Origin of the sequence: Anoxybacillus sp. LAT27 (genome assembly GCF_022030075.1) — a bacterium.
GTDB classification, from domain to species: domain Bacteria; phylum Bacillota; class Bacilli; order Bacillales; family Anoxybacillaceae; genus Anoxybacillus; species Anoxybacillus kestanbolensis.
The window spans coordinates 1-57,671 of the sequence record NZ_JAIWYK010000434.1 but is presented as its reverse complement, the minus strand read 5'-3'; the positions used below and the strand labels follow the sequence as shown (position 1 = coordinate 57,671).

At 43.4% G+C, this 57,671-nt stretch carries 54 protein-coding genes, 1 tRNA gene and 1 CRISPR repeat array (1 of these 56 running past the window's edge); of the genes, 18 read left to right on the top strand and 37 right to left on the bottom strand.

The window, feature by feature from the left end:
- A protein-coding gene (locus LD028_RS13360) for a sugar ABC transporter ATP-binding protein (RefSeq protein ID WP_237811167.1) crosses the window boundary here: on the top strand, positions 1-1,391 show its 3' portion. Its footprint begins 103 nt before the window's first position; only the last 1,391 of its 1,494 coding nucleotides appear in the window; its start codon lies off the left edge, out of view; it ends in the stop codon at positions 1,389-1,391.
- The gene (locus LD028_RS13355) at positions 1,388-2,347 is read left to right on the top strand and encodes an ABC transporter permease (protein WP_237811168.1); all 960 of its coding nucleotides are present in this window, start codon (positions 1,388-1,390) and stop codon (positions 2,345-2,347) included. The genes LD028_RS13360 and LD028_RS13355 overlap by 4 nt, the downstream gene beginning before the upstream one ends.
- Positions 2,348-2,353: 6 nt before the next feature.
- Here the strand turns inward: LD028_RS13355 and LD028_RS13350 are convergent, their stop codons facing one another.
- The 7 genes from LD028_RS13350 to LD028_RS13320 all read right to left on the bottom strand — a co-directional run bounded on the left by LD028_RS13350 (position 2,354) and on the right by LD028_RS13320 (position 9,953).
- The gene (locus LD028_RS13350; protein WP_237811169.1) at positions 2,354-2,671 is read right to left on the bottom strand and encodes a CZB domain-containing protein; all 318 of its coding nucleotides are present in this window, start codon (positions 2,669-2,671) and stop codon (positions 2,354-2,356) included.
- Positions 2,672-2,677: 6 nt separating this feature from the next.
- Positions 2,678-4,867: a PAS domain-containing sensor histidine kinase gene (locus LD028_RS13345; RefSeq protein ID WP_237811170.1), complete on the bottom strand. Its 2,190-nt coding sequence runs from the start codon at positions 4,865-4,867 to the stop codon at positions 2,678-2,680.
- Between the two features lie 129 nt (positions 4,868-4,996).
- A complete protein-coding gene (locus LD028_RS13340; protein WP_237811171.1) occupies positions 4,997-5,659 on the bottom strand; it encodes a LutC/YkgG family protein in 663 nt (220 codons plus the stop codon).
- Entirely contained in the window at positions 5,659-7,077 is a 1,419-nt protein-coding gene (locus LD028_RS13335; RefSeq protein ID WP_237811172.1) for a LutB/LldF family L-lactate oxidation iron-sulfur protein, read from the bottom strand. The genes LD028_RS13340 and LD028_RS13335 overlap by 1 nt, the downstream gene beginning before the upstream one ends.
- Before the next feature lie 11 nt (positions 7,078-7,088).
- Complete coding sequence (locus LD028_RS13330; RefSeq protein ID WP_237811173.1) at positions 7,089-7,805, bottom strand: (Fe-S)-binding protein; 717 nt, start codon at positions 7,803-7,805, stop codon at positions 7,089-7,091.
- Positions 7,806-7,909: 104 nt separating this feature from the next.
- Positions 7,910-8,629, bottom strand: coding sequence for a FadR/GntR family transcriptional regulator (locus LD028_RS13325; protein WP_309240389.1), 720 nt, complete (start codon positions 8,627-8,629; stop codon positions 7,910-7,912).
- A 106-nt stretch (positions 8,630-8,735) separates the two neighbouring features.
- Positions 8,736-9,953 carry an RNA-guided endonuclease InsQ/TnpB family protein gene (locus LD028_RS13320; protein WP_237811174.1) on the bottom strand — a complete coding sequence of 406 codons (1,218 nt, stop codon included), beginning with the start codon at positions 9,951-9,953 and terminating at the stop codon, positions 8,736-8,738.
- A gap of 307 nt (positions 9,954-10,260) precedes the next feature.
- Between LD028_RS13320 and LD028_RS13315 the strand changes: the two genes are divergently transcribed.
- Both LD028_RS13315 and LD028_RS13310 read left to right on the top strand, forming a co-directional pair.
- On the top strand, positions 10,261-12,030 hold the full coding sequence (locus LD028_RS13315; RefSeq protein ID WP_237811175.1) for an L-lactate permease: 1,770 nt from the start codon (positions 10,261-10,263) through the stop codon (positions 12,028-12,030).
- A 98-nt stretch (positions 12,031-12,128) separates the two neighbouring features.
- Entirely contained in the window at positions 12,129-13,871 is a 1,743-nt protein-coding gene (locus LD028_RS13310; RefSeq protein ID WP_237811176.1) for a B12-binding domain-containing radical SAM protein, read from the top strand.
- An 82-nt stretch (positions 13,872-13,953) separates the two neighbouring features.
- On the opposite strand, the gene LD028_RS13305 is transcribed toward LD028_RS13310, so the two are convergent.
- From LD028_RS13305 to LD028_RS13290, 4 genes are all read right to left on the bottom strand, one after another.
- The gene (locus tag LD028_RS13305; RefSeq protein WP_237811177.1) at positions 13,954-14,787 is read right to left on the bottom strand and encodes a hypothetical protein; all 834 of its coding nucleotides are present in this window, start codon (positions 14,785-14,787) and stop codon (positions 13,954-13,956) included.
- A 361-nt stretch (positions 14,788-15,148) separates the two neighbouring features.
- The gene (locus LD028_RS13300) at positions 15,149-15,289 is read right to left on the bottom strand and encodes a hypothetical protein (protein WP_237811178.1); all 141 of its coding nucleotides are present in this window, start codon (positions 15,287-15,289) and stop codon (positions 15,149-15,151) included.
- Positions 15,286-15,441: a hypothetical protein gene (locus LD028_RS13295; protein WP_012575564.1), complete on the bottom strand. Its 156-nt coding sequence runs from the start codon at positions 15,439-15,441 to the stop codon at positions 15,286-15,288. Before LD028_RS13295 ends, LD028_RS13300 begins: the two co-directional genes overlap by 4 nt.
- Positions 15,438-15,578, bottom strand: coding sequence for a hypothetical protein (locus LD028_RS13290; RefSeq protein WP_237811179.1), 141 nt, complete (start codon positions 15,576-15,578; stop codon positions 15,438-15,440). Before LD028_RS13290 ends, LD028_RS13295 begins: the two co-directional genes overlap by 4 nt.
- Before the next feature lie 83 nt (positions 15,579-15,661).
- On the opposite strand from LD028_RS13290, the gene LD028_RS13285 reads away from it, so the two are divergent.
- Together LD028_RS13285 and LD028_RS13280 are read left to right on the top strand one after the other, a co-directional pair.
- Positions 15,662-16,003: a DUF3905 domain-containing protein gene (locus LD028_RS13285; RefSeq protein WP_237811180.1), complete on the top strand. Its 342-nt coding sequence runs from the start codon at positions 15,662-15,664 to the stop codon at positions 16,001-16,003.
- Positions 16,004-16,061: 58 nt separating this feature from the next.
- Positions 16,062-16,199, top strand: coding sequence for a hypothetical protein (locus tag LD028_RS13280; protein ID WP_158310583.1), 138 nt, complete (start codon positions 16,062-16,064; stop codon positions 16,197-16,199).
- On the opposite strand, the gene LD028_RS13275 is transcribed toward LD028_RS13280, so the two are convergent.
- Complete coding sequence (locus tag LD028_RS13275) at positions 16,179-16,994, bottom strand: carbohydrate ABC transporter permease (RefSeq protein WP_237811181.1); 816 nt, start codon at positions 16,992-16,994, stop codon at positions 16,179-16,181. The genes LD028_RS13280 and LD028_RS13275 overlap by 21 nt on opposite strands.
- Before the next feature lie 45 nt (positions 16,995-17,039).
- A complete protein-coding gene (gene pgmB, locus LD028_RS13270) occupies positions 17,040-17,687 on the bottom strand; it encodes a beta-phosphoglucomutase (RefSeq protein WP_237811209.1) in 648 nt (215 codons plus the stop codon).
- Positions 17,688-17,760: 73 nt separating this feature from the next.
- Between pgmB and LD028_RS13265 the strand changes: the two genes are divergently transcribed.
- The 4 genes from LD028_RS13265 to LD028_RS13250 all read left to right on the top strand — a co-directional run bounded on the left by LD028_RS13265 (position 17,761) and on the right by LD028_RS13250 (position 23,553).
- Positions 17,761-19,527, top strand: coding sequence for a methyl-accepting chemotaxis protein (locus LD028_RS13265; RefSeq protein ID WP_237811182.1), 1,767 nt, complete (start codon positions 17,761-17,763; stop codon positions 19,525-19,527).
- A gap of 74 nt (positions 19,528-19,601) precedes the next feature.
- Positions 19,602-20,705, top strand: a complete 1,104-nt coding sequence (locus LD028_RS13260; RefSeq protein ID WP_237811183.1) for a CdaR family transcriptional regulator — start codon at positions 19,602-19,604, stop codon at positions 20,703-20,705.
- 95 nt (positions 20,706-20,800) lie between these two features.
- The gene (glcD, locus tag LD028_RS13255; protein ID WP_237811210.1) at positions 20,801-22,213 is read left to right on the top strand and encodes a glycolate oxidase subunit GlcD; all 1,413 of its coding nucleotides are present in this window, start codon (positions 20,801-20,803) and stop codon (positions 22,211-22,213) included.
- A complete protein-coding gene (locus LD028_RS13250) occupies positions 22,210-23,553 on the top strand; it encodes a (Fe-S)-binding protein (RefSeq protein WP_237811184.1) in 1,344 nt (447 codons plus the stop codon). Before glcD ends, LD028_RS13250 begins: the two co-directional genes overlap by 4 nt.
- Here the strand turns inward: LD028_RS13250 and LD028_RS13245 are convergent.
- The 5 genes from LD028_RS13245 to LD028_RS13225 all read right to left on the bottom strand — a co-directional run bounded on the left by LD028_RS13245 (position 23,550) and on the right by LD028_RS13225 (position 28,827).
- Complete coding sequence (locus LD028_RS13245; RefSeq protein WP_237811185.1) at positions 23,550-24,389, bottom strand: DnaD domain protein; 840 nt, start codon at positions 24,387-24,389, stop codon at positions 23,550-23,552. The genes LD028_RS13250 and LD028_RS13245 overlap by 4 nt on opposite strands.
- Positions 24,390-24,473: 84 nt before the next feature.
- A complete protein-coding gene (locus tag LD028_RS13240; protein ID WP_237811186.1) occupies positions 24,474-24,977 on the bottom strand; it encodes a ferritin in 504 nt (167 codons plus the stop codon).
- 55 nt (positions 24,978-25,032) lie between these two features.
- Entirely contained in the window at positions 25,033-25,818 is a 786-nt protein-coding gene (locus LD028_RS13235) for a TerC family protein (protein ID WP_237811187.1), read from the bottom strand.
- 247 nt (positions 25,819-26,065) lie between these two features.
- Positions 26,066-27,481, bottom strand: a complete 1,416-nt coding sequence (bcaP, locus tag LD028_RS13230; RefSeq protein WP_237811188.1) for a branched-chain amino acid transporter BcaP — start codon at positions 27,479-27,481, stop codon at positions 26,066-26,068.
- Positions 27,482-27,573: 92 nt separating this feature from the next.
- Positions 27,574-28,827, bottom strand: a complete 1,254-nt coding sequence (locus LD028_RS13225; RefSeq protein ID WP_237811189.1) for a sensor histidine kinase — start codon at positions 28,825-28,827, stop codon at positions 27,574-27,576.
- A gap of 138 nt (positions 28,828-28,965) precedes the next feature.
- Between LD028_RS13225 and LD028_RS13220 the strand changes: the two genes are divergently transcribed.
- On the top strand, positions 28,966-30,132 hold the full coding sequence (locus tag LD028_RS13220; protein ID WP_237811190.1) for an MFS transporter: 1,167 nt from the start codon (positions 28,966-28,968) through the stop codon (positions 30,130-30,132).
- An 8-nt stretch (positions 30,133-30,140) separates the two neighbouring features.
- Here LD028_RS13220 and LD028_RS13215 read toward each other — a convergent pair whose 3' ends face one another.
- Both LD028_RS13215 and LD028_RS13210 read right to left on the bottom strand, forming a co-directional pair.
- On the bottom strand, positions 30,141-31,136 hold the full coding sequence (locus LD028_RS13215; RefSeq protein ID WP_237811191.1) for a glycosyltransferase family 2 protein: 996 nt from the start codon (positions 31,134-31,136) through the stop codon (positions 30,141-30,143).
- A complete protein-coding gene (locus LD028_RS13210; RefSeq protein WP_237811192.1) occupies positions 31,133-32,794 on the bottom strand; it encodes a DUF6044 family protein in 1,662 nt (553 codons plus the stop codon). Before LD028_RS13210 ends, LD028_RS13215 begins: the two co-directional genes overlap by 4 nt.
- 258 nt (positions 32,795-33,052) lie before the next feature.
- On the opposite strand from LD028_RS13210, the gene LD028_RS13205 reads away from it, so the two are divergent.
- Together LD028_RS13205 and LD028_RS13200 are read left to right on the top strand one after the other, a co-directional pair.
- Complete coding sequence (locus tag LD028_RS13205; RefSeq protein ID WP_237811193.1) at positions 33,053-33,688, top strand: FMN-dependent NADH-azoreductase; 636 nt, start codon at positions 33,053-33,055, stop codon at positions 33,686-33,688.
- 310 nt (positions 33,689-33,998) lie between these two features.
- Positions 33,999-34,904 (top strand): Rpn family recombination-promoting nuclease/putative transposase, encoded by a 906-nt coding sequence (locus tag LD028_RS13200; protein ID WP_237811194.1) that lies wholly within the window; start codon positions 33,999-34,001, stop codon positions 34,902-34,904.
- 199 nt (positions 34,905-35,103) lie between these two features.
- Positions 35,104-35,407: a CRISPR direct-repeat array (repeat unit 30 nt; unit sequence GTTTCAATTCCTCATAGGTACGATACGAAC).
- Between the two features lie 192 nt (positions 35,408-35,599).
- On the opposite strand, the gene LD028_RS13195 is transcribed toward LD028_RS13200, so the two are convergent.
- The 8 genes from LD028_RS13195 to LD028_RS13160 all read right to left on the bottom strand — a co-directional run bounded on the left by LD028_RS13195 (position 35,600) and on the right by LD028_RS13160 (position 46,050).
- Positions 35,600-36,475, bottom strand: coding sequence for an Rpn family recombination-promoting nuclease/putative transposase (locus LD028_RS13195; protein ID WP_237811195.1), 876 nt, complete (start codon positions 36,473-36,475; stop codon positions 35,600-35,602).
- Positions 36,476-36,743: 268 nt separating this feature from the next.
- Positions 36,744-37,844 carry an alanine/ornithine racemase family PLP-dependent enzyme gene (locus LD028_RS13190; RefSeq protein ID WP_237811196.1) on the bottom strand — a complete coding sequence of 367 codons (1,101 nt, stop codon included), beginning with the start codon at positions 37,842-37,844 and terminating at the stop codon, positions 36,744-36,746.
- Positions 37,841-38,923: an N-acetyltransferase DgcN family protein gene (locus LD028_RS13185; RefSeq protein ID WP_237811197.1), complete on the bottom strand. Its 1,083-nt coding sequence runs from the start codon at positions 38,921-38,923 to the stop codon at positions 37,841-37,843. The genes LD028_RS13190 and LD028_RS13185 overlap by 4 nt, the downstream gene beginning before the upstream one ends.
- 455 nt (positions 38,924-39,378) lie before the next feature.
- Positions 39,379-40,242: an Rpn family recombination-promoting nuclease/putative transposase gene (locus LD028_RS13180; protein ID WP_237811198.1), complete on the bottom strand. Its 864-nt coding sequence runs from the start codon at positions 40,240-40,242 to the stop codon at positions 39,379-39,381.
- Between the two features lie 98 nt (positions 40,243-40,340).
- Positions 40,341-42,050, bottom strand: a complete 1,710-nt coding sequence (locus tag LD028_RS13175; protein WP_309240388.1) for a two-component system sensor histidine kinase NtrB — start codon at positions 42,048-42,050, stop codon at positions 40,341-40,343.
- 131 nt (positions 42,051-42,181) lie between these two features.
- A complete protein-coding gene (locus LD028_RS13170; RefSeq protein WP_237811199.1) occupies positions 42,182-43,597 on the bottom strand; it encodes an NAD-dependent malic enzyme in 1,416 nt (471 codons plus the stop codon).
- Positions 43,598-43,629: 32 nt separating this feature from the next.
- On the bottom strand, positions 43,630-45,039 hold the full coding sequence (aspA, locus tag LD028_RS13165; RefSeq protein WP_237811200.1) for an aspartate ammonia-lyase: 1,410 nt from the start codon (positions 45,037-45,039) through the stop codon (positions 43,630-43,632).
- Entirely contained in the window at positions 45,040-46,050 is a 1,011-nt protein-coding gene (locus tag LD028_RS13160; RefSeq protein WP_237811201.1) for an asparaginase, read from the bottom strand.
- A gap of 191 nt (positions 46,051-46,241) precedes the next feature.
- On the opposite strand from LD028_RS13160, the gene LD028_RS13155 reads away from it, so the two are divergent.
- Positions 46,242-46,577 (top strand): helix-turn-helix domain-containing protein, encoded by a 336-nt coding sequence (locus LD028_RS13155; RefSeq protein ID WP_144330068.1) that lies wholly within the window; start codon positions 46,242-46,244, stop codon positions 46,575-46,577.
- A 10-nt stretch (positions 46,578-46,587) separates the two neighbouring features.
- Positions 46,588-47,655: an FUSC family protein gene (locus tag LD028_RS13150; protein ID WP_237811202.1), complete on the top strand. Its 1,068-nt coding sequence runs from the start codon at positions 46,588-46,590 to the stop codon at positions 47,653-47,655.
- Here LD028_RS13150 and LD028_RS13145 read toward each other — a convergent pair.
- Positions 47,626-48,384 carry a serine/threonine protein kinase gene (locus tag LD028_RS13145; protein ID WP_237811203.1) on the bottom strand — a complete coding sequence of 253 codons (759 nt, stop codon included), beginning with the start codon at positions 48,382-48,384 and terminating at the stop codon, positions 47,626-47,628. The genes LD028_RS13150 and LD028_RS13145 overlap by 30 nt on opposite strands.
- Positions 48,384-48,557, bottom strand: a complete 174-nt coding sequence (locus LD028_RS13140; RefSeq protein ID WP_006321522.1) for a hypothetical protein — start codon at positions 48,555-48,557, stop codon at positions 48,384-48,386. The genes LD028_RS13145 and LD028_RS13140 overlap by 1 nt, the downstream gene beginning before the upstream one ends.
- 128 nt (positions 48,558-48,685) lie before the next feature.
- Here LD028_RS13140 and LD028_RS13135 point away from each other — a divergent pair, with 128 nt between their 5' ends.
- From LD028_RS13135 to LD028_RS13125, 3 genes are all read left to right on the top strand, one after another.
- The gene (locus LD028_RS13135; protein WP_237811204.1) at positions 48,686-49,378 is read left to right on the top strand and encodes an AzlC family ABC transporter permease; all 693 of its coding nucleotides are present in this window, start codon (positions 48,686-48,688) and stop codon (positions 49,376-49,378) included.
- The gene (locus tag LD028_RS13130) at positions 49,368-49,670 is read left to right on the top strand and encodes an AzlD domain-containing protein (protein WP_237811205.1); all 303 of its coding nucleotides are present in this window, start codon (positions 49,368-49,370) and stop codon (positions 49,668-49,670) included. Before LD028_RS13135 ends, LD028_RS13130 begins: the two co-directional genes overlap by 11 nt.
- A 135-nt stretch (positions 49,671-49,805) precedes the next feature.
- Complete coding sequence (locus LD028_RS13125) at positions 49,806-50,303, top strand: hypothetical protein (protein ID WP_237812074.1); 498 nt, start codon at positions 49,806-49,808, stop codon at positions 50,301-50,303.
- Between the two features lie 147 nt (positions 50,304-50,450).
- Here the strand turns inward: LD028_RS13125 and LD028_RS13120 are convergent, their stop codons facing one another.
- The 7 genes from LD028_RS13120 to LD028_RS13090 all read right to left on the bottom strand — a co-directional run bounded on the left by LD028_RS13120 (position 50,451) and on the right by LD028_RS13090 (position 57,572).
- Complete coding sequence (locus LD028_RS13120) at positions 50,451-52,415, bottom strand: TRAP transporter permease (protein WP_237810674.1); 1,965 nt, start codon at positions 52,413-52,415, stop codon at positions 50,451-50,453.
- Complete coding sequence (locus tag LD028_RS13115; RefSeq protein ID WP_237810673.1) at positions 52,408-52,917, bottom strand: DUF1850 domain-containing protein; 510 nt, start codon at positions 52,915-52,917, stop codon at positions 52,408-52,410. The genes LD028_RS13120 and LD028_RS13115 overlap by 8 nt, the downstream gene beginning before the upstream one ends.
- A 72-nt stretch (positions 52,918-52,989) precedes the next feature.
- Positions 52,990-53,970 (bottom strand): TAXI family TRAP transporter solute-binding subunit, encoded by a 981-nt coding sequence (locus LD028_RS13110; RefSeq protein ID WP_255706567.1) that lies wholly within the window; start codon positions 53,968-53,970, stop codon positions 52,990-52,992.
- A gap of 281 nt (positions 53,971-54,251) precedes the next feature.
- Entirely contained in the window at positions 54,252-55,442 is a 1,191-nt protein-coding gene (locus LD028_RS13105) for a DUF5667 domain-containing protein (RefSeq protein ID WP_237810672.1), read from the bottom strand.
- A 198-nt stretch (positions 55,443-55,640) separates the two neighbouring features.
- On the bottom strand, positions 55,641-56,513 hold the full coding sequence (locus LD028_RS13100) for a DMT family transporter (RefSeq protein ID WP_237810671.1): 873 nt from the start codon (positions 56,511-56,513) through the stop codon (positions 55,641-55,643).
- A gap of 250 nt (positions 56,514-56,763) precedes the next feature.
- Positions 56,764-56,836 (bottom strand) — tRNA-Val (locus LD028_RS13095).
- A 103-nt stretch (positions 56,837-56,939) separates the two neighbouring features.
- Entirely contained in the window at positions 56,940-57,572 is a 633-nt protein-coding gene (locus LD028_RS13090; RefSeq protein ID WP_237810669.1) for a hypothetical protein, read from the bottom strand.
- Positions 57,573-57,671: the final 99 nt, after the last annotated feature.

Below are 57,671 nucleotides of genomic sequence, written 5' to 3'. Positions count from 1 at the left end.
TAGGTATGAATGGCGCAGGAAAAAGCACGTTAATGAACATTTTAGCTGGCGTGTTGCAACCGACTAGCGGAACGATTGAAATCGATGGACAGCCACATACATTTTTTTCGCCGAAAGATGCGAAACGAGCCGGCATCGGACATGTCGTTCAAGAAGTGGATGCGGCGTTATTCCCTGCTTTATCTGTATATGAAAATATTCTCGCTGAACAAATGGTCGAACAAAAACGTATGTTCTTTTCCAAAACGAAACAGCGCGCAACTGTTTTACAATTGCTTGAACGCGTCGGCTTAGCCCATTTGTCGCTTGATACACCGGTGCAGACGTGCACGCTTCATGAAAAACAGCTTATTTTACTTGCGCGCGTCCTTTCTTCTTCCGCTCGCTACATTATTTTAGATGAACCAACCGCTTCATTAAGCGAAGAAGAAACGAAACGATTGTTTGCGATGATGGAACAATTGAAAGCACAAGGGGTGTCGTTTATTTACATCTCGCATAAATTGCACGAAGTAAAACGCATATGCGACCGCATGACGATTTTACGAGACGGTACCATCGTTTACGAAGGCGATGTATCGCTAACGACAGAAGACATCGTGCGCCATATGGTCGGACGCCAAAAAGAAACGAACGAGCAACGAGCGCGCACCGTCCGCGACGAAACGATATTTGAAGTGAAACAATTGTATATCCCGAAAACGAACACGACCGTCGATCTTGCTGTTCGGCGTGGTGAAATTGTCGGTATCGCCGGCCTCGTTGGTGCAGGAAAAACAGAACTTGCCGAAAGTATGATCGCTCACGTAAAAACGACAGGCGAACGCATATTGCATGGAAAAAAGCAAACGTGGAACTCGCCAAAAGATGCAATTGAAGCAGGCGTTTGTTTCATTCCTGAAGAACGGCGAAAACAAGGGCTTTTTATGAACGAAACGATCGAAAAAAACTTGACCATACGCCTATTGTCAAACATCGCCCCATGGCAATGGATTGACAAACGACGTGAACGCACGATCGCTACAAACCTTATTTCATCGTTACATATTCGCCCATCTTCGCCGACTGCGCTTGTGAAACATTTAAGCGGCGGCAATCAACAAAAAGTCGTCATCGGGAAATGGTTACAAACAAATGGCGACGTCTTTCTTTTTGACGAGCCGACAAAAGGCATTGACGTGCATGCGAAAGAAGAAGTGTTTGCCATCATTCGCGCGCTTGCTGAAAAAGGAAAAGCGATCATTTATTTAACGAGCGAATGTCAAGAATTGCTTCATATCGCCGATACGATTTACATCATGGTCGACGGGCGGTTCATAAAAAAAATGGACGCGCACGAGGCGACGTATGAACAGCTCGTCTACGACATGACAGGGGGTGGAACAAGTTGAAGTTTTTATACAAGTACGGAACGATACTCGCTATCGTAATCGTCATCGCTTTTTTTAGCTTCTCGCTCGATTCGTTTTTCACATACGCCAACTTTAGCGACATTTTGCGCTCTATTTCCATTGTGACGCTTGTTGCGATCGGCATTACGTTTTCGTTAATTGTCGACGGGTTTGATTTATCGGTCGGCTCCACCGTCAGCTTAGCAACGATCGCCAGCGCCTCCGCGCTCGTTTTACATCGTCAAGAACTTTTCGTAGCCCTTACCGTTCCGCTTCTTCTCGGAGCGCTCGTTGGGCTGCTCAATGCGTTTCTCATTATTCGCCTTCGTTTGCCTGACTTGTTGGCGACGTTAGCGGTCATGTACATCATTAACGGCGTGCAGCTCACGTATACGAAAGGTTTTTCCATTTATAACGATATGCCACTTCCCGAAGGTGGCGTGGCACCTGGAAAATTTATTCCATCGTTTTTATTTATCGGACAAGGAGAGCTGTTTGGCGTCCCGTTTTCTGTGTTGCTTATGCTTTTGCTCGTCGTTTGTGCGCATCTTTTTTTAACATATACAAAAACAGGCCGCTTATTTTATATGACAGGCGAAAATCGTGAAGCCGCTCATCTCACCGGCATTCCTGTCAACCGCTATCGTACATATGCGTATATGATTAGCGGATTGTTTGCCGCTTTAGGTGGTATTGTGCTCGCTTCCCGCATTGGTACAGGGCAAGTATCTGCGGGCGCATCGCTACTCATGGACAGCGTCGCCGCTGCCTTTATCGGTTTTTCCGTGTTTGGTGCCGGCAAACCGAATGTGATCGGTACGTTACTTGGCTCGATTTTTATTGGCGTGTTGTTAAACGGGCTGACGATGATGAACGTCCCGTACTATGCACAAGATATTATAAAAGGAGCGCTACTCATTTTCGCACTTGCGTTGTCCCATATCGTAAAAAAATAACCCACCTTATGCGAGGTGGGTTTCAAACGTCCGTTCTTTTTCGACTTTTTCCATCAGCTTATCAATGAGACGAATCACTTCTATCGATGCTTGTTCTAGTTCGATTAACTGCGCTTCGGCACCTTTTAGATCGCCTTTAGCGTACGCTTCCGCCGCTTTTTTTGCCGCAACGTGTACCCGTTCGTGGGGAGCATTTAATTTTTCGTATGCCGGCGTGCCTTGCAATTGTTTTTTCGTTTGTTCATCAAAGTACCATTTGCCTAGTCGACATTGATAGTGCGAAGCGACATCTTCTGGACGAACGGTTTCATAGCCAACGATCATATCGGTTCATCGCATGTCATTAACAATTGGTAAAGTAATATAAAACGTTGTACCAACCCCGACTTCGCTTTCGACGTCAATGCGCCCTTGATGTTCTTCAATAATTTTATAGCTGACCATTAAGCCAAGTCCCGTTCCGCGCTCTTTCGTCGTATAAAACGGTTCGCCTAATTTTTTGATTTTATCTTTCGGAATGCCGCTTCCTTCATCGCGGACAGCAATGCGTACCCCCTCTGCAACGTGCGATACGGAAACGGTAATCGTTCCGCCTTTTGACATCACTTCAATCGCATTTTTTAATATGTTAATAAACACTTGTTTTAGTTGTTTCGAATCGCAATAAATTGGCGGAACCGGCTCATATGTGGCTTCAATTTGAATGTTATGCATCGTCGCTTGTACACTTAACAAATCGACCGTCTCTTGCATAATTTTTGCGACATCGCCTCGCTCGTAATGAACGGCTTGCGGTTTTGCTAATACTAGAAATTCAGTAATAATGGACTCAATCCGTTTTAATTCTGACATAATGACGTGAAAATACATATTATATTGTTCACAATCATTGCCGATGCTTCCTTGTAAAAGCTGAATAAATCCTTTTAGCGCTGTCATCGGATTGCGAATTTCGTGCGCAATGCCTGCCGCCAGTTGACCGACGACGCTTAACGTATCTGATTTGCGAAGTTGTTCTTCCATTTCTTTTTTCTCGGTAATGTCGCGCACCATCATCAAACCGACACGTTCAATAATGTTCGGTTTAAACGATAATTCAACGATTTTTTTCTTTCCTTCGCCATCTGTAATTGTAAATTGTTCTTCTTCCTCTCCGTTGTTCAACCACATTTGAAATTTATGCAAATCGTTGCTTCCGATAAATGTATGCAACCTTTTTTCCATCAACTGTTCTTTGGAAAGCGCGAAAATACGGCATGCTACCGGATTGGCATCAAAAATACGCTGTTCGTTATCCATTAACACAATGCCGTCCATCGCATGATTAAATACGTTGCGAAATTTTTGTTCTTGTTCACGCAACTGTTTCTCCATTTTTCTCCGTTCACTTACGTTGCGGAAAATCGTTAAATGGTAACCGTTAATAACCCCTTTTTTCGAAGTAAATTCAAGTTGTTTTTTCTCCCCGTTTGGCATATGAAACGTTAATTCATCACGAATTTCTCCATCGCGGAAAAATTGCCGTAATACGTGACGTACTTTTTCATCTTTTGCATCAATAAACTGCATTAAGTTCGCATGAACAAGGTCATGAAGCGGCAATTCAAACGTTCGGCTTGCCGCTGGATTGGCGCGCAAAATGTTTCCGAAATCATCGCAAATTAAAATCGCCTCATGAGCGTGTTCAAAAATAGCACGAAATCGCTCTTCGCTTCGTTGCAAATTCATCTCCATGCTTCGTTTTTCCGTCACGTTGCGCATAATCGCCATAAAAAAGCCGCTATGTACGTTCGCTGTTAACGTCAGTTCAAACAGCTTTTGCATGCCGTCCCCTAAAATAAACGGAAGTTCGCTCGATACCGTTCCCGTTCGTTTTAATGTGAGCAACAGTTGTTCAAATAAATCGTAATATTCAATTGGAATAAATGTTTGAATCGATAATTTGAATAGTTCTTCTTTCGATACATTGACGCTCGCACAAAAGGAAGGATTCGCATCAATAAAGCGTCCTTGTTCATCAAAAATGACGATGCCGTCGCCTGCGCGATTAAACAAATCTTTAAATAACGTTTCGTTAATCGTCCGTTCACGCTCAAGCACTTTTTTTGAGGTAATATCGCGGATCATATATAAGTTAAACGGTTGATGGTCATGGCGGCGCATAAATAGTTGCACATGTTTGATTTCGCCATCGGCTAAACGAATGATGAGTTCATCGTCGTATGCCCCTAATTTATGCAACATTTGTTTTTGAAAATGGAAAATATGTTCTGGCACAAGGTAGGCGTATTCGTAAAAATTTTTGTACAACAGCTGTTCTTTTGACGCACGAAACAAACGGCACGCCGCTTCATTGACGTCTATGAACGTCCCGTCATCTTTTACTAAAACGATCGCATCTGTCACTTGTTGTAAAATAAAATCATACAAACTTATTCGCCGATCGATCGCCTCTTTTTCTTGTATCGAAAGCTGAACGAACTTTGATTCTTCCATCATGTTTTGCAAACTCAAACGCATTCCCTCCTCAATCGCTCCCTCTCCATAGTTATGATGTATATTCGCCATCTGTTTTTTTATTCCTTCTTGAATATTCCGAAAATTTTACTAATCTGATTGGAATTAAAAAAAAAGCAGCGCATCGGCTGCTTAACGATCGGTAATGACGATATATGTTGCTTTCACCGGCCCATGCACGCCGACGACTAAGTTCATTTCAATATCTGCGGAGTTGCTCGGACCTGTAATAAAATTGATGCATGACGGAACATGCTTCTCCCGAATGATGCGCGCCGCTTGCGTCATTCGCGGAACGATTGTACTTTTCGGAATAAGCGCCACATACGTCGTCGGTAAAAAGCTAATCGTTCTCCCTTGATCGCGGTTGTTTAATAACACGACCGTTCCCGATTCCGCTAGCGTCATGTCGCTCCATGTCATGCCGATATTAGCTCGTTCTGCCGCTTCAATATTGTCACGTCCACGTGTAGCGTCCCATACGTACACATCTTCTCTCTGTAAAAAGGAGGAGAGCCCAAACTGTTCGTAGCGCTCATCGTTTGCGACAACGATCGGTCCACCGCCATGCGCAGCAATGACTTGTTGCAGCGTATCACGAAGCTCGGCGCTGTTTGTTTCAACAAGAGTCGTATGAATGCGGGTACATTGTTGTTTTAATACGTCAAGCAATTCATTTTGGCTGTATCCTTGAAACACCGTTTGTTGCGGTGCATGTCTCCACTGTGGGCGCTCAACAGACGTGCGCACATCGCGTCCAAGTCGTGAAGCAATTCGTTGTAAAAAAGCTTCCATTATTCGTTCCCCCTTTGTTTCAACCAGTCGCGGAACCGTTCTTTTTCTGGCGCTGGAAATTCACGAATGTCCGTCCACGCTTTTAACGGTCCGGGACCTTTCGAAATGCGGTCGTTTGTCGTAAACGGATTGACGGCAGTCGGGGCCATTTTTGAACCAAGCTTATATAACAAAGATGATGCCGCACCTAATCCGAACGCTTTCATCGCTAATTTTTCCGAAATCGGCGCTTTTCCTTCCCGTTCGACAATCGTTTGGCGATGTTTTAACAACAGTTCATGAAGCGGAATTTTTACCGGACATGCTTCCGTACAGGCAGCGCATAATGTGGACGCATACGGCAATTCTTTATAATCATCGTAGCCGCCAAGAAGCGGGGACAATACCGCTCCAATCGGCCCAGAATAAATCGAACCGTACGAATGTCCTCCAATATGACGGTATACAGGGCAAACGTTCACGCACGCCGCGCAACGAATACATTGCAATACCGGTTGAAATTCCGTCCCTAAAATGTCAGAACGTCCGTTGTCGACAATGACGAGATGAAATTCTTCTGGTCCGTCCACTTCCCCTTCCTCGCGCGGACCGGTTAATACGGTAATGTAGCTCGTCAATTTTTGCCCGACCGCACTTCTCGTCAGTAAACTAACGAGCACTTCCATTTCTTCAAACGTCGGTACGATGCGCTCCATTCCCATGACTGTAATTTGTGTTTTCGGCAATGCGGTGACTAAATCGGCGTTTCCTTCGTTCGTCACAAGCGTAATCGAACCGGATTCCGCAACCGCAAAATTGCATCCGGTAATGCCGACGTCTGCGGTTAAATATTGTTGGCGCAACATCGCACGCGCATGAAGCGCCAGTTCTTCTGGCTTTTCTGTTTTTGTATACGCCAGCTTTTTTTGAAATACGTCGCGAATTTGTTCTTTATTTTTATGAAGGGCAGGTGCGACGATGTGCGATGGCGGATCGTGGTCATCGACTTGCAAAATGTATTCACCAAGGTCCGTTTCAATGACTTCACAGCCAAGCTTCTCTAATGCGGCATTCATATGAATTTCTTCCGTCACCATCGATTTCGATTTCACAATTTTTTTCGCTTGTTTGCTTGCAACGACGCGGCAAATGTAGTCGTTCGCTTCTTCTGCCGTTTGCGCAAAAAAGACGTGCCCGCCGCGTTTTTTTACATTTTCGCTCAGTTGCATTAAATAATAGTCTAAGTTTTCAAGTGTATGTTGGCGAATTTCTTCTCCGAGCGCGCGCCATTCTTCCCAGTTGCCGAGTTCTTCGGCTGCTGCTAATCGGCGCGTGCGCAGCCGCTCTTGCGCCCCTGCCACTGCCCCGCGCATAAACGTATTATGAATCCCCTTTTCCACCCGTTCGTGAAATTCTCCCATGTTAATTTTCATCGCCATATGAATCCCCCCTATCTACTATTGAGCACTTCGGCAATGTGCATGACGCGAATCGGTTTGCCTTTTCGTTCGATGCGCCCACCGATATTCATTAAACAGCCACAGTCTGCACCGATTAAATAGTCGGCTTCGACTTGTTCAATACATTGAATTTTTTCATCGACCATCTGTTCGGAAATCGGCCCCATTTTTACAGAAAACGTACCGCCAAATCCACAGCAATTGTGCGCGTTCGGCAAAGGGACAACTTCAAGCCCTTTTACGTGTTGTAAAAGCGTAAGCGGCGCATCTTTGACGCCAAGTAAGCGCGTCATATGACATGACGTATGGTACGTCGCTTTTCCTTCTAACTGCGCCCCGACATCTCCGACTTGTAATACATCAACGATAAATTGCGTCAGTTCATATGTTTTATCGGCAACGCGTTTCGCCCGCTCTTCCCATTCGCCATCGCCTTTAAAAATGTGCGGATATTCTTTAAACATCGTGGCACACGAACCGGATGGCGTCACGATATATTCAGCATGTTCGAACGTGCGAATCATATGTTTCATCGCTTCTTTCGCTTCTTTTACATAGCCGCTATTGTACGCTGGCTGTCCGCAGCACGTTTGCGCCTCTGGAAAATGTATCGTGCAGCCGAGCCGTTCTAATAGTTCAACGGTCGCCTTTCCGACGTTCACGTGAAATAAATCAACTAAACATGTAACAAATAATGTGACGTTCATTCCCGATCCCCCTAAAGAAAACGTTTTCTTTTTTTCACTTTACATCTTATTGCCAAATTAGTCAACTGGTCATCTGATGATTAAGGGCGGAGGGAGCACCTCCACTATAAAGATATGTAGTCAGCAAGCACTTTTTCAACATGTCCTAAATGTTCTTTCATTCGCTCTTGGGCGAGTTCAACGTTTTGGTCGCGAATCGCTTCAAAAATGGCGATATGGTCTTCAAGTAGTTGTTCTGTCGTCGCTTGTTTGGCAAACAGCCAAATGCGGCGCGTTTCTCGCATCGTCTCCATCATCATGCCAGATACGTTGTTCATTAAGCTAACTAACAACGGATTTTTCGTTGCCGCCGCAATTGCCATATGAAATAAAAAGTCGGCTTTTTCGCCAAGCTCTTCATCGCCAATCGCTTCGCGCATTTGCGTAAGGGCGCTTTGCATCGCACGCAAATCTTCTTCCGTTCGCTTTCTTGCCGCCACTCCTGCTGCACCGACTTCAAGTAGTTTTCTTACTTCTAATAAATGGGCCACGTCTTCTTTGCTCATCAGTATAGCGGCAGAAATCGGGAACGATAACATCGCTGGGTCAAATTCACGCACGTATGTGCCTTCCCCTTGTTTCATTTCAATAAGCCCCATCGCTCGAAGCGCAGTTAACGCTTCACGAATAGCTGCGCGCCCAACTTGGAAATTTTCAGCTAGTTGTTGAACGGAATCGAGTTTATCGCCCGGTTTTAACTGTCCGGTTTGAATCATATGTAAAATCGCTTCCGCTACTTCTTCATATATTTTTTTCGGTTTAATTTGTTTGTACACTCTGTCCACCCCATCATCTCTTGTTTGCTCCCCCACATGAATAGAATATCATATCAGGTTATCAATTTTATTAAAATCATAAATTTTAATAAAATTGTTTATCCGTCCACGTCGTTTAAGCGACATGTACTCGGATCGGGTGTAACCCCACACCCGCTATCCCATTGGCGAACGCCTTTGGGAATACTTTTCTCATAATGTTGTATGCTCCATTGACATCTGCGTGGATAAGCGTTCCGTTTTCAGATTGAAACAGCCCACGCTTGATTCGTTTTCCTTTGTATTGCTTTTGTTTCTTCATTTCTTCCATGTCTAAAAAACTGCATTTGGATGTATAGCTTTCTTCTGTCACGATGATGCGAATCCCATGCTGTTCGGCTTTGTACTGCAACTGATGAAGAAACGTTTGATACGGAATGTGAACGAATGCTTGATTCGTACGCTTTCCGAGATGGACTTCACGCTTCCAATCTTTATTCATCCCCACCACAATCGTATCGCAGTCTAAAGACAACGCATGTTTCATGACAAAGGCACTCGCTTGGTGCATAAAGTTTTCCACGATGCGATTTCGTTTTTCTGTCATTTTGCTCATTCGTTTTGTCCAATCGAGTCCATTCATCTGTTTCGCTACTTTGCGGTAGTGGCTCATTTGTTTGTTGTAGTATTGATTAACGGATTTTAGACCTTTACCATTGATCACGATCGGTTGTTTGCCCACGTTGTTCACAATGGTTGCGAAGTTATCTAATCCTAAATCAATACTGATGTATCTGTCGCGATCTTGTTTTTGCGCTGGGATAGGAATGTTGTAAACGACTTCGACGATGATATGGCGGTGTTTTGGAATAAATCGGACTTGTTGAAGCTTCCCTTTCATGTTTGTCTTTAGTTGAAAACCTTGGAAACAGGCAGGAAAAGTGATTTGTTCATCGACGACTTTGCATGATTGATTTGTTAGCACAAGTACATATCGTCCGTCTTTTTTGAGATATTTGGGCAGTTTCGGTCTGCCTGTATATTTGTCTTTATTTTTTGCCCAATCTTTCATCGACTTAAAAAATGATTGCCAATTTTGATGCAACATTCTTAACGTTTGTTGGGCACATTGAGCCATTGGCATCGCTCGATAGTCTGCATCCATCCCTTTTGTTTTCAGCAGCTTGTCTAGCTTGTTGTAAGAAAGATACGTGCCATGTTGAAAAAACGTTTGCCTCACTTGATAGTTGGCGAAGTTGTACAAATTTTTTGACCGAAAACAATACTCATCGAGCATCGGATAATACGGATGAGTGGCGCAAATCATATGCCTTTCCACTCGATTCGCCATCATGATCGTTGTTCACCTCGCTTTCTCTTTTACTATATATGTTCATAAGAGAGCCAGGCAATAAGATGTAAAGATAATCACAAAAGAAGTGTGATCTCAAATGTATTTTATCAAAATTTTTAATATATTTTTATGATTGAATAAAAAAACAGAACCATATTTTTCTACAAAATAACTGTGAAAAATTTTTAAATATTCATATTGAAAATTGGTTGCGCTTACATTATGATATACTCATCAGATGATTGTATGACCTTATGACGAGGGGATAAGGAATTACGTCATCATATATAAACAAAGGGGGAGGAACATGTTATCATTTATCGCACTATTGCCAATTTTAACAGTTTTCTTGTTTCTTGTCATACTGAAATGGCCCGCGAGCCGCGCGATGCCTGTTGCGCTCGTTGTGACCGCGGCGATCGCTTTGTTCGTTTGGGGGACGAAAATGAACGTTGTGGCTGCCGCTAGCGTCAACGGGATAAAAACCGCCATCGAAATTATGTTTATCGTATTTGGAGCAGTATTGCTTTTAAATACAGTAAAAGAAAGCGGCGCGATTGAAACGATTCGCCAAGGATTCATTCACATTTCGCCAGACCGTCGCATTCAAGCAATCATTATCGCCTGGTTGTTCGGTTCGTTTATTGAAGGGGCCGCAGGATTCGGAACACCAGCAGCAATCGCCGCTCCGCTTCTCGTTGCAATCGGCTTTCCAGCGATGGCGGCTGTATTAGTTTCGCTTATTATTCAAAGTACACCTGTTTCATTTGGGGCGATCGGCACACCGATTCTCGTTGGGGTAAACACAGGTCTTGCCAATCAAGAAGCGGTCATGAAAGCAATTGGCGATATGGAGTTTACCGATTATTTACTGCAAATTGCCGCCAACGTCGGCCTCATTCACGCGATAGTCGGAACGTTTATTCCGCTTATTATGGTCGGGATGCTTACGCGCTTTTTCGGCAAAAATCGTTCGTTCCGCGAAGGATTGCGCGTCTGGAAGTTTGCGATGCTTGCCGGTTTTGCATTTACCGTTCCGTATGCAATCATCGCGAACGTACTTGGACCGGAGTTTCCTTCATTGCTCGGTTCGCTCATTGGTCTTATTATTGTCGTTCCAGCTGCAAAAGCCGGACTATTTATGCCGAAAGATACGTTTGATTTCGAACATCGCAACCGTTGGGAACAAGAATGGATCGGGCGTTTAAACAATGAACAAACGAACATCGCTCAAGGGAAAAAGCGCATTTCCCTTTTGAACGCTTGGTTCCCATACGTCTTAGTGGCGATTTTACTTGTCATTACGCGCACCGTAACAGAAGTGAAAGCGTTTTTAACAGGAGAAAGCGTCACCATTCTCATCGATAACTTATTCAACTCCGGCATTGCGATTAAATCAACGCCACTTTATTTGCCAGGTACGATTTTCTTAATCGTTTCACTTATCACGTACGTGTTACATCGTATGGACGCTTCAAGCTACAAAAAAGCGTTTACCGATTCGTTTAAAACGGCATTAAGCGCAGGTTCGGCACTCATTTTCGCGGTACCGATGATCAACATTTTCATTAATACGAAAACAGATGAGCTTGCGAGCATGCCGCTCGTTTTAGCCGAAGGCGTATCGCATATCGCTGGTTCCTCATGGCCGATCGTGGCGCCGCTCATCGGTGCGCTCGGCGCGTTTATTGCAGGAAGTAACACATTTAGCAACATGATGTTCTCGCTTTTCCAATTCGGTACAGCAGAAAGCATCGGTTTATCGGCGTCAGGCGCTGCCGTTGTCGTAGCGCTACAAGCGGTTGGTGGCGCAGCTGGAAATATGATTTGTGTCCATAACGTCGTTGCCGCTTCCGCCACAGTCGGTCTTGTCGGTCAAGAAGGAAGCTTAATTCGTAAAGCGCTCATTCCGATGACGTATTACATTTTAGCGGCTGGTATGCTCGGCATGGGCTTGATCGTCGGCGGTTTTAACGTTTGGTTTGTCCTTTATGCCGTCGTCGTCGCCACATTCATTTTGTTTATGATGTCAAACCGCGGCAAAACGAAACGGGCCGAAAACCAAATTTCAGCATAATACAAAAGGGTGTCCTGTAAAAAGGATACCCTTTTTCCTTTCCTTTCTTATATGATATAATGACTTGTTGCAGCCTACATGTAAAGGAGTCGTTTGCCGTGCATATCATCTGTACAACGTTGAATGCGAAATATATTCATACGAACTTAGCAATTCGCTATTTAAAAGCGTACGCCCAACCGGAGTTTCATGTGGAGCTTGTCGAATATACAATTAAAGACCCGGTGTTAAACATCGTCACCGATTTATATCGCCGCAAACCCGATGTCGTCGGGTTTAGCTGTTACATTTGGAACATCGAACAGACGATTGAAGTTATTCAGCTTTTGAAAAAAGTGCATCCGACCGTCACAATCGTCGTCGGTGGACCAGAAGTGTCATATGACGTCGCTTATTGGCTTGAGCGCGTGCCGGAGTTTGATTATATCGTCATCGGCGAAGGAGAAGAAACGTTTAAACAGCTTCTGACAGCGCTTCAAAATGGCGACGATGTCGCAAACATCGCTGGACTCGCATTTCATCAAGACGGCAAAGCGGTCATTAACCCGCAACGAAATAAAATCAACTTAGCGAGCATGCCGTCGCCGTTTCGCTTTCCAGAAGATATCCCGCATTTATCAAAACGCGTCACATACGTCGAGACGAGCCGCGGCTGTCCGTTTAGTTGCCAATTTTGTTTATCGTCGATTGAAGTCGGCGTTCGCTACTTTGATCGTGAAAAAATAAAGGAAGATTTACGTTATTTAATGAAACACGGAGCGAAAGTCATTAAATTTGTCGATCGCACGTTTAACATTAGCCGTAGCTATGCGATGGATATGTTCCAATTTTTAATTGACGAGCACGTGCCGGGCGTCGTGTTCCAATTTGAAATTACGGCCGACATTATGCGCCCAGAAGTCATTGAATTTTTAAATAAAGAAGCGCCGCCAGGGCTATTCCGTTTTGAAATTGGGGTGCAATCGACAAACGATGAAGTGAATAAACTCGTCATGCGGAAACAAAATTTTGAAAAGCTCACCCGCACCGTCACGATGGTGAAACAAGGCGGAAAAATCGCGCAACATCTCGATTTAATCGCCGGGCTTCCGGAAGAAGATTACACATCGTTTCGCAAAACGTTTAACGACGTATTTGCCCTTCGTCCTGAAGAATTGCAGCTCGGCTTTTTAAAAATGTTGCGCGGCACAGGGCTTCGTCACAAGGCAAACGAATACGGCTACGTCTTTATGGACCGCGCGCCGTATGAAATTTTGCAGAACAATGTGCTGTCGTTTCATGACATCATTCGCTTAAAACAAGTCGAAGATGTGCTTGAAAAATATTGGAACGATCATCGCATGGACGAGACGATCGAATATATCGTCACCCATCTATTTGACACGCCGTTTGACTTTTTCCAGTCGTTTGGGACGTATTGGGATGAACAAGGTTGGGCGCGCATCGGACATCAGCTTGAAGATTTATTCCGCCGCCTCTATTCGTTTTTACAAACGACAAACATGCCCAACTTGCCAATTGTCGAAGCGTTGATGAAATACGACTATTTGCGCAATCAAAAACAAAAACCGCGCAAACCGTGGTGGGACGACAAAACGGACAAACATGTACGCGCGCGCGTATATGAAAAACTGTCCGAACAACCGCACCTTCTTTCACTAAGCGAAAAAGAACTATTTAAACATACGGTCGTTGAACTGATCCCGTTCGACTTGCCGCATTATTTACAAACGAAACACATTCGCCATTGCCATATGGCGATGATCGTATACTTCAACCAAACGACGATGAAAGCAGAGACGTATTTTTTGGAAATGGAACAACAAGTCAGTCACGTATGAGTAAAATGTTTGTGGGAGAAAAAAGACAGGTTCCTCATGATGGAACCTGTCAACATTCTGATACCACCCACTTTGGTGGTACTCAGTTTATTGTTTCATTAAAATGTCTAGCCATGAATAGCTGCAAGTAACTCGTTAAACTTATTTCTGGTAATTCTTTGGATTGATCCCATTCAAAATATCTTATATTTTGTATTAAAGAACAAAACTCTCGATTCCGTAATAAGTGCATCGTTAATTTATTTTTGGCAGTATATTTTAAGGTAGTTGATGGCTTGTTTTCTATAATTGTTCTCACAATCCCCAACATCATGTCAGTCATTTCTACGCCGATTTCTTCACCCTTGGGAACTAGTTTACAATTATTAATCACGTAATTTTCCCCTCTATAAAGCGCTTGAATATTTAACAAATCCTTTACTAAACCATCTAAATTCAATGCAACATCATGTTCGTATTTGTCTTTAAGTTGGAAAAGATTAAGATTTTCGTACTCATTAGCTTTTTCGATTAACACTTCTGCTTCTATGTCAATGTTCTTACCGTATCCTCTTAGTAAACCATACAGAATTCTTTCAGGAAACTTCGTGTAAATCATATCTTCAACCACATCTTTTCCTAATTCAGTGGTACCAACAAGAGCAGAATAATCATAATTAATGACAATCATTTTGATGAACTCAGAATACTTTGCTAAAGTCTCGCCAACACGAATAAAATTATCCCTTTCATTCGAATCGCCATAATAGCTCTTAAAATGTAACTTAATCAATCCATCTCTCAATTTTTGAGTTAATAATTGAAAATCGTCTTGATAGTATATTTCATACGGAATAGATAGACCACCCATTAAATTAGGTTTGACACTCCTTTTGCCGCTCTCATCAAAAAATATCATGATCTTTTCCTTACCCATTAATTAACACCGTTCCTTAACAACTGGAAGTTGACTTTTGCCTAAGTCGTATTATAATATGAAAGTACATCAATATCCCTCGGGGCTCCGCGTGATATTGAATATAGGCGGTGAGTAACTCGGGATTCCGCGTGAAAAGCCGTCGACGTACTAACTACCATCCAATGTGAGAGTAAATCTCAAGTACGACTTTTGGTAAAGAGCCATTACTATTATTGTATTTATTTTTAAAAAAGTAAAAAACGTAACAAATTGGGCTGCTTTCGTATATACGTAAGCAGCCCTTTCTCTATAGCCACATAGTCCGAACCTGTGTAGCCTACACTTTGTACTATGCAATTATTTCATAAATATACTTTACTCATTTTTCTTTTCCTTTTTTCGCCTCTTCCATTAACTCCATCACTTTATACGCATTGACGTCGCCTTGTTCTTGACCGAATTCTTCCTTCAATATGTCGCTTGGAATCGGAATTGTTTTGCCTGCTTGTTTGTTTTTCATGTTCCTTGCCGTCCTTTTTTCGAATTTCGGTTTGCGCCGCGACTCATATCTTCTCCGCCAGCGTATTGCGCTTCAAATTCGTCTTTTGGCATGCTTTCTGTCGGCGTTTGGTTGTTCGTTTTTGCGGCATCGTGTGTCACTTTGCGCTTCATGATCGTTCACCTCTCGCATGTTCTTTTTTGTACGCAATAAGTATAATGTCTTCGCCCGTTTGTTCACGAAGCTTCCGCTCAAATTGTTGTACTTCGGCAACGTCGCGTTCATGCAATTGTGCAATTGGAAAATGCATATGAATCCCCCCTCACAAGTAATGTCACGCAAATGAACATATTTTATACGCCATTTAGCCACATTAATGATGAGGTGATCATCATGGAAAAAGAAAAAGAAATCGAATCGCCCATTTTCGATGAGACGCAACCGCATCAAATTCACGCCCCGTCATTTAAAGGAACGGGCATCGAGATGAAACCACCATTTGTCAATCGGTATGGGGTCGTCATTGGCGATAGTAAATACAATTCGCCAAACTCCCCACTTCATGAATGGAGCGATGAAACCGATCCGAGTGTAATGGCGGGTGATGAATGGGTGCACCCAACAAACGACATCGGTTGGAATACCCCCGAAAACCGCGCCTTACTCGAAGAAAAACGGAGCGAACTAGCACCGTTTACCCATCCAGATAAAGACGTCGGATACGGGGCGGATTGACACATTCGCCCCGTTTTCGTCATACATTGAAGGAGCAATACATGACGAGGTGGCGTATATGGACCGCGAATGGATTCAACTCATGAAAGTGATTGGTGTCGGGATTATTGTGACGGGATATATTCTTTTATTTATAAGCGAATACCGTGAGCTAGAAGAAATGAAACAAGGGGGATCATTTTCCCCCTGTAAATGAAATGCCTTTAATGAAATAACGGTTGAAAAATGCATAAATGACTAACACAGGCATGGTAAATACCATCGACGCTGCCATAATGTAGTTCCAATAGCTAATGTATTGTCCTTTAAAGCTATTTAATCCAAGCGGCAACGTGAACAGTTGCGGATCAGACAAAATGATAAGCGGACGCATAAAGTCGTTCCATGAGCCCATAAAGACGAAAATAGCTTGCGCGGCGAGCGCTGGGCGAGCGAGCGGCAACACGATGCGGAAAAACGTGCCGATGCGGCTTAATCCGTCTAACGCGGCCGCTTCTTCTAACTCTTTCGGGAAGTTGATGAAAAATTGGCGCATCATAAAAATGAACGTCGCATTAATCATCGCTGGGACAATCATCCCTTGATACGAGTTCAACCAACCGAGCTGTTTTAAAATTAAATAGTTCGGAATCATCGTCACTTGCGCTGGAATCATTAATACCGCCAAAATGATCATAAAAATCGTCTGTTTTCCTCGGAAATGAAGACGAGCAAGCGCATAACCAGCCATCGAGTTAAATATTAAATTCAACATTGTCACCGTCACCGCAATAATGACGCTATTCATAAACCAACGCGGGAAAAGCTCTTGTTCAATAAAAATTTGTTTATAATTATCAAGCGTAAAGTCTTTCGGAATAAAGCTGATCGAACCGCTCACAATTTCTTCAAGCGTTTTAAACGATGACGAGAGCGCCCATAAAAACGGAATCATCGTCACAATTGCATATAACACGAGAATCGTATATAACAACGCTTTGCCAAATCGCATGTCCTTCCCCCCTTAATATAGTATATGGAAGGGAGACGAGCTCCCTTATTCCCGATGAAAAGCACGTACAATCGCATCGTATGTTAAATCGGCTGTCGTTTCGACGATATAGTCCGCTTCTTTTAACGCTTCTTTGTCGCCAACACCAATCGCAACCATGTTTGCTGCTTTAATGGCAGCCACCCCTGCTTGCGCATCTTCTACGCCAACGCACGTCGACGGAGCGACACGTAACTGCTCGGCGGCAGTAAGGAAAATTTCTGGGTGCGGCTTGCTGTTTTGTACTTTTGCCGCATCGACAATCGTATCGAAATATTCCCGAATACCGAGCCGTTCGATAACCGTAAACGCGTTTTTACTTGCGGACGCTAAGCCGATTTTTATATGATTGCGCTTCAACTCGCGCAATAAATCGAGCATGCCGGGAAGTAAATCGCTTGGCGTCATGCACGCAATGAGCTGTTTGTAATGCTCATTTTTTTTATGCGCCAGCGCCTCTTTTTCCGCTGTTGTATAGCGATCCGCTTGGCCGCCGAGCGCTAAAATGCGCTCAAGCGACTCCATGCGGCTCACCCCTTTTAATTGCTCGTTAAACGCGCGATCAAACGTAATGCCTAATTGTTCTGCAAGCTGTTTCCATGCGATAACTTGAAACCGATTGCAATAAAAAATTTGTGACAAAATTCGTGGCATTTTGTCCAAAAATACTCTCCCTTCCTCTCTAGCGGTCGTGCTATAATGAGAAAAAAGCAAAGGAGGCTTCATGATGAAAGGACGATGGACAAATCGTTTTCAGAAAAAAAAGAAAACAACTAAAACGACCAAAGCGATGACGATCGGGAAAAAATATGGGATCGTTTTCAGCTTTGCTACACTTTTATTTGTCAGCGTTTTCATTTTTGTTTTTTTACTCGTCAATAACTTAACGAACGTCGTCAAACAAGTGGAACAAAAAAGCGACCAAGCCATTTTAATTACCGACCTCGGTTCGTTATTTAAACAAAAATATATCGTCATTACTGACTATATGACAAATCCGCGTCCAGAGACGCTTTGGCACTACAACGATTTAACAGATCAATTCAATAAGAAAATAAAACAGCTAAAACCGCACATGCAAACAGAGGAGGCAAAAACGATTTACAACTCAACCATCTCGATTGAAAATCAACTAAACGAACTGCTGTATAAAACGATTCAACCTGCAGTATTGTCATATCGCGATCGCGGCGAACAAATTGATATTTTCCAAGTCATTAGCTTCCAAAATAAAGCCGCAACAATTCGCGATATGAGCATTGAAAAGCTTGACCTACTAAGAAAAATCGTCATGGATGACAGAAACACGCTGACGGCGCAAATGAACGACACGATTGCGAAAAACATTTTCATGATGATCATCACCGTCGTTGTAGCGATCGTTTTATCGGTCATCTCTTTAATCGTCGTCAGCCGAAAAATAAGCAAACGATTACACGACGTCGTCCATGTTTGTCATGAACTTGCGCGCGGCAATTTGCGCGTCGAACGATTGACCGATACGAAAAATGACGAAGTCGGACAAATTGCTCAAGCGATGAATGAATTAGCGGATGGATTGGAACAATCGATCGCTCAAATTCAAGCGGCGGCAACATACGTCAACGACATGTCACAAACGTTGCGACAAAACGCAGAAGCAACGACGGAAGCGAACGAACAAATTACACAAGCCATTCTCGAAGTTGCCTCTGGTGCAGATGAGCAAGTGAATGTATCGAAACAAACAAATGAAGCGGTGCACGACGTGTCTGATGCGCTAACGACTGTTATGACGAAAGTATCTGAAACGACGAAACGAACAAACGAAGCAACGAAACGCGTTAACGAAGGAACGGCACTAGTAGAGCAAACGGTTGCACAAATGAAGCTCATTCGCGAACAAATTGAGCGACTCGCTACTGTCATTGAATCGCTAAACGATAAATCAAAAGAAATTCATCAAATCGTCGGCTTTATTACGAGCATTTCCGATCAAACAAACTTGCTTGCGTTAAACGCGGCAATTGAAGCCGCCCGAGCAGGCGAACACGGAAAAGGATTTGGCGTCGTCGCTGAAGAAGTGCGTAAACTGGCTGAACAAACGGCGCATGCGGCCGGCAACATTCGCACCCTTGCTGAGCAGTCGCAAACGCAAACGGCGCACGCTGTACATGTGATGAATGAAAGCAGTGAATCGTTCCAAACAGGTCATTCGCTCGTCGAACAAGTCGGACATATTTTCCATTCCATTTCGACCGATATGGCGCGCGTTCAAGCAGAAAGCGATACAGTGCACGATACGATTCGCGCCGTTGACGAAAAAGTAAAAACAATGACCGCATTTGCCGATCAAATTATTGACATTTCATCGCAATCGGCAAGCAACATTGAACAAGTGGCCGCAACGACGGAAGAACAAAACGCAACGATGCAAGAGTTGCTCGCTTCTTCGCAAGAACTCGCAAGCACTGCCGAACAGCTTCGTCAAGCGGTGGCACGTTTTCACATGTAACTCGGACAACCGTCCTTCTTTTCAAGTGAAAGGACGGTTTCTTTTTTCACCTTGCTACGAAAGGAAGTGAATGGATGTTCTCCCCTCACCTTGCGAAAAAAATTGTATCCGACGTCCGACGCCTCATTGATGAAGACATTATTATCGTCGCGACAAACGGCATTATTATCGCAAGCACCGATACGACGCGCCTCGGTCAATTTCATGAAGGAGCGTTTCTCGTTTGCCAAGAAAAGAAAACACGGATTATTACAAAAGAAGATGAAAACGTATTACGAGGCGTAAAAGCGGGCATCAACTTGCCGATCTTTTTTCACGGCGATGTGATTGGCGTCATCGGCATTACAGGCGACCCGAAAAAGGTGTCACCTTATGGAGAACTATTAAAAAAAATGACCGAGCTTCTTATTCAGGAAAACTATTACATCGAACAACTTCAACTCGAAGCGCGGACGCTTGAAACGTTCGTGTTTGAATGGCTGCAAGCGCGCGAATGGTCGCCATCGTTTTACGAACGCGCCCAACTGTTTCATATTGACTTGTATGCGAAACGGCGCGCCATCATCGCTTCGTTAGATGAGAAAAAACAAACGCTTTCTGTCGACATATGGAAATACGTTCGAACCGTTTGGAACGATGAACGTGACGTCATCGTCCGTTGGGGAAACGATCGCTTACTGATTTTACAAACAGACGACGACAAAGAACGAACGATCACTAAAATAAAAACGATGCAACGTGCACTATTAGAAAAATATGGTATTACACTTCATATCGGATGCGGAAAAATGGGAGATAGTAAACAGGCGTACCATTCGTATAAACAAGCCGAACGCGCGCTTCATATCGCCAAACAAACAGGCGACATCGTTTTCGATGAAGATTTACGATTGGACATGTGTTTAGAAAACATTTCGCTTGCGACAAAACAAGAACTTATCAAACGAACGATTGCGCCGTTCATCCATGACAAAGAACTACTTCATACGTTGCGCACATTTTTCGCCAACCACTTATCGCTCAAACAAACAGCCGAATCGCTTCACATTCATATTAATACGCTTCATTATCGGCTAAAAAAAGTACAAGAATATACAAATTTAAACGTGCGCAATATCGAACATGTCGTCACTTTATATTTAGCTATTCGTTTTTTAGATGAAACAACAAAAAAATAAGATGTAAACGTTTTATTTTTATATATTCATCCATAGCGGGTTTTCCCGCTTTTTTTTATGCTTATAGTAAAAATGGGAGAAAGAAGGTGGATGATATGATCACCGAACAAGTGAAACGACAGCTCATTGACATCGTCGGTGCAGAAAACTACGATGATTCGAAAGCCGGACGGCTCGTTTATTCCTATGACGCCACACCAAACTTTCAATCGCTTCCTGATGCGGTCATCGCTCCGCGCAACACAAATGAAGTGAGTGAAATTGTAAAAATTTGCAACAACGAACGCATTCCGATCGTTCCGCGCGGTTCGGGCACAAATCTTTGTGCAGGCACATGCCCAACCGAAGGCGGCATCGTCATGTTGTTTAAACATATGAATCGCATATTAGAAATCGATGAAGAAAACTTAACGGTTACCGTTCAGCCGGGTGTTATTACGCTTGACCTTATTCATGCCGTCGAAGCAAAAGGACTGTTTTATCCCCCTGATCCAAGCTCGATGAAAATTTCAACGATCGGAGGAAACATTAATGAAAATTCCGGTGGTTTGCGCGGTTTAAAATACGGAGTGACGCGCGACTACGTCATGGGGCTTGAAGTTGTGCTCGCCAACGGCGACATCATTCGCACAGGCGGAAAGCTCGCCAAAGACGTCGCCGGCTACGACTTAACGCGCCTGTTTGTCGGTTCGGAAGGCACGCTTGGGATCATTACAGAAGCGACGTTAAAACTTATTCCGATGCCGGAGACGAAACAAACGATGCTCGCGCTTTATGAAGATTTAGAAGCAGCCGCCCGTTCCGTTTCAACGATTATCGCCAATAAAATCATCCCGACGACGCTTGAATTTTTAGATCAACCGACGTTACAAGTCGTCGAATCGTTCGTCAACATCGGCTTGCCGACAGACGTTCAAGCGGTATTGCTGATCGAACAAGATGGACCGAAAGAAGTCGTTGAGCGAGATATGAAAGCGATGGCGCGCATTTGTCAAGAGCAACATGCCATTTCCGTCCAAGTAGCCAAAACAGAAGAAGAAGCGAACAACTTGCGCACAGCGAGACGTTCGGCACTATCAGCACTCGCTCGTTTAAAACCGACGACGATTTTAGAAGACGCAACCGTTCCGCGTTCGCAAATTGCGAATATGGTAAAAGCGATTAACGACATTGCGAAAAAGTATAACGTGACCATTTGCACGTTCGGGCATGCAGGAGACGGCAATCTTCATCCGACATGTCCGACTGATGTGCGCGACAAAGACGAACTGCATCGTGTCGAGCAAGCGTTTGAAGACATATTCGCCAAAGCGATTGAGCTTGGCGGCACGATTACAGGCGAACATGGCGTCGGTGTCATGAAAGCCCCATATGTAGAATGGAAGCTCGGCAAAGAAGGAATCGCTGCGATGAAGGCGATTAAACAAGCGCTGGATCCGAACAACATTATGAATCCGGGAAAAGTGTTCGCCAAAAGCACGCGCAAACGGGTGGTGATAACACGATGAAAAACAAACAGCTCGCAAAACAATTTCAAGCGCGCATAAATGAAGACGAGCTATTAAACTGTATGCGGTGCGGTTTTTGTTTACCGACATGCCCGACGTATATTGAATCCGGCTTTCAAGAATCGCACTCGCCGCGCGGACGCATCGCATTAATGAAAGCAGTCGTTGATGGACTTATTGAACCGGACGAAGATGTCGAACGTTCCCTTCAACTATGCCTTGGCTGCCGCGCATGCGAACCAGTTTGTCCTTCTGGCGTGCGCTACGGTCATTTGCTTGAAGAAGCGCACGACATTATTGCGCAACATAAAACGTATTCACCGATCGTCCGTTTCATTCGCCATCTTGTATTTAAACAACTGTTTCCACATCCAAAACGGATGCGTATGTTGACGGCACTTATCGGCTTTTATCAACGTTCAGGATTGCAAGCGCTCGCTCGTAAACTTGGGCTATTGCGCGTATTACCGAACCATTTAGCGATGATGGAAAACGTGCTACCGAACGTGCCAACGTGGAAACAAATGAACGAACGTCCGTCGCACGTTGAAGCGCTCGCTCCACGCAAGCGGCGCGTCGCTTTTTTCCGCGGTTGTTTAATGGATACGATGTTTATGGACATAAACGATGCGACGATGAAACTGTTGCCGCTTGTTGGTTGCGACATCGTCATTCCTAAAACGCAAACGTGTTGCGGTGCGCTTCATGGACATAGCGGTGAAAAAGCGGACGCAAAAACGTTAGCGAAACGCAACATCGAAGCGTTTGAAACACTCGATGTCGATTACATCATTACAAACGCTGGCGGGTGCGGCGCCTTTTTAATCGAATACGACCATTTGTTAAAAGACGATCCTGTTTGGGCGGATCGTGCGAAAGCGTTTGTCGCAAAAATAAAAGACGTGTCCGTCATTTTAGTGGAACTCGGCTTTCATAAGCAAGGATGGCGCTTGCCAAACCAAACGGTGACGTATCAAGATTCATGCCATTTGCGCAACGTCATGAAAACCGCAAAAGAACCACGCCTATTGCTTCAGTCGATTGCAGGCGTCGAATTTCGTGAAATGAAAGATGCCGACCGGTGTTGTGGGTCTGCAGGCATTTATAACATCATCGAACCGGATATGTCGATGCAAGTGCTCGACTACAAAATGGAACAAGTAAAACAAACGAAAGCGACGACGATTGTAACCGCCAATCCCGGCTGTTTACTACAAATGAAGCTCGGCATTGAACGGGAAGGACTCACAAACGTACGCGCCGTCCATCTCGTTGAATTGCTTGTAGAAGCTGTAGAAGCGACAAAAGAAGCGACCGATCAGGTGAAACGAACAGGCTAAGGGGCAGCCCTTAGCCGTTTTTCTAATGCCCTTCTTTTTTGTTCGAGCTCGGCTTCACTGCAAGCTTTTCGTTCATATTGTGAATAATCGATATGTAACCACTCTGGAATCAATTCCGTTCGCACCGCTCGTTTTTCTTTTTTTATGCGACCATGCTTCTTCCAATTGCGCAAAATTCCCTCGGCATACTTCCACGTTTTCACTCCGTTTTTTAACGTGATCGTTAACGCTTCGAGCACCCATTCCGCTGACGTTTCGTTGATCCATAGCGCCATCTGTTCACCGACATAGCTACTGATCGTCCCAAAACCGTTTTGTTCATAAAATTGTATTATGTTTTGTAATGTATCATCTGTCGTTATATTTGTTTGTCTGTTCATATTGCGCTGTCCGTCTTGGCAAGTTGACGCGTGCGATGCGTCATGTTGCATCGTCCGCTCGTCATGTTGACCGTTCGTTTTTTCGATACACATGTTCTCGCCATCTTCCGTCACTTGCTCGTCATGTACAACGTTTGTGTCAAGCACTTCGGCAAGCACATCGTAGTCAATGCGATACCATTTCGTTTTATCCAGTTTCGAACGATACCTTGACACAACGATCCCTTTTTTCTCAAGCCGGACGATCGTGCGCCGAATCGTGCTTTCTGACCAAAACGGAAACTGTTTTTGCCATCCTTCGTACGTATTATATACCCACGTATATCCATCGTACGTATGCGTACTTTTCGTGAGCCAATAATGAAGCTGTTGTAAAAAAATACTTTCATTCAATCCGAGCTTTACCGCCACCGTCGGCAATACGAACAACGGATCATCATCGACTAGCCATTTCATTTCCATCCCTCCTATATCCAACTATCGCTTGATGCGCGATCGTTGGTTAGGCGGAAAGAAAAAGAGAATGCCGATGCATTCCCTTTATGGTTCTGGTGTAAATGTACGTTGTGCAAGTTCGTTGTCGAGCATAAATAGCGAGTTGCTGTCGCCTTCGATGCGCTTGAGCTTTTGAATGAGCGTGTCAAATAGCGATTCCTCTTCCACTTGTTCGTCGATAAACCATTTCAAAAAGTTCATCGTCGCGTGTTCACGCTCATCTAACGCTAAGTCAGATAGTTTGTAAATGCGGCGCGTCACTTCTTTTTCATGAGCGAGCGCTTTTTCGAAGCAGTCACGAACGGACGTAAATTCGTTGTTCGGTGAAGGAAAACCTGTCATAATCGCCCGTTCGCCAAGCGCATTAATAAAGTTGTAAAACTTCATCGCATGGAATCGCTCTTCTTCCGCTTGCACTAAAAAGAAATTTGCGAAACCATCCAATCCTTCCGCTGAGCAATATGCCGCCATCGCCATATACGCATGTGCGGAATAAAATTCAAAATTCATTTGTTCATTCAGTCCGTTTAACAATTTTTCACTTAACATAAATCTCACTCCTCCTCTTCTCATTATAACAAAAAAAGGAGGAACGTGCCTCCTTTTACTCGTTTTGCGCTTTTTTCAACGTTTGAATCGCTTCTTTCTGTTGTTGTGTTTCTTTTCCTGAGAAAAACCAGCCGCCAGCTGCGATCGCTAAAAGAACGATCCAGAAAATCGCTTTCCATAACGCCGAATGCGCGAAATGTTCGGAAACGACTGCTAAGCTTGGATGTGCAAGCGTATATACTGCCAATTTCACCCCAACCCAACCGACGATTAAAAATGCGGCCGATTCTAGGCTTGGGCGTTTATGCAACAATTTCACGAACGCATTTGCCGCAAAACGCATAATGATGACGCCAATTAATCCACCGGCGAAGATGACTAAAAACTTTCCGCCGTCCATGCCGCCGATCGCTGGTAAATTTGTATCCGGCAACGTCATCGCTAAAGCGACAGCCGCTAAAATCGAATCGATCGCAAACGCTAAATCAGCAAGCTCGACTTTTAATACCGTCATCCAAAAACCTGACTGCTTTTTCTCTGTTTTATGCGAACCATCGCGATTTTTATTGATAAAATGATGCACCGCAATAAACATTAAATACAACGCACCGAGCGCTTGAATTTGCCAAATGTTCACTAAATACGAAATAACAAATAACGCCGCAAAGCGAAGAATAAACGCCCCAGCAAGCCCGTAAAAGAGCGCCCGTTTTTGTTCTTTCTCTGGCAAATGCTTCACCATGACCGCCATCACGACAGCGTTATCGGCAGCGAGAATACCTTCTAAACCGATTAAAACGAGAAGCACCCAACCGTACTCTAACAATAATGATACATCCATCGATAATCCCTCCTGTAATATGTAGTTTTCCCTCGTCCGCCGGCAAAAATCATGAGAACGCAAAAAAGACCTTTGCCGAACGGCAAAGGTCTCGCTAGACACGTAATTGTGCCAACAAAGCCGATGGACAAGGTCCATGAATTGACGACTTTGTTTTCAGGCAACGCCTGAACGCTACTCCCCTTTGTGAAGGAAAACGATGTTATTGTATTTTCATTATAAAAGTGGCTGTTCATTTTGTCAATCGTTAACTCACTTGTTTTTGTGCGGCATTTGCCTCATTTAATTTGCTATGTTTGCGACCGTACAAGAAGTAAATGACAAGACCAATCGCTAACCAGCCGCCAAAGCTTAACCATGTTGTTGCTGGAAGCTGAAGGGCTAAATACGTACAAAACGCGACCGCAAGAAGCGGAATGACCGGTACAAACGGCACCATAAAGCTTCGTTTTAAGTTCGGCTCTGTTTTGCGTAAAATTAAAATGCCGATCGCAACAGTCGTAAATGCAAACAACGTTCCGATATTTGTTAAATGCGCTAATTTATTTAACGGGATGACCCCTGCGAAAACGGAAACCGCAATGCCTGTTACCCATGAATTGACAAGGGGCACTTGTTTCCGTTCGCTCACTTTCGCAAACAATGACGGAAGCAAGCCGTCGCGGCTAATCGCATAAAAGAGGCGCGTTTGTGCATAAAGCATGACAAGAAGCACCGTCGTAATGCCTGTAATCGCACCGAGCGAAATAAATCCCGCCACCCAATCTTGTTGAATATAGTTTAACGCAAAAGCAACTGGATTTTTTACTCCCAACTGATCATACGGCACAATGCCTGTCAAAATAAGCGACACCGCAATGTAAAGAAGCGTACAAATCGCAAGCGATGCGATAATCCCGATCGGCATATTGCGCTGCGGATTGCGCACTTCTTCTGCCGCTGTCGATACCGCATCAAACCCTAAGTAAGCGAAAAACACCGTCGCCGCTCCTGCCGCAACACCGGAAAATCCAAACGGCATAAACGGCGTCCAGTTTTCTGGCTTCACATACCATACGCCAACCGCAATAAACAATAAAATAACCGCAACTTTAATAACGACCATCACCGCATTAAAACGAGCGGATTTTCTCACCCCTTGCGTCAATAAAAACGTAATAAGCAAGACGATGACAATGGCGGGCACATCAATAAACGTCCCGTTTGCTGGATCGTAAGCGCTCGTTAATGCTTTCGGCAACTCAATGCCAAATCCGGCAAGCAATCCTTGGAAATAACCAGACCAGCCTGCCGCAACAGCCGAAGCTGCCACACCATACTCTAAAATTAAATCCCAACCGAGCATCCAAGCGATTAATTCCCCAAATGTCGCATAGCTGTACGTATACGCGCTCCCTGACACCGGAACGCTCGATGCAAACTCCGCATAACAAAGCGCCGCAAAAACGCACGCCAATCCAGATAAAATAAACGAAAGAACAAGCGCTGGTCCCGCATGTTCAGCAGCCGCTACCCCCGTTAAAACGAAAATGCCTGTTCCAATAATCGCACCGATGCCAAGCATCGTTAAATCAAATGCGCCTAATTCCTTTTTGAGCGTTGCCCCATTTTTTCCTGATTCGCTCATCAGCGCTTCAATCGACTTTTTCCTAAACAAACTCATCGATGTAAACTCCCCTTACTCGTTATGTTCATTTTATACTTTAACGCCCAAAATCGTTAAAGACAATACTTTTTCGCTATTTCGCAATATTTTTATTTTTCTAATAACGAGAAGCTGACTGTCATCGTCGTTCCACGCCCTTTTTCACTTTGAATGCGCCATGTTCCGTTCATCATTTCAATGATGCGAATCGACACCATCGCCCCGAGCCCTGTTCCTTTTTCTTTCGTGCTGAAATACGGCTCACCAAAACGAGCAAGTTGCTCTTTCGTCATCCCTTCCCCTTCATCGCGCACAACGATCGTAACCGTTTTTTCATCGGCGTGGGCATCGACATATACCTTACCGCCATTTTCAGTTGCTTCAATGCCATTTTTTATTATATTTAAAAAACATTGCCGAAAATATTGTGCGTTTCCTTCCATCGTGGCAGGCATGAGTGTTGCGACAATTTGTACGCCATACATGTTCGCAAACGGACGCAACATGTCGATCACTTTTTCTAACTCTCGCTCCACATGAAGCGTCTCAATTTTTTCAGGAAACGGCTTCGCAAACGTTAAATAATCGTCAATGATCATGCAGGCGCGGTTTAACTCCTCGAGGGCGATATTCATATATTGCTCTTTTGTTTCCGCTGATATGTCTTTTGCTTTCATCAGTTGCATAAAACCTTTGACGACTGTAAGGGGATTGCGAATTTCATGGGAAATGCTGGCGGCAAGCTGACTGACGACTTCCATTTTCTCCAACTTGATCGCTTTTGAACGAATAAGCAGCGCCTCTCGCAACGTTTCAATGATAAATACAACGAACAACACCGCAACAGGAGGAACGAGAATAAAATCGACAACGTACGATTCCGTCACTTGAAAATCGGAAATGGCGACCGCCAACACCGTTGCCGCAATCGCCAAAAGAAACGTCATCGCCGCCGAAGCAACGAGCCGCTGCTTTCTTGTAAGCTGCTGAAACAACGGAGAAAACAAGCTGCCGCATAGGCACATCATCACATATACCGCAACGGTAATAAACTGATATCCATACATCATAAAGCGCGCCACAAGCAAAATAAGCAATAGCGGTACGCTCACCGCCCAACCGCCGTAAAACGTGCCGATCAAAAACGGCACTTGTCGCAAATCGTGCACGCAATCTGGTGCGATATAAATTGGATATTTCATACATAAAATAAGGGGGACACTTAAACATGCGATGAGCAACACATGTTGATGCGCCTTTTTTTGTTGAAAAAAGCGGACGTGATCGTACAAAAAGTAAAAGAAAAAAATGCTTACTAAAATGTAAAATAAGTTGTTTAACACATGTTGATTGATATATGTCATCTTTCTCAACTCTCCCACATCGTTCATCCAATCTCAGTTTCGCGAAAACTTTTTCCGTTGTCAATGCAGCGACATCTTTGAAAAATGGTCACATTTCCATTATGATAAAGATGCAAACTACATAGTGGAGATGGTCATATGAACGATCGGCGTTATTTGCCGCTTTTATTTATTGTCATGTTTTTCGTCATGATGGGATTCGGAATTATTATTCCTGTCCTTCCGTTTTACGCTGAAAACATCGGTGCCACCCCAACACAGCTCGGCTGGTTAATGGCGGTATATTCGTTTATGCAATTTTTATTTGCGCCGATGTGGGGACGGCTGTCTGATCGTTACGGACGCAAGCCGTTTTTACTGCTCGGCATTTTTGGTCTAGCGCTTTCGTTTTTCTTATTCGCCTTAGCAACAAAACTTTGGATGTTGTTTGCAGCGCGCATCATCGGCGGCTTTTTATCGGCCGCAACGATGCCGACAGCGATGGCGTACGTTGCCGATGTGACGACCGAAGAAAATCGCGGAAAAGGCATGGGCATCATCGGGGCAGCGGTCGGGCTCGGCTTTATTTTCGGACCAGCCATCGGCGGCGTGTTTTCGAAACATAGCTTAACCGTTCCGTTTTGGATCGCAGGCAGTTTAGCTTTTGTGACGGCGGTATTCGTTTTCTTTTTCTTAAACGAGTCGCTGCCGAAAGAAAAACGCGCAAACGGCGAAACGAAACGTCCATCACTGATGACGGCGCTACGAAGCGACGTATCGCGTCTATACGTATTGCAGTTGATCGTCACGTTTTCGCTTGCGGGGCTGGAAGCGACGTTTGCGTATTTCGCGGCTCAACGTGCTGGACTTGCTTCTACTGAACTCGGTTATATTTTTATGATTATGGGACTTGCTGGGGCGGTCATTCAAGGAGGACTGCTTGGCAAACTTATTCAGTCGTTCGGCGAAGGGACGGTCATTCGCGCTGGACTATTTCTTTCGGCACTCGGATTTTCGCTCATTTTATTTATCCATAACTTTTGGACAGCTGCCCTTTATTTAACGATTTTCGGCATCGGTAACGGCGTCATTCGCCCATGTGTATCCGCCTTATTAACGAAACATACGACGGACGGACAAGGAAGCGCAACAGGGCTGTTATCATCATTCGATTCGCTCGGGCGCATCGGCGGACCGGCGATTGCAGGCTGGCTATTTACATTGAAGCCGAGCTTGCCGTATATGACAGGGATTGTGCTTACGTTCGTTTCATTCGTCCTGTTTCAATCATTTCAACGCACCATGATGCAAAAAGGCTCCGCATAATCGGAGCCTTAACTAATTTCCTCAGCTAGTTTTTCCCGCTCGTGCCTTGCGATCATCGGTCCATTTAACAAATCGACATCGACAATGTAGCGTGGACGTTGTTTGGCTTCTTGATATACTTTTCCGATATACTCCCCGACTAAACCGATCGCCATGAGCTGCAATCCTCCGACAAGCCAAATGGACATGATCAGCGACGTCCAGCCCGTCTGCGTATGACCTGTCATTTTTAAAAATAGCACATATAACGCAAATAATACGCTCACAACAAACGAACAAAAACCGAGAAGGGAGACGAAACGAATCGGCATCATACTAAACGATGTTAACCCATCGAACGCAAAGCGAATCATTTTCATGAGCGGATATTTCGTCACTCCTGCTTTCCGCTCTTTTCGGTCATAATATACGGTCGTCGACGGAAAGCCAAGAAGCGGGACAACGCCACGCAAAAACAGATTCACTTCACGAAATTGCGCTAACGCTTCGACAGCACGCCGGCTCATAAGGCGATAGTCGGCATGATTATAAATCAACTTCACCCCGATGCGATTCATGAAGCGATAAAACGTCTCAGCCGTCCACCGTTTCATATATGAGTCAACGTCGCGCTTTTTTCTTACCCCGTAGACGATGTCGTACCCTTCTTGAAATTTGCGCACAAACTCGCGAACGACGTATATGTCGTCTTGTAAATCAGCATCCATCGTCACAACGCAATGCGCCATTTGTTTAGCGGCAATCATCCCCGCTAACAGCGCGTGTTGATGTCCTGCGTTTCCCGCTAGTTTAATGCCTTTTATTTCTTCGTAGCGCAAACACGCTTTATAAATGATCGTCCACGTCTTGTCGCGGCTCCCATCATCGACAAACACAATTTTACTTTCCGAAGAAATGAGCTGTTCATCGATAAGTTGTTGCCGCAATGCCCGCAACTGTTCGATCGTCTCCGGCAACATCTCCTCCTCGTTATAACAAGGCACAACGATCGCTAAAACGGTCATGTCGTTTTCCCTCCTTCTACTTCGTATAAATAAATCGTCCATGCTGATTCTTTATGGTGAAACGTGCGCAATAGCATTAAACGATTTTCTTTCGCATTGTCAATCGGCACAGCTGACAAGACGTATCGCCCACCCATGTCGTATAACACGTTCGTATGGAGTTGCATATGGCGAATGCGTTTGTTTGATCGTTTCGTAAACATATATTTTTTCCCAAGTTCCGCAACAAAAATATAACAACGTCCGCCCCACTCATCGAAATATTCCTTTAGCTTTTTATTTTTATTTAGCTCGCTTGCAATGATTTGACGAAATTGATGTTTATACGAAAGCGGATAAAAATTGTTGTACGTATCTAACGTATAAAAGCCGTTATATTGTGCAATCGCTGGATGTATGCCGATGCTGACGACGCGATACGTATGAACGGGCTTTCCGATATATTGTTTGATGTCTTGAAATTGCTTTTCCGCATAAAAGGAACGAAACGTTGGCTTGTCGCGATAGACGATTTGTTCATGAAACAACAGCGCCACCACAAGTTGCGCAAAAAGCGCAAATGAAACGATGCGCCGATCCCATGCGCACCAAATGATGCGAAGCGACAAAGCAAACAAGACGTAAATGATCATCGGGCGTAAAAAATGATAGCGTGCAAAATTAAAGCGATCTAAAAACGGAAACGCTTCTGTCGCAGGAAACCATCCTTTGTAAAACCAAAACGCATACCAAAGCGACAAAATGAAATTGAGCACATGAAGCTGCCAAAATAGCCGTTCATTCCGCCACCATTTTCGTTTCCATACGATATATAAGGCGATGAACGTGATCGGTAAAATAATAAGCGTATGAATCGTCATCACATGCGTATGACCGAAGATGTAGTTTTTGAATGTTAAACGAAGCGACCGCCATAACGATAGACGGGCATGGAAATATTCATCCCGACTTGTCGGTTCGGTCGCAAATAAAAATGAATGAACGAGCCGATATTCAATTGCGAAATAAAGGGCGGTCATATATACGAGCGCCAGCAATAACGGCATATTCGGTCGGCGACGCCACGCATCAACGATCCAAAACAAAAACATTGCGCTTAAAAAAAAGAAAAAACCGAGCACGAAGCTGGAATAGAGAGGAAGAAGCGTGAGTACGACATAATTTTTCCACGAACGATCGCCCGCTCGAATGTTAAGTAGCGCCCATAACGCAAGCGGCATGCCGAGCGTGCTAAGCATCCCTGATGGCCAAAACGGCGTCAAGGCAAACGTAAGAGCCACACCAACGCGAATCCATTCTGCCGTCGCTTCTCGCTCTTTCAATACGTGCGTTTTCAACAACATATACATGCCGATAAACGCAAATACGCGCGTCAACAGCTGGCTAAGCCCGTAAGCATAAACGGAAGGAAAAAGCGCATGAAGCCAGACGATGCCGCTAAATTCTGTTCCGTACGCGTTGCGTGGCAATCCGTTAATGACTTGTGGAATCGTCGCATGGACGGAACCGAACAACTCACCGCTTCGTGCAAGCACACGATACCAAGCGATATTTGAATCTAAATTATCGTGCACGCGCATATGGGCATCTTCACCAAGAAGAAAATACGGCAATGCGTGCAAACAAACGATCATCATGCCAAATGCGAACAGTTTCATAGCGTCCCCCCATTCGCCATTATTTTTTAACAATGAATGAAAAATATGCATATCCCTTGAATAAACGAACGGATAAAAAAATAGCCATCGACAATTCGATGACTACTTTTTCACTACGATACCATATACGCTCGGATGGACTTCGTTTTTCGATGGCTGTCATCCGTTTAAAAAAGTTTTTTACTTTACAAAAGTAAGTAATATACTTTAATATAGTTACAGATATTTTTTCACTTAAAATACCGAGGAGGAATCGTCATGGCAAAAGTACTTTATATTACTGCAAATCCAAAACAAGAACAACAATCATTTAGTTTATCAGTCGGGCGTGCGTTTTTAGAAACTTACAAACAACATCATCCAGAAGATGAAATCGTTGAACTACATGTATATGATACGGACATTCCGTACATTGACGCCGATGTATTTAACGGCTGGGGCAAACTGCAACAAGGACAAGCGTTCGAGCAATTAAGCAAAGATGAACAACAAAAAGTGGCGCGCATCAATGAGTTATGCGAACAATTTATGAAAGCTGACAAATATGTATTCGTCACACCGATGTGGAACTTTAGCTTCCCTCCAAAACTAAAAGCATATATTGATACGCTTTGTCTTGCAGGAAAAACGTTCAAATATACGGAACAAGGTCCTGTTGGGTTATTGAAAGGGAAAAAAGCGCTTCACATTCAAGCGCGCGGAGGCATGTACTCCGAAGGCCCAGCAAAAGAAATGGAATTTGGCGATCGCTATTTGCGTGCGGTCCTCTCTTTCATCGGCATTACAGACGTCGAAACGATTGCTGTGGAAGGTATGAACGCATTTCCAAACGAAGCAGAAGCCATTAAACAACAAGCGATCGAACGCGCGAAAGACATGGCAAAACGGTTTTAGGTGAAATAGAGGTGTCTTGAAATTTCAAGGCGCCTCCATCTCTTGTTGTCCTTTTTACAACTTTAACTATAACAAAAATTCCTACTGTAAACTACTGTCATTTTACGTCACTAAACGTTTCCAGTCACCTATCGAAAAAATGTTCCTTTCTCATCGAAAATTGATTTTTCAGTCCACAAAATTTTCTTCTTACCGTTTTTTTTCGCCGATTTTCACAAAAAATGTGCCTCAATATTCAATTTTCCCTTTTTGCATTTCCCGTATTTCCCGAGTGTAATAAAAGTGTATCTATTATGAAAGGATGAGGTGTATGCAGTATCTTGATTTAAAAATGGATTTTATGTTTAAACAGCTGTTCGGTCACCCGAGCCGCAAGTCCATTACGATGGCGTTTTTAAACGCGCTTTTGCATCGGACAGGCGATGACCGCATCGTTGATGTGCAGTTTGAAAACACCGAACTGACGAAAGAAACAGAAGACGGAAAAACAGGGCGGTTAGACGTCATTGTCCGCACGAATCGTGGCGAGCGCATTCATGTCGAAATTCAAATCATCCCGCAATACGGCATGCCCGAACGGCTGTTGTATTACTGGGCGCGGTTGTTTTCCTCTTCGTTATCAAAAGGAGAACGGTACGACACCCTTCCTCCGACCATCATGATCGCCATCTTAAATTACCCACTTTTCCCACATGAAACTGATCGCTTCCATACCGTCTTTCATATCCGTGAAGATGAAGAACAATTTCTTTGGAGCGAGCACCTTGAATTTCATGTACTCGATTTGTCACAATTTATGGTAAAATGGAAGAAATATCGGAGAGAAGTGAAGCAATCGCCGGAATGGCCATGGCTGACGATGTTATCGGCTGTGGATAGCCGAACAAAACGAATGGATGAAGACATGTTTCGCGAATTGGAGGGAATCGCGATGACCGAACAAGACATTTTAGAAGCGTTAGAAGAATGGCAAAGTTTAAGCGTTGACCCAGAAAACCGCTACGCCTACGAAATGCGGCTCAAATGGCTCCTTGACCAACTTTCAAACATTCGCAGCAGTCGGGAAGAAGGGTTGAAAGAAGGATTGAAAAAAGGACGAGAAGAAGGAATCAAAGAAACGATCCGAAAAATGAGCGAAAAAGGAATGAGCGTGGCAGAGATTGCACATATACTCGATATGACGGAAGAAGATGTGCACGAACGGTTGAACGAGTAGTCTTAAATGCCCTTGCGAATAAGCAAGGGCATGTGCTATTGCCTCATACTTTCCACGCTTTTTTCTTGCCCCACGGTCGTATACTTGAAAAACGGATCTATAAACAAAAAAGTCGGCGCACTTAGCGCTGACTTTTTATTTCGCATAATAGGCGCGATACAAACATTCTTAATGATGGTACTATTAACGGATGTGGATAGTTTCAATTCCTCATAGGTACGATACGAACATATTCGCAGGGGATTTGCAAAGAAAACAGGAACAGAGGTTTCAATTCCTCATAGGTACGATACGAACTCTATAAGGTGTTTCCTTGCTTGGAGAAGAAAAACTCCAGGGTTTCAATTCCTCATAGGTACGATACGAACAAAGAGCAAACCGACTTCATACGCATTACAGCGTTTGGGTTTCAATTCCTCATAGGTACGATACGAACAGTTGGCTGGCGTTGCACCACAGCAAGCTCATGTGTTGTTTCAATTCCTCATAGGTACGATACGAACCCCAAAAAGTGTTGATAAATCAACACATGGAAAAGGTATACAATATCATTATACATACATCCGAAAATTCTGTCAATGGTCTTGATGCGTTGATACGTCTGAAAAAGTTGCAAAAAACAAATTGTCGTCGATCCCCCGGGGTTTTTGCAAGATTGGAGGTCGACGACGGTTGTGAAGTTATGCACAAACTAACTATTCCTTTTCTAACAACTCCCTCACTTCTTCTTCAGAGAGATCCGTGACGTTCGCAATGTCTTTTGCACTCATTCCTTTTCTCGCCATCGTTTGTACAATATGCTTCATCCCTTGTTTCATTCCTTGTTTCATCCCTTCTTCTCTTCCCTTTTCTAACGCCTTTTGTTCATACGAAATAATGAGTTCTAACACTTGTTCTTTTTCTTTCGTCTCCATCTCATTCACCTCGTTTCGCAGTCTTCGTTCTTCTTCGTCTGATAGTTTCACATATGTTTCAAAAAAGCCAAACAATAACCGTTGTTTCGCTTCGTCTAATTCCATTCGCACAAGCATGCGTAAAAATTGTTTTTTCAATTCTACCCGTTCACTTTCAGTATAACCCATCTTGCTTAACAATGCAGCGGCGATCGGGTTGTCCTGTCGGATGTAGTTGCGCCAGTTTTGTTTCCGAAGTTCCACAGTGAAAAAATGAAAATCGAGGACTTTGCCAAAAGGAAAGTGGATCGTAAATGTAGATCGTTCATCACGGATCGGATCGTAGCTAAATACAGCAATCGGTACAATATGTTTGCGGTATTTTTCAAACAAGCGGCTAAAATAAATAAACATGCGTTCGGGAAACGATGGTTGGACGTAGCTTTGGTTTTCGATATGGACAATAATCAGACTATCTTCCCCTTTCAATTTCGTTTCGACCAACAAATCAACGCGGTATTTCTCCCCTGCCGTTACATCGGTAAATAGCTCCTCCGATAAAAACGATACGTGACGAAAATCGATATGCTCATGCATCGTTGGAAAAAAGAGAACGATAAACTCCTCAAAAAACGTTTGGATCAACTCTTTAAACAAACGGTCGTGGTCAATCGACATACATTCACCTCGCATACAATAGTTTCGATGTTTTTATTCGACAATATCAATCATTTTCCTGCATACGATGTGCGGTTGAACTCTCAAACATTCACGGCAGTCGGAAAAAAGGGTTGAAAGAAAAAATCAAAGAAACGATCTGAAAAATGTGCGAAAAAGACATAAGTGTGACGGACTTTGCAAACATTTTCGACATGACCAAAAAAGAAATGAAACAACAATCGAGATGTTGAAAATATAAAAAGCCAGCGCCGAACACGCTAGCTTTTTACGCCGATGTTTTTGTCGGGAGACGACCGTTTTTTTCATCTGTTTGTACATACGTTTTTTGAACATATGGAGACGTCATAAGCGAAATCATCGCACTGTAATCGACCGCAAAGCGAATATGGTCGCCGACTTGAATGTCGGTACGTGTGGCATCAATAATCATATGATCGCTGCTTGAGCCGATGATATCAACGGGCGCAAGCGGCGTTAATCCGTTGACGTTTACATCTTGGCGGCCGATGCCAACGATGGCGCGTTTCATCATGCCGCGCTCTGGAAACGTCGGTGTTTCACCAAATGCATTGCGGCTTTGTACACCGTACGGAACAGACGGTTTCATTTTCACTTCAATGACTTCTGCCACTAAACAAAACGCATCTTGATATAGGCCGGGGATGGCTGCGCCACGAATCGTTTCACGCCCTAAAAAAATGGCTTCACCTAATCGTAAATGGTTAATGCAACCGACGTCTTTCGTTTGTTTTAACCAATAATAGTTCGCGGAATTGCCACCGGATACGTACGGTAAAAATAACGCATACTCTTTTTGAATATGTTTCGCAAGTGACGAAAGCTCACGCATTTTTTGCTCTGTCGGAATAATGCCGCCAAAGCAAGCAAAATTCGCCCCAATCCCAGCAAGTTGAATGTTCGGCAACTGACGTACTTGTTCAATAAACGCCGGCACATCTTCAGGCATAATCCCCTCGCGCAAGTCGCCCATTTCAACCATGACGATAATCGCATGCGTCTTGTTTTGCTTCACCGCTTCTGCAGAGATGGCACGCACGACGTCGATTTCCGATTGTGCGCTCACATCGACATGTCGAACGACTTCGCTTACTTCGCTTAACGCAGGCGTGCGAATAAGCATATATGTGGCTGGAATGTGCGCTAATTTTAATTTTGCGATGCGCTCAATTTTTGTGTCTGCTAAGCTTGTCACGCCACTATCGACAAGGGTGCGGGCAATTTCCACATCTCCGTTTACCCCTTTCACGACAGCGGTCATTTGAATTCCTTTTTCTTCGCACCATTTTTTCAACGTTTTAGCATTATGACGAATTTTCCGCAAGTCAATTTCGACTCTCGGCGTCATGATACGGCCACCTCATGTTTTTGCAGAGATGGGAAATAGTCAATGAGACGATCAACGACCTTGTCGGCTCCGTATTTTAATACATCGGTCACAGGCATACGGAATTTTCGTTCGTACTCATCAATTGTTCGTTTTAATTCGCCATCCGTCATGCCTTCATGGTTTAACGTAATCGCAACAACTTTTGTTTTTCCAAAATGTTCAATTAACGCAATTTCACTTTCAACTGTTGGCATTTCAACAAACGGGAAATCACCAAGCACTTTTCGCTTCGGTGGGTGTTGTAAAATAACGGCTTGTGGCCGCGCCCCTTTTAAAATGCCAGCAGAGCTGACGTACGCTGGATGGCTAAGCGCCCCTTGTCCTTCTACGATAATAATGTCCGGTCGTTCTGTTTCATATGCGCGCACAACTTCTCGTTCAAGTTCGCCGATCATATATTGAAGCGGAAACGCATCCATCGCAAATCCGTACGAAGCGCCTTGAATTAAGCCTGTTTGCCCTGTCGCAACGAATGCCACTTTGTAGCCGCGCTTTTGCATTTCTTTTGCGACGATCATCGCTGTCGTCCGCTTTCCGCACGAGCCGTCTGTCCCAAGCACCGCCACAATGGGCGTTTTCACTTGCAAAATACGTCCTGTAAACAACGTCCATTCTTTTTTCGGACGCGGTTTGCGAATGTCACGAATCGTGACTCCGTAGCGCTTCGCTAGCGCCATCATTTCTTCATCTTCTGTCAAAAACTCTTGAAGTGGATTAATAATATGCATGCCTGCTTCCATTGCTTCGATGATCACTTGACGTTCCTCTTTTTGAAGAAAAGCGTTCGCTGGAGCAATTCCTAAGATGAAGTAGTTCGGTTTTTCTTTTGCGGAGGCCATTGCATCTTGAAGGTTTTTACAAATTGGAATGCCATTTTTCTTTTGATCAAGCACTTCCCCAGCATCTTGACCAGCTTTTGTTGAATCAATAACTGCCACGATTTCATACAATCCCGAATCGCGCACAAGCCCATTCGCTGTTTTTCCATCCATGGAACCGAATTGATGTTCACAATACACAATGGCGTATTTCTTCACAAGAAATCCCTCCATTTCGTTGTGAAATCAATATCTCCATGAAAAAAACATCTTACTTTACCATAATCGGAAAGAAAGATGTCTTCTACCTCATATTATAACGAATTTTGAAGAAAAAGTAAAACGGTACCTGTCAAACCTATACGAAAAAAGCCAGCACATAAAAGCTGGCGTTTCAATTCCTCATAGGTACGATACAAATATACGATTGCTCGATGAGTGCGACAGTTGCGAGTAGTTTCAATTCCTCATAGGTACGATACAAATCCCAAAAAGTGTTGATAAATCAACACATGGAAAAGCTATACAACATTATTATACATCCGAAAATTCTGTCAATCGTCTTGATGCGTTGATACGTCTAAAAAATTTGCAAAAAACAAATTGTCGTCGATCCCCCGGGGTTTTTGCAAGATTGGAGGTCGACGACGGTTGTGAAATTATGCACAAATTATTTATTCCTTTTCTAACAACTCCCGTACTTCTTCTTCAGAGAGATCCGTGACGTTCGCAATGTCTTTTGCACTCATCCCTTTTTTGGCCATCGTTTGTACAATATGCTTCATCCCTTGTTTCATTCCTTCTTCTCTTCCTTTTTCCAACGCCTTTTGTTCATACGAAATAATGAGTTCCAACACTTGTTCTTTTTCCTTCGTCTCCATTTCATTCACCTCGCTTCGCAGTCTTCGTTCTTCTTCGTCTGATAGTTTCACATACGTTTCAAAAAAGCCAAACAGCAACCGTTGTTTCGCTTCGTCTAATTCCATCCGAACAAGCATGCGTAAAAATTGCTTTTTCAATTCTACCCGTTCACTTTCAGTATAACCCATTTTACTCAGCAGTGCAGCGGCGATCGGGTTGTCTTGGCGAATGTAGTTGCGCCAGTTTTGTTTACGAAGTTCCACAGTGAAAAAATGAAAGTCGAGGACTTTGCCAAAAGGAAATTGGAGCGTAAATGCGGATGGTTCATCACGAATCGGATCGTAGCTAAAGACGGCAATCGGTACAATGTGTTTGCGGTATTTTTCAAACAAACGGCTAAAGTAAATAAACATTCGTTCGGGAAACGATGGTTGGACGTAGCTTTGGTTTTCGATATGGACAATAATTAGGCTATCCTCCCCTTTCAATTTCGTTTCGACCAACAAATCAACGCGATACTTCTCCCCTGCCGTTACATCGGTAAACAGCTCCTCCGACAAAAACGATACATGTTGAAAGTCAATATGCTCATGCATCGTTGGAAAAAAGAGAATGATAAACTCCTCAAAAAACGTTTGAATTAACTCTTTAAACAGACGATCGTGGTCAATGGACATACATTCACCTCGCATACTTTTTTGACGTTTTTATTCGACAATATCATCTCTTTTCCTGCATGTCATAATAAAAAGCCAACTCCTAGCGAGCTGGCTTTTTATCGCCTAATCGGCAAGCGGATGACAAACGTCGTTCCTTTCTCTGAACTGTCGTGAAGCGCAATCGTTCCGCCATGGTTTTCAATAATTCGTTTGACGATCGTTAATCCTAATCCGGTCCCTGATGACTTCGTTGTGATAAATGGTTCAAAAATCATCTCCTGCATATGTGTCGGAATGCCGCTTCCAGAGTCGTACATGTACATGTTGTACGTTTCATCGACATCGGAATATATGCAAATCGTTCCGCCTTCTCCCATCGCTTCGATGCTGTTGTGAAGCAAATTGTATAACACTTGCATCATTTGTTTCGAATCAAGCTGTAACGGCACGTGATCAAGGCGCACGTGCACGCGTATATTTTTCGCCTCTAACGTTTGTTGAAAAAGAGAAAGAACATCTTGAACGATTGTTTCGATATACGCCTCTTTCATCACCGGAGCGCTCGGTTTTGCGATAAGAAGCATATCTTCCACAATCGCGTTGATGCGATCAATTTCTTGTAATAAAAGCGGAATATGATATTGTTCGCGATCGCGTTCATGTAAATTTTCGTTCATAAACGCTAAAAAGCCATGAATGACCGCAAGCGGATTGCGAATTTCATGCGCCGCTTTCGCTGCCATTTCCCCCATTAACGCAAGCTTTTCTGACTGATGCATACGTTTTGTTAGTTCTTCAATTTCGGTGATGTCGAGAAAATAAGTAATTTCCCCAATACGTTCATCATACCTATTTTTTAACTCTACTTTAGAAATCAAAAAAGTCTTCGTCTCTAATGTTTTATAAACGATCTTCTTGTTTGTCACAGGAGCATTCGCTAAAAGAAGCTCCCAGAACGCTTTATTTTCTTTCGGCTTCTGCCTTTCATTCAGCATGTGCTCTATATCTTTTTTTTCTAAAGAAAGTAACGTTGTTGCGGATTCGTTAATAAAATAACTCCCTTTCAACTTATCATTCATAATAATTCCGCTCGGTAAAGCATTCAGCAATTGTTCAATAAATACTTTATCTTTCAATACTTCTTCATACAAATATGAATACTTTCTAAAAATGATCGACAAAACAACAAGGATGGAAGTAAACATCGTTAATGCGAACATCGGATAGAAAGGGAGAGAGAGCGTCAAAATGACGGCTCCACCTAGTATGATCATATACTCAAAAAACGTTTCTTTAACAATATTCGTTACGATCACATGCATTCGTTGCGATGAGTTAAGGAAGAAATAAAAAGTCATAACAAACGCATTGACTGTGTAATACGCGCCAAAAGAAGCAATATACGCCAAGGCATATGCAAAATTGAACGCCCCAATCTTCCCGCCGAAAAAAAGGAACGCACAATAAGCACTAGAAATCATAAGGACATACATTGAGAAATTAAATATATGCTTCCACCAAACCATTTTTTTATATTGAAAAATAAAAATAAATATCGTACTCAATAATAAACTGAATAAAACATATTTCATTCCAAATACAACGAGCACTGCTAAATGTAGCGAGGAATCAAATGATGTTCCGTTTCCGTTTGGTGGAAGTTTAATGTCATAATAATTAAGAAGAATAACTCCAATCGTTAACAACATCGTAAAAAAGAATCGTCCTTGATCGAAGGAAAAAGAATAGAAAAAAATGATCAATCCACTTAAACAAACGCCCGAGGTATATAATGATACGAGCCGATTCCTCCATGTTGCACCCAATGATAAAACCTCTTTTCACATCCGTTCTAAAGTTTCACTCTATCATTCTATTTCAAACACAACGAAGAAGCAACGGGAGCTTATGCCTTAAACTTGCAACAAAAAAAACATGGCGCAATCACGCCATGTTTTTATCGAAACATCATATCGTCTTTTCGGGCGACGCCTGTTTTGTATGCGGCTTTCATGACGGCTTCGCGAACGCGTTCAGCCACTTTGTTGTTAAAGACGCTTGGGATAATGTACGTTTCGCTTAATTCTTCTTCGGTGACGACAGAAGCGATCGCTTCGGCTGCGGCGAGCTTCATTTCTTCGTTAATTTCGATAGCGCGGCAGTCTAACGCCCCGCGGAAAATGCCAGGAAAGCAAAGGACGTTGTTGATTTGGTTCGGATAGTCGGAACGTCCTGTCGCCATGACGCGCACATACGGTTCGGCAAGCTCTGGATCAATTTCTGGAACAGGGTTTGCCATCGCAAACACGATCGGGTCTTTCGCCATTTTTTTCACATCTTCTACCGTTAAAATACCTGGTGCCGATACGCCGATAAAGACGTCCGCTCCAGCGATCACATCTGAAAGTGAACCGCTTATATTTTCTGGATTTGTGAGTTGCGCATATTCGTTCCAATACGGATTGTCGTATTGTACGCCACGATGAATCGCCCCTTGGCGATCAACACCGATAATGTTTTTCACACCCGCTGCTAACAATATTTTTGTGCAGGCGATGCCTGCCGCGCCGATGCCTGTTAAAACAACTTTAATATCTTCAATCTTTTTATCTACAATTTTTAACGCATTTAATAAACCGGCAAGCAAGACAACAGCTGTACCGTGCTGGTCATCATGAAAAACAGGAATATCGAGCTCTTGTTTCAACCGCTCTTCAATTTCAAAACAACGTGGGGCGGCGATATCTTCTAAATTAATGCCGCCAAACGCCGGGGCGATCGCTTTGACGATTTGCACAATTTCATCTGTATCTTTCGTATCTAAACAAATCGGAAACGCATCGACGCCCGCGAGTTGTTTAAACAACATCGCTTTTCCTTCCATGACCGGCATCGCCGCATACGGTCCAATGTCACCAAGTCCTAATACTGCCGTTCCGTCTGAAATGACCGCCACCGTATTTCGTTTAATCGTTAACGAATACGCTTTTGTTGGATCTTCGGCAATCGCCGTACATATGCGCGCCACTCCCGGCGTATATACGCGCGCCAAATCGTCACGCGTTTTAATCGGAATTTTCGATTTCACTTCAATTTTTCCGCCGATATGCATTAAAAACGTGCGGTCAGAAACGTGAATAACTTTCACGCCCGCTGTTTTTCGCAACGTATCGACGACAACGTCCGCGTGCTTCGAATCAAGAACGCTCACCGTAATATCGCGCACTGTATGCGTTTTGCTTGAGGAAATGACGTCAATGCCGACAATATCTCCACCAGCTTGTCCAATTGCGGTGGCAATGTCGCTAAAAGAGACGACGTTTTTCGCAAATTGTAATCGAATCGTAATGTGCATGTTTGCTCCGCTTGACATGTTGTACCCTTCCTTTTCTCTATCGCTTCATGTTATTTCCCTGTAATGCCCGGACTTGTCATGGCATACGGGTCTAAAATATCATGTAATTGCTTTTCATTCAACAAATCGTACTCCAAGCATAGCTCGCGCACCGATTTTCCCGTGTGAAGCGCTTCTTTTGCGATGCGCGATGCCGCTTCGTAACCGATGTACGGATTGACAGCTGTAATGACGCCGATGCTATTTTCGACGTGTTGCTTCATTCGCTCTTCGTTCGCTTCAATGCCAGCTAAACAATAGTCTGTAAACACACGAAAGACGTTGTCCATCATATGGAGCGACTGAAGTAAGTTAAACACAAGCACCGGCTCCATGACGTTTAGCTCGAGCTGTCCTGCTTCTGACGCTAAACAAATCGTTTGGTCATTACCGATCACTTGAAACGCCACTTGGTTGACGACTTCCGCCATAACCGGATTCACTTTCCCCGGCATAATCGACGATCCCGGCTGACGAGCAGGCAACGTAATTTCTCCAAGCCCTGCCCGCGGACCAGACGCCATGAGACGAAGATCGTTTGCGATTTTTGACATATTAATCATACATATTTTTAAAGCGGCTGACACTTCCGTATAGGCGTCTGTATTTTGCGTCGCATCAACAAGATGTTCCGCCCGCACAAGCGGCAAGTCGGTCAAACGAACGAGATGAAAAATGACGCGCTCAATATAGGCGGGATCGGCATTTAATCCCGTTCCGACCGCCGTTGCACCAATATTGACTTCGTACAAATGTTGGCGCGAATGGGCAATGCGCTCCATATCGCGCTTTACGACGCGACGATACGCTTCAAATTCTTGTCCGAGCCGAATCGGAACAGCATCTTGTAAATGCGTCCGCCCCATTTTAATGACATGATCAAACTGTTTCGCTTTATCGGCAAACACATCGTGCATATGTTCCATCGTCTGAAGCAATTGGTTCATCATCTTTAACACTGCAATATGAATGGCCGTCGGGAAAACGTCGTTTGTCGATTGCGACATGTTGACGTGGGTATTTGGACTAATGATATGGTAACTTCCTTTTCGCTCTCCTAACCATTCGAGTGCGCGATTCGCGATCACTTCGTTCGTGTTCATATTAATCGACGTTCCTGCGCCACCTTGAATCGGATCGACGATAAATTGATCGTGCCATTGTCCTGCGATCACTTCATCTGCCGCTTTTACGATCGCTTCACCAATGCGACGATCAAGTTGCCCCGTTTCCATGTTCGCGAGCGCCGCCGCTTTTTTCACGATCGCCATCGCTTGAATGAGTTCGCGATGGAGACGATACCCGGTAATCGGGAAGTTTTCTGCGGCGCGCATCGTTTGAATGCCGTAATACGCATCGTATGGAATTTCTTTTTCGCCAAGCAAATCTCGTTCCAGTCGTACTGCTTTCGTTTGCAACATCTATGCATCCCAACTTTCTTCATGTTTTTCTGTTATGTCGTTTGCGATTGGCGTTTCCATCATGTTTTTAATTTCCATCAAATTGGTCGTTTTTCCTAACGCCCACATCAGTTTCGGTACGATCGCTTCCGTATTCATATCCCCCGATAAAATAACTGTGTTTTGCGCCACTTTCCGCCCAACTTCATATAATGTTAAATCTTCCCCTTCTTCTAAACATTGCGTCGTAATGACGACCGCTTTTCCATCGTCGATCAATTCTTTGATTTTCGGCAGCAAGTTGCGCCCTTGAAACGGCACGCCCCCGCTTCCGAAACTTTCGATAATCACACCGCGGTATAAGTGGCGAATGTAATCGAATATTTCTGGTTTTGTCCCTGGATGAAGCTTCAATAAAAACACGTCTGGGCAAAGCGACGAATCAAACTGCACGTGCCCATTTGGCTTTTGTAGCTCGTATTGATAATGAATCGTTTCCCCGTGAATATAGGCGACGTACGGATGGTTAATGCTTTCAAATGCGTCATAACTTTTCGTCCGCATTTTGACTGCTCTCGTTCCTAAAATGACGCGCCCATCGAAGACGACAAACACCCCTCCGACGTCTTCACACGCAAAACGGAGCGCATCGCGTATATTTTTTTTCGCATCCGTCTTCGGAAAACCGATCGGCACTTGTGAGCCAGTTAACACAATCGGTTTTTGGCTGTTTTGAAGCATATATGACAACGCGGCCGCCGTATACGCCATCGTATCTGTCCCATGTGTGACGACGAACCCATCGTATTGGTCGTAATGTGTATAAATCGCCTCCGCAATGTCTCGCCAATGTTCTGGCTGCATATTCGTGCTATCGATGTTCATTAAAATTTGACTATGTAACCGATACGGCTGATTTTCGATCGTAATGTAGCTTGTTAATTCCTCTGCCGACAGCTTCGGCGTCAATCCCTCTTCACTTGGCACCGAAGCAATTGTGCCGCCTGTCGCAAGCAACAAAATTTTTTTCATCATCGTCACCTCAAATATGGCGATTTTAAGTCATCTATTGTATTCTTTGTGTCATGTAGTGTAAACTATAAATAAAATCGTTCGCGATTCGCGTACCTTCATTTCAATTATATTCAGAAAAACAAAAAATAACAAGCATTTTTATTCGTTTCGCGAACGAAGCGAGAAGAACGATAAGGGAGAGACATGCGATGATTTCTAAACGATTATCGGAATTGCGAAAAAAGAGGCAATGGTCGTTGCAATATATTGCCGACCGGCTAAATATTGCTAAAAGTACATATGCTGGCTATGAATCAGGGTATCGCCAACCGTCGTTAGAAGCAGTGAAAGAACTTGCGCTATTATTTGAAACGACGACCGACTATTTACTCGGAGTAACAAATGAAGAACAACCGACAGTGGAACTGACGCATCCAACCGCTTACATAACGGTAGACGGAAAACGAGTGACGGAAGATGAAATGATGCAACTTATCGCTTTTATTCGCGTAAAAAGAGATCTATCCACACAAAAAGAAAAATGAAATGTTGGTGATGATTATGTTTAAGCGTTTCATGAAAGGACCGCTCATCGGGGGAAGAGTGCTGAAAACAGGGATCGCTGTATTTGTGACAGTCATCATTTGCGACTTACTTCATCTCCCAACGATTTTTTCTGTTATGACAGCAATCGTCACAATTGAACCGACCGCTCATGATTCAATAAAAAAGGGGATGATTCGCTTTCCTGCTTCTACGATCGGTTCGGCTTATGCGATGACTCTTACATATATGTTTGGTCACTCAGCAATTGCTTATGCACTATCTGCCATGTTTACTATTGTGACATGTCAAAAGCTTCGCCTACATGCAGGAACGCTTGTCGCAACGATTACAGCCGTTGCCATGATTCCATTGACCGACCATCATTATTTTCACGCATTCGTCATGCGAATTGTGACAACGTCCATCGGCATTTTTGTTTCTACGCTTGTCAACTTTTTTATTTTGCCACCAAACTACATTCCTTTTATTTCAAAACGATTAGAAGTGTTGCTTCAAGAATTCGGAGACGTCCTCCAACTGTCGATCCAAGAAATGATCGAGAAAGAGGGTCAAATAAAAAGCGAAAAGCGCTTTGAACAACTAGCAAACGATTTACATCAAACGATGCAATTTGCACACTTTCAACAACAAGATTGGAAATACCATCGTCACTCAATGGCGGAAGCACGCCAGTTTTATTACGAGCGTAAAATGCTGAACATGTTGCAACATATGCATTTTCATGTCGGGAACTTCATCGGTATGTCTCACGCTCACTTTTCTTGGGACAACGAAGAAAAAGAACTGTTGCGCGAATTAGCTACTTCCATCGCCACCATCTTAAAATCGAAATGTACGGTATTTCCAGAACATCATACACAGCTATTCGATCAACTAGAACAACGTTTTTGGGAAACGAAAAAAACAGAGAACAAGCATACTCATTTTTCTCCAAAAGCTGTTGTTTTTTTTGAGTTGTTGTCGCTTCATGATTCCATCGAACAATTGAGACATATCCAGAATCGCATGAAGCTGTCTCATTCAACACTAAATGATCGCCGACACATCTCTCATTAATGAATCAACAGACGCATATGGTCTATCTAGCTGCAACATGCGTCGCAACACGTGGCGTGCTTTCTCCGATAGCAACAGTTCGTCTTCCCAGCTTTTTTCTTCGTCCGCTGTCGGCTCATAGGAAGAGTACAACAAAAACAATAAAAAATGGCCAAGAGCGTATATGTCACTCTTTACATGAATGCTTCGCCTTAGCCGCTGTTCAAGTGTAAACAACCGTTCGTTTTTTTCGTGTAAAAAGCGCGCAAGCCCGAAATCAAGGACATACACAACCCCATTACGAAAAACGATGTTCGGAATGCGCAAATCACGATGCACAATGCCGTGCGCGTGAATGTATTGCACGACACGTAACACATCCGCCAATAACGAAAACGCTTCTTTTTCGTCGTACGTTTTATTTTTTTGAAAAATAAGCGTCTCGATCGTATCTCCATCGATGTACTCCATCACTAAGTGCGGAATGCCGCGCACGTCAAACGAATTATATAACTTCGGAATTTGTGGATGATTGAGCTTTTTTAAGATATGCGCTTCTCGTTCAAACGATGCCCGCCGTTTCTTTGTTTTCGTCCGCTTCATTTGTTTTAAAACGACGAGCTCATTCGTTTGTTCATCACGTGCCACGTATGCTACCCCGTAACTTCCTTCGCCAATTTGTCTTTCAATAACATACCGTCCATTCACGACTGCGCCTTCCCGATACGGCTTTTGAAACAAATGAATCATTAGCTACTAAAAAAGCTTGAGAAGATGCTGTGGCTATGATGTTTTCTTTTATAATGCTTATAACCGTATTGCGATGGATGGCGATGCGGACGGTACGTATAACGATCACTACTGCTGTAACGGTGTTTATGCATGTTTTTGTGTAAAAGCAGTTCAAGCAATTTTTTTAACATTGTTATCATCTCCTTTAAATCAGATAGCTTACTATACGAGAAGCAAGAAAAAAAGTTTCACCGTTTACTACATATCCCTTGCGAAATAGAAAAAATTTTATGAAAATACAAAAGAAGGGGGAATACATATGTTTCGGCACGGTATGAAATCAGGAGTCGCCATCGCGATCGGATATGCGCCTGTAGCGCTCACGTTCGGTTTGTTAGCAAAGTCCACAGGGCTTTCCATCGTAGAAACGACGCTTATGAGCATGATTGTATTTGCAGGGGCAGCCCAATACATTTCGCTCAATTTACTATCTCTTGGCACCGGTTCATTTGAAATCATTTTAACGACGTTTATTTTAAACATTCGGCATTTTTTAATGTCCGCATCACTCAATGAAAAGGCAGAACACGATCCGCTTTGGAAAAAAGCGCTATATGCGTTCGGCATTACGGATGAAACGTTTTCTGTCGCTGCGATGAAAGAAGGAACAGTCTCTGCTTCGTATATGTTCGGGCTCATTTTCATTTCCTACAGCAGTTGGGTAATCAACTCTGCGATCGGGCATATCGTCGGCGCTTATTTACCTGAAAGTGTGCAAGTGAGCTTATCTGTCGCCTTGTATGCGATGTTTGTCGGGCTGTTAATTCCTGCTATTAAAACAGAGCGTAAAGCGCTTTGGCTTGCGGTTTGCGCAGGCGCCATCAACTGCATGCTTTTATTATGGCTTCATGTTCCAAAAGGATGGGCAATCGTCATCGCAACGATTGTGTCAGCGATATTCATTCAATGGATTGGAGAAAGAAGAAAGGAGCAGACAACATATGTACAGTGACATTTTTTTCATTATTCTCGGCATGGGCATCGTCACATACATTCCGCGCATGCTTCCGTTAACCGTTTTTCATCGCATCAACTTGCCACCGTTTTGGCGCGGTGTATTGCGCAACGTCCCGTACGCTACGCTTGGCGCTTTAATCATTCCGGGTATATTTCTTATTCAAGACGATCCGTGGTTCGGTATCTTTGGTTTTACAAGCGCTGTTCTCGCCTCTTGGCTCGGCGCAAACGTCATGGGTGTCGTCTTTATTTCTGTTCTTGCGTTAACGTTGTATACGATCGTGTAGGGGAGCCTCCCCCTACCTTTTCTTTTCATCCTCAACTCCCCTCATTTTTTTTCTACAGTCGTATTTTTTCACCTTTTTTTCACCATACTTGGATAAAGTAAAAATGTACTTACATCACACAAGGAGGATGAAACGATGAAAAAAACAAAATTATTCGGCTATGCGATGACTGGCGTCTTATCAATTGGAATCATCGGTGGAGGTGTTCACGCGTTCGCTGCAACAACATCTTCATCAACCCCAGTTTACGAGAAACATATGTTAGACGAAGCGACAAAACAAAAAGTACAGGGGATTATGGAAGAATTGAAAACAAACTTAGCAAGCTTAGGGGTCACGTTCCCTGAAAAAGGCGATAAATTCAGCCGACTGCTCGCTAACTTAGATGAAAATACAAAAGCAAAAGCGCAAGCCATTTTCGAAAAACAAAAAGCTGGAGAGATTACTCGTGAACAAGCAAGACAACAGCTTGAAGCACTCGGCATTTCCTTCCCTAAAAAAGGGGACAAACTCAACGAATTACTCACTAACTTAGATGAAAATACAAAAGCAAAAGCGCAAGAATTGATCGAGGAAGCAAAAGAAAAACTCGCTGAGCTTGGTGTAGACCATCTCCCACACCGCGGATTTTAGTTTGGGAAAGCCCTCAATTGGCGTGGGATCTTTCTAGCATGTTGCTACCAAAAGAAAAGATAGAACGCATGATACTGATGGCACCTAAAGCAACACCACTCCCGTCGATCCAAAAAAGAATCCTTTGCTTGTCGCAAAGGATTCCTTTTATTTTCCTTTCGTATGTTGATGGGCATCGCGTTTCCAAATGAATTGTAAAACAAGTAAAATCGCAAAACTACCGAGCCCGATGACATCTGACCAAAATGTCGGATTAATGAGCATAACCCCAGCTGTAACAGAGAGAATTCGTTCCACCCAATGTAAACTACGGAGCCAATATCCAATCATTCCTGCTCCAATCGCAATCATCCCTGTCACGGCCGTAAAAATGACCCAAAGCAACTCTGTTGTTGTTGTATTAATCATCAACAATTGTGGAGATAAAACGAACATATACGGAATGATAAAGGCTGCAATCGCCAATTTAGCAGACTGAATCCCCGTTCGAATCGGCTCTCCCCCCGATACTCCCGCTGCCGCAAACGCTGCAAGCGCAACTGGAGGAGTAATGTCCGCAATAATACCGAAGTAGAAGACGAATAGATGTGCTGATAAATCAGGAACACCGAGTAAAATAATTGCCGGTGCCGCAATAGTTGACGTAATGACATAGTTGGCAGTCGTCGGTGAACCCATTCCTAACACAATGGCCGCAATCATCGTTAAAAATAACGTCGGCAACAATTGTCCTCCCGCAATATCAAGCAAGCCGTTCGCTAGCTTTAACCCTAAACCTGTTTTTGTGACGATCCCAACAATAATTCCCGCTGAAGCTGTCGCTGCTGCTACACCTAAAGCTGTGCGCGCCCCGTCTACAAGCGCATAAATGAGATCTACAGGCTTCATTTTTGACGCCCGATTCAAAAACCCGACTACAATAGCAATGACAATTGAGTATAACGCAGCATGTGTGACAGTTACACCTGCCATCAATAACGCAATGACTGAAACGATAGGCACTAATAAATAAATTTTCTTAAGCACTTCTTTTCGGTCAGGCATTTCTTCTTTAGACAATCCACTTAATCCGATCCGTTTCGCTTCAAAATGTGTCATAATCCAAATGCCCGCAAAGTACAAAAGCGCAGGAATCGTCGCTGCTTTCGCAATATCCCAATACGTCAATCCCCCACCGATAAATTCAACCATAAGAAACGCTGCTGCTCCCATAATAGGTGGCATCAATTGTCCACCCGTGGACGCCGCCGCTTCTACCGCTCCAGCAAACTCTTTTTTGTATCCAAGTTTTTTCATCATCGGAATCGTAAATGATCCAGAGGTGACGACGTTCGCCACTGAACTTCCGCTAATCGTTCCTTGGAGAGCACTTGAAAAAATCGCTACTTTCGCCGGACCGCCTGTGCTTCGACCTGCAATGGCGACGGCTAAATCATTAAAATATTGCCCGACACCTGTTTTGACGAGAAACGAACCAAACAGTAAAAACAAGAAGATAAACGTCGATGATACCCCTAATGGTGTACCTAAAATACCTTCTGTCGTAAAAAACATCGTTTGAACTAAACGCTGCAAACTTAAACCACTATGACGCAAAAAGTTTGGCATCATTTCGCCAAAATAGCCGTACGACAAAAATAAAATGGCGATAATCATAATTGGCAATCCAACAGCCCGTCGCGTCGCTTCTAATACGAGTACGATTGCCATTACTCCCACATAGAAATCCCAGTCCGTCAACAAACCGGCACGCATAACGATCTCATCGATATGCATCGGCCAATATGCGCCGACGTAGATACTTAACAACGCCAGCACAATGTCATACCAAGCAATTTGCAGTTTTCCACGCTCCCTTTTTCCGCGGCGAGCAGGAAACAAAAGAAAGATTAAAGCTAAAGCAAAACCTAAATGAATGGAACGTTGAATTTGGGCTGTAAACACACCAAAAATCGCCGTGTACAATTGGAATAACGAGAAAGCGAGCAATCCGACAAACGTAACCTTTTGAAAAACACCCGTCAATTTACGTGTGTTCGATTCAGGATCGTATTTTTCTAATATTTGTTGTTGCTCTTCCGCCGACAACGTTTCAAACTTCTCTTTATCCATCGATGTTCACTCCTTTCATTTGTTGCCATACGCTCATTCGAATCGGAACAATGCGCACCCATACCCCTTGTCCAATTTTTTCACCGAGCATGATTTGCTTTCCTTCATAGACGAGGCGATGGTTCGCTCGCACTTGTCCGATACGAAGATGGATCGCTGGAAAATGACGGTTCATGTTCGTAATCACATATTTGCCATCTCTTTTTTCAAATACTTCATCTCCTTCGGCGTCTGCAGGCATCCCAATCCCGAAATTTTCATACGTTAATTCTGTTAACACAAATTCTTCATTAGTTATGTTGTACGTTTCAACAACGTCAGTTAAGTGGATGGAATGCGTATAAACGATTTGAAAGGATGGCGATTCATGTATTGGAAGAAAGGCGATGAGTTTATCAGAATCTTCCAAGTAAAAAGCAATGACCAGTTTATATGGAAAAAAGAACACGAAAGCGATCACGGTGAAAAGGGGCAAAAAAAAGAAACGTTTCCATGAAAGCACGTGAGACCCCACCTTTAAACAAACGAAACGATAGACCGAGCAACGTCGGTCTATCATGCATCCATCTGATCGTTATTTTACACCTTTTTCAGTAAAGTATTTTTCTGCTCCTGGGTGCAATGGCATATCGCCAATTCCATCAAGTGCTGTCTCTGCTTTAATTAATTTTCCTTTCGCATGTGTAATTTTATCTGTGTTTTCAAAAATCGCTTTTGTAATATTGTATACTGTTTCTTCGTCTAAATCTTTACGGACGACAAGCATCGCTTTTACCGCGACCGTTGTCACATCAGAATCGATGCCGTACGTCCCAGCCGGAATCGTATCTTCCGCATAGAACGGATATTTTGCGATTAATTCTTTTACTTTATCAGCAGCAATCGGAACAATTTTTACTTCTTTCTGAGCCGCTAATGCTTCTACTGCCCCAGTTGGCGTACCCGCTGTCACAAATGCAGCGTCAATGTTTCCAGCTTGAATACCGTCTACAGACTCATCGAAAGACAAGTTTTGTACTTTAATATCATCTAACGAAATACCGTGAATTTCTAAAATTTGTTGTGCATTCGCACTTACACCTGAGCCAGGTGCACCAATCGATACAGTTTTACCTTTTAAGTCTTCAACCGATTCAATGCCACTATCTTTTGTTGTGACGATTTGAACCGTTTCTGGATAAAGTGTACCGATAGCTTGCACGTTTTCTACTTTATTTCCTTCAAACATTAATTCTCCATTTAATGCGTAAGAGGCAATATCCGTTTGTGTAAACGCAATTTCTGCTTCACCTTGTTTTAATGTATTCATATTTTCTGCTGAAGCACCTGAAGATTGAGCATTCGCATTAATACCTGTCTCATCTTGAATAATGCTCGCCATCGCTCCACCGAGCGGGTAGTATGTACCACCTGTTCCCCCTGTTAAAATGCTAATGCTTGTAACTTTCTCTTTTTCTCCCTCGCTACCGCCTGTGTCATTGTTACCACATGCTGCAACAATCATTGTAATCGCTAACAACAAGGCGAATAAAACTCGACTGCGTAGTTTCTTCAATGATAACACCCCTTTTTCTTTTTTTATAAAAACACAATACTATAATAACATATACACCTAGAAAATTGTCAAACAATTATGAGATAATTCCCAATTTATTAATCATTCACCAAAAGTTACGTTTTTTATAACAAGCGTCGCTTGTATTCCTAAGAGAAATCTCATAAGCCGATCCGTTTTTGTACATCACGTTCAACGAAGAAGTGGTAAAATTTTTTATGTCACCAAAAAGAAAAAAAGCCAGCTAGACGCTGACTTTCGTAACTATTCAACCATTTTGTTTATTCATCATCTTCTTCGTGGTTTTCGTCATTCGTTTCGTTATACTGTTCACTTTCATCTTCCTGTTGCTCTTTTTTCGCTATGTTTTTTCGCTCTCTTTCCTTTATCTCTTCTTTACGCTCTTTCCATTTCTTTTTTCGTTCTTCTACTTTTTCTTTTATCTCTTCCTTACGTTCTTTCACCTTTTCTTTTATCTCTTCTTTACGCTCTTGCGCCTTTTCTCTTATCTCTTCCTTACGTTCTTGTGCTTTTTCTCTTATCTCTTTCTCAATCTGTTTTCGTCCCTTTTCTTGCGCTACTTGTTCGACTACATTTTCTTCATTTTGTTTGTTCGACTCCGAATCGACCACTTCCGTACTCAAAGATTCAACCGTTCCAACTTTCTTTTCAACACGAGCGATCATTTCTCCTGATTGTTTGACAAATGCTGTTTGTGTCGCTCGTTGTTTTTTCTCATATTTTTCTTCTAACTCTTTCAACTTTATCTCTGCTTCATCTGGTGTAATTTTTCCTTCTTTCAATTGCTTAGCTATTTCATTTTTCTTCTCTTCGTATTTTTGCTGTTTCTTCGCAAGTTTTTCTTCGAGTTTCATTGTCATTCTCGCAATATTTGCTGTAAGCGCTTCTTTCGCTTTTTCGTTTTTTATTTTTTCAACGAGTTGTTGAAGAACGAGAATATTTTTTGTTACTTTTTCATCCATTCCATCTACTTTCTCTTCCATTTCTTCATTTTCAACCGCTTGATCTTCTGTTGATTTTCCTACTTCGATCGCAAGCTCCTGCTGCTCAAACGCTTTTTCTAACGTTTCTTTCGCAAGTTGTTCATTCCCATTTTCCAACAAAACTTTAGCTTCTAATATTCTTTCCTTCGCCAAATCTGTTAATAGTTTCGCTTTCTCCACTTCATCAAATGTAAGTGCTAACTGAATCCGTTCAACAAATGTTTTGAAAAAGTAAAGGAATTCACCAGGGACTATCGTTGGCTTTTCCGATTCGTCCATTACATCTGCTACCTGTACTTCTGTCCAATCTCCCTTCTCTTCCGAAGGTGCTGATTCCCCTTCGAATGATTGTTCAACTTCTTGTTCTATTTGTGTTTCTTCTCCTTCAGCTTGTACATCAATACTGTTTAATTGGATAAAAGCGAGAGAAAATACGACTGCAAATAAAACACGAAAAAACGGCTTCATTTTCCTCACCTCGCATCATTTTATGTGATAAGTCTCTTACTTTAAGTATCGAAAAAATATCTCAGCTTTTCAAATCCCTTTTTTCCTAAAAAAATTAGAAATTTGCCCCAAAACCATTTAGTACACAGGACCTATCTTGCCACTCACCTCATAATACGCAAAAAGAGAGGAAACTCCTCTCATTCACGCTGTCTTTCTTTACTTTTTCTCAAACACAGCAACAATAACTCCGACAATAATAAGCGCCCCACCAATCCAAAATGAAACATGTAATTGCTCATGTAAAAACAGCCAACCGAACAAAGAACCGACAAGCGGCTGGAAAAAGAAAAAGAGCGAACCGATACTAGCATCCATCATTTCCATCCCTTTATTCCAAAGAAAAAACGCCCCTGCGGTTGACACAACGCCGAGATAAATGACCCCAAGCACAACAGGAAACGAAAAAGTTACAGACGCCACTTGCCACCATTCCCATACCATCATCGGTGTTGTACCAATCCATGCGACAAAAATCGCATAAGTCGTCATGACTAATACCGACAGACGATCCGATGCGATTTTGACAAGCACCGATAAAAGCGCCCACGTTACTGCCGCTCCAACGAGTAGCACGTTTCCAAAAAACGAGGTCGTCTCCCCTTTACCAAATCCAACAACGACAACAACCCCTGCCGTCGCAAGCAAAAGCGCACTTAGTTTTCGTAACGTTAGCGCTTCATTTAACATCCAACGAGCAAAAATGACAATGAAGGCAGGCGTGGCTGACGTAATGAGCGAAGCCGTATGCGCATCCGACCATTTCGTCCCGACAAACTGTAATGAAATAGAAACGACATACCCGACGATCCCAATCGATATGATATGCTTCCAATCTTCTTTTTCTTTTGGCACCGGAACACGTTGCACCTGTAAAATTGCCCATAATACAAAAAAAGCAACCGCATAGCGAAGCCATACGAGCGTAAATGGCGGAACATAATCGAGCACATATTTACTTACGACATACATGCCACCCCAAATGCTCGCCGCAAGCGACAAATACAACGAACCGAAAAACGTTTTTCTCATCTAGCTTCCCTCCGTCTTTTTTCTTTTTTCTACAAGACGGAACGTGCGCTTGCCCCGTCTTAGAAGCAAGCAACTGGTTGATCGTTCTCAAACAAGTACATATACATGTTCTTCACCCCTATACGATGGTTATTTTTCATTGTATCAAATTTTTCTATTTTTCATAATAATAATTTTAAAATGTCCTTAGTCATCTCGCCATTCCACAAACAAAAAACCCGAGCTCTTTTACAGAACTCGGGTTTTCCGATGATTCCGACTGGGCTCGAACCAGCGACCTCCACCCTGTCAAGGTGGCGCTCTCCCAGCTGAGCTACGGAATCGTATGTTGTTGTCCTATCGAACACATTTTTTATTATACTGATGTCCCCCCACATTGTCAAATATTTTTTTTGAAAAATTTTTTAGCCATTGCCTAGGCAATGGCTAATGACGGATAAAGTCGATATGCGTGCCTTGGAAAAGACCGTCTTTATATTCGTATGTGACGATTAAACTGCCGATGTATTCCCCTTTTTTTCGTTCGAGAAGTAATACGGCCTTCAGTTTTTGTTTATCGAGCGCGTATTTTAAAAAGCGATCGAACGTCACTTTGACGCCTTTCTCGCCTTGACGGTTATACGGAATGAGCGCGTGCACATGATCGATAATCAGCTCTGTTCCTTCGTCTGTTTCCCTCATCTTCACGCTCTTCAAAACAACGGTGCGCGGATCTTCGACGATCATTTCTTCTATCCCGTTTTCGTGATGGGCAAATACGTGCACTTCGTTTTTATACGTGCCGTTGCCGCGCGCTTTCACGAGAAAAACGACAATATCTTCTTTTCCATCTTTTGTGACATCTACCGAATGCAATTGCGGAATCGCCTTCGGATCATTGACATGCTCCCATTCCGGAAACGCATACGTCTGTTGACCGACGTGAAGCGTAAAATGACGCACCCAATCTCCATCTTCTTTGCCACATAGTTGTACGTTTGCTTCCTCTAATTTTTTTGTGCAAGTATCCCCATTGAACAAAAGCGCTGTCATAACCGATAATAATAATGATAAAAACATACGCATCCTCCATACTTTTTCATTTAGTGTCAACTACCCAACGACTAAAGTCGTGGGCTTGCAACTCCCCAGAAGTGCAAGCGGATGTTATCCTCCTTC

What these genes read in the sequence shown, in the direction of transcription:
- LD028_RS13350 (WP_237811169.1), bottom strand. Translation starts at nt 2,671, where the DNA reads ATGATCGTTGGCTATGAAACCGTTCGTCCAGAAGATGTCGCTTCGCAC.
- LD028_RS13345 (WP_237811170.1), bottom strand. Translation starts at nt 4,867, where the DNA reads ATGCGTTTGAGTTTGCAAAACATGATGGAAGAATCAAAGTTCGTTCAG.
- LD028_RS13340 (WP_237811171.1), bottom strand. Translation starts at nt 5,659, where the DNA reads ATGGAAGCTTTTTTACAACGAATTGCTTCACGACTTGGACGCGATGTG.
- LD028_RS13335 (WP_237811172.1), bottom strand. Translation starts at nt 7,077, where the DNA reads ATGGCGATGAAAATTAACATGGGAGAATTTCACGAACGGGTGGAAAAG.
- LD028_RS13330 (WP_237811173.1), bottom strand. Translation starts at nt 7,805, where the DNA reads ATGAACGTCACATTATTTGTTACATGTTTAGTTGATTTATTTCACGTG.
- LD028_RS13320 (WP_237811174.1), bottom strand. Translation starts at nt 9,953, where the DNA reads ATGATGGCGAATCGAGTGGAAAGGCATATGATTTGCGCCACTCATCCG.
- LD028_RS13315 (WP_237811175.1), top strand. Translation starts at nt 10,261, where the DNA reads ATGTTATCATTTATCGCACTATTGCCAATTTTAACAGTTTTCTTGTTT.
- LD028_RS13305 (WP_237811177.1), bottom strand. Translation starts at nt 14,787, where the DNA reads ATGGGTAAGGAAAAGATCATGATATTTTTTGATGAGAGCGGCAAAAGG.
- LD028_RS13300 (WP_237811178.1), bottom strand. Translation starts at nt 15,289, where the DNA reads ATGAAAAACAAACAAGCAGGCAAAACAATTCCGATTCCAAGCGACATA.
- LD028_RS13295 (WP_012575564.1), bottom strand. Translation starts at nt 15,441, where the DNA reads ATGAAGCGCAAAGTGACACACGATGCCGCAAAAACGAACAACCAAACG.
- LD028_RS13290 (WP_237811179.1), bottom strand. Translation starts at nt 15,578, where the DNA reads ATGCATTTTCCAATTGCACAATTGCATGAACGCGACGTTGCCGAAGTA.
- LD028_RS13285 (WP_237811180.1), top strand. Translation starts at nt 15,662, where the DNA reads ATGGAAAAAGAAAAAGAAATCGAATCGCCCATTTTCGATGAGACGCAA.
- LD028_RS13280 (WP_158310583.1), top strand. Translation starts at nt 16,062, where the DNA reads ATGGACCGCGAATGGATTCAACTCATGAAAGTGATTGGTGTCGGGATT.
- LD028_RS13275 (WP_237811181.1), bottom strand. Translation starts at nt 16,994, where the DNA reads ATGCGATTTGGCAAAGCGTTGTTATATACGATTCTCGTGTTATATGCA.
- pgmB (WP_237811209.1), bottom strand. Translation starts at nt 17,687, where the DNA reads ATGCCACGAATTTTGTCACAAATTTTTTATTGCAATCGGTTTCAAGTT.
- LD028_RS13265 (WP_237811182.1), top strand. Translation starts at nt 17,761, where the DNA reads ATGAAAGGACGATGGACAAATCGTTTTCAGAAAAAAAAGAAAACAACT.
- LD028_RS13260 (WP_237811183.1), top strand. Translation starts at nt 19,602, where the DNA reads ATGTTCTCCCCTCACCTTGCGAAAAAAATTGTATCCGACGTCCGACGC.
- glcD (WP_237811210.1), top strand. Translation starts at nt 20,801, where the DNA reads ATGATCACCGAACAAGTGAAACGACAGCTCATTGACATCGTCGGTGCA.
- LD028_RS13250 (WP_237811184.1), top strand. Translation starts at nt 22,210, where the DNA reads ATGAAAAACAAACAGCTCGCAAAACAATTTCAAGCGCGCATAAATGAA.
- LD028_RS13245 (WP_237811185.1), bottom strand. Translation starts at nt 24,389, where the DNA reads ATGAAATGGCTAGTCGATGATGATCCGTTGTTCGTATTGCCGACGGTG.
- LD028_RS13240 (WP_237811186.1), bottom strand. Translation starts at nt 24,977, where the DNA reads ATGTTAAGTGAAAAATTGTTAAACGGACTGAATGAACAAATGAATTTT.
- LD028_RS13235 (WP_237811187.1), bottom strand. Translation starts at nt 25,818, where the DNA reads ATGGATGTATCATTATTGTTAGAGTACGGTTGGGTGCTTCTCGTTTTA.
- bcaP (WP_237811188.1), bottom strand. Translation starts at nt 27,481, where the DNA reads ATGAGTTTGTTTAGGAAAAAGTCGATTGAAGCGCTGATGAGCGAATCA.
- LD028_RS13225 (WP_237811189.1), bottom strand. Translation starts at nt 28,827, where the DNA reads ATGACATATATCAATCAACATGTGTTAAACAACTTATTTTACATTTTA.
- LD028_RS13220 (WP_237811190.1), top strand. Translation starts at nt 28,966, where the DNA reads ATGAACGATCGGCGTTATTTGCCGCTTTTATTTATTGTCATGTTTTTC.
- LD028_RS13215 (WP_237811191.1), bottom strand. Translation starts at nt 31,136, where the DNA reads ATGACCGTTTTAGCGATCGTTGTGCCTTGTTATAACGAGGAGGAGATG.
- LD028_RS13210 (WP_237811192.1), bottom strand. Translation starts at nt 32,794, where the DNA reads ATGAAACTGTTCGCATTTGGCATGATGATCGTTTGTTTGCACGCATTG.
- LD028_RS13205 (WP_237811193.1), top strand. Translation starts at nt 33,053, where the DNA reads ATGGCAAAAGTACTTTATATTACTGCAAATCCAAAACAAGAACAACAA.
- LD028_RS13200 (WP_237811194.1), top strand. Translation starts at nt 33,999, where the DNA reads ATGCAGTATCTTGATTTAAAAATGGATTTTATGTTTAAACAGCTGTTC.
- LD028_RS13195 (WP_237811195.1), bottom strand. Translation starts at nt 36,475, where the DNA reads ATGTCGATTGACCACGACCGTTTGTTTAAAGAGTTGATCCAAACGTTT.
- LD028_RS13190 (WP_237811196.1), bottom strand. Translation starts at nt 37,844, where the DNA reads ATGACGCCGAGAGTCGAAATTGACTTGCGGAAAATTCGTCATAATGCT.
- LD028_RS13180 (WP_237811198.1), bottom strand. Translation starts at nt 40,242, where the DNA reads ATGTCCATTGACCACGATCGTCTGTTTAAAGAGTTAATTCAAACGTTT.
- LD028_RS13170 (WP_237811199.1), bottom strand. Translation starts at nt 43,597, where the DNA reads ATGTCAAGCGGAGCAAACATGCACATTACGATTCGATTACAATTTGCG.
- aspA (WP_237811200.1), bottom strand. Translation starts at nt 45,039, where the DNA reads ATGTTGCAAACGAAAGCAGTACGACTGGAACGAGATTTGCTTGGCGAA.
- LD028_RS13160 (WP_237811201.1), bottom strand. Translation starts at nt 46,050, where the DNA reads ATGAAAAAAATTTTGTTGCTTGCGACAGGCGGCACAATTGCTTCGGTG.
- LD028_RS13155 (WP_144330068.1), top strand. Translation starts at nt 46,242, where the DNA reads ATGATTTCTAAACGATTATCGGAATTGCGAAAAAAGAGGCAATGGTCG.
- LD028_RS13150 (WP_237811202.1), top strand. Translation starts at nt 46,588, where the DNA reads ATGATTATGTTTAAGCGTTTCATGAAAGGACCGCTCATCGGGGGAAGA.
- LD028_RS13145 (WP_237811203.1), bottom strand. Translation starts at nt 48,384, where the DNA reads ATGATTCATTTGTTTCAAAAGCCGTATCGGGAAGGCGCAGTCGTGAAT.
- LD028_RS13140 (WP_006321522.1), bottom strand. Translation starts at nt 48,557, where the DNA reads ATGTTAAAAAAATTGCTTGAACTGCTTTTACACAAAAACATGCATAAA.
- LD028_RS13135 (WP_237811204.1), top strand. Translation starts at nt 48,686, where the DNA reads ATGTTTCGGCACGGTATGAAATCAGGAGTCGCCATCGCGATCGGATAT.
- LD028_RS13130 (WP_237811205.1), top strand. Translation starts at nt 49,368, where the DNA reads ATGTACAGTGACATTTTTTTCATTATTCTCGGCATGGGCATCGTCACA.
- LD028_RS13125 (WP_237812074.1), top strand. Translation starts at nt 49,806, where the DNA reads ATGAAAAAAACAAAATTATTCGGCTATGCGATGACTGGCGTCTTATCA.
- LD028_RS13120 (WP_237810674.1), bottom strand. Translation starts at nt 52,415, where the DNA reads ATGGATAAAGAGAAGTTTGAAACGTTGTCGGCGGAAGAGCAACAACAA.
- LD028_RS13105 (WP_237810672.1), bottom strand. Translation starts at nt 55,442, where the DNA reads ATGAAGCCGTTTTTTCGTGTTTTATTTGCAGTCGTATTTTCTCTCGCT.
- LD028_RS13100 (WP_237810671.1), bottom strand. Translation starts at nt 56,513, where the DNA reads ATGAGAAAAACGTTTTTCGGTTCGTTGTATTTGTCGCTTGCGGCGAGC.
- LD028_RS13090 (WP_237810669.1), bottom strand. Translation starts at nt 57,572, where the DNA reads ATGTTTTTATCATTATTATTATCGGTTATGACAGCGCTTTTGTTCAAT.